This is a genomic window from Amycolatopsis sp. NPDC051716 (assembly GCF_040681595.1).
Lineage (GTDB): Bacteria > Actinomycetota > Actinomycetes > Mycobacteriales > Pseudonocardiaceae > Amycolatopsis.
Window position 1 is genome coordinate 14,649 of sequence record NZ_JBFAZA010000015.1, and the last position, 56,112, is coordinate 70,760.

Here is a 56,112-nt window from a genome sequence, read left to right on the forward strand (position 1 = left end):
GCGGGGCCGGGCGGGGGGGGCTGCCCTCCGGGGGGTTCCACGCCCCCGCGGTGGGTGGTGCGACCGAGTGTGCCTGGTACTTACACCCCACACACACCCCCCCCGACGCGGGAGGAAAGTCCTGAGCCGCGCGGAAGCGCACGGTCTGGCCCGGCCGCAGCTGAGCCGCCAGATCCAGGTCCGCCTCCTCGACGACCGCGATCACCGGGTACCCGCCCGTCGTCGGGTGGTCGGCGTGGAACAGGATCGGCCGGCCCGACGGCGGCACCTGCAGCGATCCCGGCACGCACGCCTCCGACGGCAGCTCGTCGTGGCGTGCCCTGGCCAGTGCCGGCCCGGTCAGGCGGATGCCGACGCGGTCCGAATCCGGCGAGACCGCGTACACAGTGGACAAGAGTTCGTCCGGCGCGGTGAACCAGTCGCGACGCGGACCCGGTGTCACGCGCAGCACCGGTTCGGCCGGTAGCGCCGCCCGGGGCGCGAGATCCACCACCGGGAACGCCCGCGGAGGCGGGCCGATCGGCAGCAGCATCCCGGCCGCCACCGGCGGCGGGCCCAGCTTCCCGAGCGTGTCCGTCGCCCGGGAACCCAGCACCGGCGGTACGTCGATCCCGCCGCGCACCGCGATGTAACACCGCAACCCCGACACCGCCGTGCCCAGCGCCAGTTCTTCGCCGGGCCACAACGTGATCGGCCCGTTCGGCCCGCCCTTCGAGAGCGGGCAGGAAGCGCCGGTGACCGCCAGCGTCGTCACGCCGGTGGCGCGCAGCACCAGCCCGCCGAGCGTCACCTCCAGCGCCGCCGCGCCGGCCGGGTTCCCGACGAGCCGGTTGGCCAGCCGGAACGACTCGCGGTCGGCCGCGCCGGAGCGGCCGACGCCGAGCGCCGCGTGGCCCGGGCGGCCGAGGTCCTGCACCGTCGTCGCGAACCCGGGCCGGACGACTTCGAGCTTCACGACGGCACCGCCGTGAACCGGACCCGGGTGCCCGGCGGCAGCAGGTTCGGCGGGTCGCGCTCGACGTCCCACACCGGTACCTCCGTCCGGCCCAGCAACCGCCAGCCGCCCGGGGACGCGCTCGGGTAGACCGCGCTGTACTCGCCGGCGATCGCCACCGAGCCCGCCGGGATGCGGGTGCGCGGCGACGACCGCCGGGGCACGTGCAGCGCGGGGTCCGACCCGGTCAGGTAGGCGAAGCCCGGCGCGAAGCCGCAGAACGCCGAAACGTAGGTCCCCGCGGTGTGCCGGGAAACCAGCGAAGCCACGCTCAACCCCGTCTCCGCGGCCACGCCGGCCAGGTCTTCGCCGTCGTACACCACCGGGATCACCACTTCGCCCGCGTCGGCCGCCACCCTGTCCACAGGGGACACTTGACGCAGCAGCGCACCCAGCCGTTCCGCGTTCGTCGCCGACGGGTCGAAGCGGACCAGCAGCGTCCGGGCCGCCGGGACGAGCTCAACGACCCCGTCCGGCGGCGACTGCGTCAACGCCGCTTGGAAGCCCAGCACGTCGTCCAGTTCCACCAAAACCGCGCGCCGCCCGCACGGCAGCAGCCGGACGGTCATCCGGTGAACGCGGTGAGGGGGACGTCCGCGGCGGTCAGGCCGTCGCGGATCCGGCGGGCCAGCTCGACCGCGCCCGGCGTGTCGCCGTGCACGCACAGGGAATCCGGGCGCAGGTCGAGCTTGCCGCCGTCGGCCGTCACGACACCGCCGCCGGTGGCCATCGCCACCGCCCGGTCGGCCACGGCTCCGGCGTCGTGCAGGACGGCGCCCGGCCGCTTGCGCGACACGAGCCGGCCTTCCGCGGTGTACGCCCGGTCCGCGAACGCCTCCGCGTACGCGACGACGCCGGCTTTCTCCGCCTCCCGCTGCATTTCCGAGTCCGGCAGGCAGAGCAGCGCCAGCGCGGGGTCGTACCGGCGCAGGCCTTCGACGATCGCCGCCGCCTGCTCGGCGTCGCCCGCCGCGGTGTTGTACAACGCGCCGTGCGGCTTCACGTACGTCACGCGGCTGCCCGCCGCGCGGGCGAACGCGTCGAGCGCGCCGACCTGGTAGAGCACTTCGTCCGCCAGGTCGTCCGGCGCGATGTCGAGGGCGCGCCTGCCGAAGCCGGCCAGGTCGCGGTAACCGACGTGCGCGCCGATCGCGACGCCGCGCCCGGCCGCCAGTTCGCACACCCGCCGCATCACCGACGGGTCGCCGGCGTGGAAGCCGCAGGCGACGTTCGCGCTGGTCACGATGTCGAGCATGGCTTCGTCGTCGCCCATCTTCCAGGCGCCGAAGCCCTCGCCGAGATCGCTGTTCAGATCCATTTCAGCCCACCCGGTATTCGCTGTCGTACCGATCGGTGATGAACATGTACCCCGGCGCGTGGGTGATCGCAAAGGGGGGCCGCGACGCCATCAGCGCCGCCTGCGGGGTGACCCCGCAGGCCCAGAACACCGGGACGTCACCCGGTTCGGCGTCCACCGGGTCGCCGAAGTCCGGCCGGGCGAGGTCGTCGATGCCCAGCGCCCGCGGGTCGCCGATGTGCACCGGGGCGCCGTGCACCGCGGGCATCGCGCGGGTGATCCGGATGGCGTCGTCGACGAGGTCCTCCGGGATCTGGCGCATCGACACCACCATCGGCCCGAACAGCCGCCCGGCGGGCTCGCACGGCCGGTTCGTCACGTACATGGCGACGTTGCGGCCCTGGTCGACGTGCCGCAGCGGGACGCCCTCGGCGGCCAGCGCCGTTTCGAACGTGAAGCTGCAGCCGATCGAGAAGGCGACCATGTCGCTGCGCCACAGGCCGGTCGCGTCCGACACCTCGCCGGCGAGGACGCCGTTCTGCCAGATCCGGTAGCGCGGCAGGTCGGTGCGCAGGTCCGCGTCCTCGGCGAGCCGGGTGGCCGGGTCGCCGGGGTCGGTGACGTCGAGCAGCGGGCACGCCTGCGGGTTGCGGGTGCAGAACAGCAGGACGTCGTAGGCCCAGTCCTCGGGCACGGCGATCAGGTTGGTCTGGGTGAAGCCGCTGGCCCAGCCCGTCGTGGGGTGGGCGGTACCGCGGCGGAACGCTTCGCGCGCTTGCGCGGGGGTGAACGTCGCGGGTTCGTCGAAGGTCGTCATGATTCCCCCTCAATCAACGAGTTCGATGCCCCGGGTTTCCGGGAGGCCGAGCAGGGCCAGCACGGCGATGCCGTAGCCCAGCGCGCCGAAGACGATCGCGCCGCCCGCGCCCATGAAACCGACCACAGTCGGGAAGATCGCCCCGACCGCGCGGCCGAAGTTGTACGTGAAGCCCTGCCCGGTGCCGCGCAGCGCGGTCGGGTACAGCTCGGCGAGGAACGCGCCGAACCCGCTGAAGATCGCGGACATCGAGAAGCCGAGCGGGAAGCCGAGCACCAGCACGAGCCCGTTGGCCCCCTTGGGGATCTGCGTGTACGCGACGATCAGCGCGGCCGAGAGCAGCGCGAACGTCAGGAAGGTCTTCTTGCGCCCCATCAGGTCGGTCAGGTAGCCGCCGCAGATGTACCCGGCGAAGGCGCCGGTGATGAGGAAGGCGAGGTAGCCGCCGGTGCCGATCACGGTCAGCTCGCGCGTCTTCTTCAGGTAGGACGGCAGCCACGTCGAGATCGTGTAGTACCCGCCCTGGACGCCGGTGGCCAGCAGCGCGGCGAAGAACGTCGTGCGCAGGAGATCGCCCTTGAAGATCCGGACGAGGGTGCCCTTCGGGCGTTCGGTCTTCAGGCGCTCTTCGGCGCGCGGCGCGTCCTTGACGCTCTTGCGGACCCACAGCACGAGCAGCGCCGGGATGACGCCGGTCCAGAACATGATCCGCCAGGCCACGTCGTCGCTCGCCACGCTGAACACCACGGTGTAGACGACCACCGACAGGCCCCAGCCGACCGCCCACGCGCTCTGGACGAACGCCACGGTCCGGCCGCGGTACTTCGCCTGCGAATACTCGGCGACCAGTGCCGCGCCGGCCGCCCACTCGCCGCCGAAGCCCAGGCCCTGCAGCGCGCGGAAGATCAGCAGGGTCTCGAAGTTGGGCGCGAACCCGCAGAGCACGGTGAAGATCGTGTACATCGCGATGGTGATCTGCAGCGTCCGGACGCGGCCGATCCGGTCGGCCAGCATGCCGGCCCCGACCCCGCCGACGGCCGACACGACCAGCGTCGTCGTGCCGAGCAGGCCGGCTTCACCGCTCGAGATGCCGAAGTACGCGGTGATCGCGGCCAGGCCGAGCGGCAGGGTCTGGTAGTCGAACGAGTCCAGGCCGTACCCGCCGAACGCGCCCACGAAGGCGCGGCGGCCACGTTTTCCCAGCGTGCGGAACCAGTCGAACGGCCGGGCCTCGGTAGCGGTAGTGGCAGTCATGGGGCACCTCCTGGCCAGTGTCTCTCATCGTGGCGTACCTCACACGGTAGGGATTGTTGAACAATTCCACAAGAGGCTAGTTGGATCGTCCTCTGAGTGCCGAGTACGCTCGGTGCCGTGGTCATCGAAGACGGCGTCGTCCCGGGCCTGGAGGCCGACCGCGGCCTGGTCACGCGCAAGAGCACGGCCGAGCGGGTCGCCGGGGTCCTCCGCAAGCGCATCGCGGAAGGGTTCTTCCTGCCCGGCGGCCGGCTGTCGGAGCAGGACATCGGCAACGCGCTCGGCGTCTCCCGCAACACCCTCCGCGAGGCGTTCCGGCTGCTCACACACGAACGGCTGCTCGCCCACGAGCTCAACCGCGGGGTCTTCGTCCGCATCCCGAGCGTCGAGGACGTCGTCGACATCTACCGGGTCCGCAAGATCATCGAATGCGCCGCGGTCCGCGGGGTGCGGGCCAAGCCGGCGTCCTTCGCGCGGATCAAGGAGAAGGTCGACATCGGGGACGAGGCCGCCCGCACCGGCAACTGGAAGGACCTCGGCACCGCGAACGTCTGGTTCCACCAGGAGCTCGCCGCGCTGTCCGGCAGCGAGCGGGTGAACGAGCTGGTCGGCAGGCTGACCGCCGAGCTGCGGCTGGTGTTCCACATCATGGCCGAGCCGCGCCGCTTCCACGAGCGCTACCTGCCGCGCAACCACGAAATCCTGGACCGCATCGAGGCCGGCGACGGCCCGGGCGCCGAGCAGCTGCTGCTGAAGTACCTCGACGACGCCGAGGAACAGCTGGTGGACGCGTACGCCGACCGCGCCGAGGCGGCCCGCGCGGCCAGCGCGGCGGAGTAGCCGGAGCGCCCCCATTCGGCCCTCGGTGCGGTGGGGCGTTCGGGCAGGATTGGCGGCCGGACGGTCCGAGCACGCGCCGCGCGCGGCACGCGGTCGATAACCTCGGGGCGGTTCCGCCGCCGGAGACCCCCAGCGGCCGGCGGGACCCCACGCTGCCGGGTCGCCGCTTCCCCAGGGCCGCGGCCCGGCAGCCCAACGCCGTGAAGGCCACCTCGCGATGGCCTTCACGGACTTGTCGAGCGGCCGGGGTCAGCCGGCGTAGCGGGCGAAGATCCTCGTGAAGTCCCACGCCTGCTGGGAAACCCCGGAACAGGTGTCGTTGTTCGGGTACCCGCCGGGGCACGGGCGGTCGCGGTTCGCCGACCAGAACGTCAACCGGGCCAGGTGGTGCGCGTTCGCGTAGCCCAGGATGGTGGTGAAGTCGTTGAGCGTGACCGTCTCGCTGTTGTCGGTGATGCCGTTCATCGACGAGATGCCCATGTGCCGGTAGGCCGTGTCGTCGTCATAGCCGTACGCGCTCTTGACCACGTTCTTTAGGCCCTCGGCCGCCCGCTGCGTCAACGTGCCCATGTTCTGGCCCGCGCCGCCGAAGTCGAACGGCATGATGACCCAGCCGTCGACCGTGAGGCCCGCCTGCGCCGCCCGGTTGACCAGGCTGCTGTCCGGGCCGGACTGGTCCGTGCCGAAGGTGACGTACAGCTTGATGCCCGGGTTGTTCGCCCGGACCGTCTTCAGCGCGTCGACCGTGCGCTGCTGCACCGTCGGGTTGCTGTAGGCGTCGGCCTCGATGTCGATGTCGATCGCCTTGAGGCCGTAGGCGTTGATCACCTTCTGGTAGCCCGCCGCCAGCTCGCCCGCGCTGCCGCAGGACGACTCCAGCTTGTTGCCGGAGTAGCCGCCGAACGACGGGATGACGTCGCCGCCGCCCGCGCGGATGGTGTTGATCGTGTTCTGGTCGACGCCGCCGGTCAGCGCGCGCCCGCCGTCCCACTGCGGGTTGCAGTAGCCGTTGGACAGGACGAACGCCAGTGTGAACCACTTGACGCCGGTGGCGCTCATGATCGTCGCCGGGTTCGGCGGGTCGCCCCAGCCGTTGTAGAGGTAGGGCGCGACGGCCATCGCCCCCGGCCCCGGCGGCGGGGTGGTGCCGCCGCTGGGCAGCGTCCACTGCTGGTTGGCCGTGCTCGCGCACGTCCAGATCTGCAGCCGGGTCCCGTTGGCGCTGGAGTTGCCGGTGGCGTCGAGGCACTTCCCGGACCCGGTGTTGACCAGGTTCTTCGCCGCGTTGGCCGACCACTTCTGGGCGGTGCTCCCGTTGCAGTCCCAGAGCTGGATCGTCGTGCCGTTCGCCGTGCCCGCGCTCGTGACGTCGAGGCACTTGCCCAGCGCCTGCAGGGAACCGTCGCTGCCGACCGTCCACTGTTGAGCGTTGGTGCCGTTGCAGTCGTAGAGCTGGACGGCGGTGCCGTTGGCGTTGCTCGCGCCGGCGACGTCGGCGCACTTGCCGCCGAGGCCGGTGATCGGGCCGGTCGCCGCCTGCGCGGCGCCGGGGAGGAGGACCATCGCGGAGGCGGCCAGCAGGCCACCCACCGCGGTCAGGGCTTTGAGCTTCATGCGGGCACGTTCCACTTCTGGTTGGCGGCGCCGGTGCAGGTCCAGATCTGCAGCCGGGTGCCGTTGGCGCTGGAGTTGCCGGTGGCGTCGACGCACTTGTTCGAAGCCGCGCCGACGAGATCGCGGGCCGCGGTGGCGGCCCACCGCTGGTTGGCCGTGCCGCCGCAGTCCCAGAGCTGGAGCTGAGCTCCGTCCGTTGTGGACTGTCCGGTGACGTCGAGGCACTTGCCGAGCGCCTTCAGGGTTCCGTCGGTGCCGACGGTCCACTGCTGGGCGCCGGAGCCGTTGCAGTCGTAGAGCTGGACCGCGGTACCGTTGGTGCTGCTCGCGCCGGCGACGTCGATGCACTTGCCGCCGAGACCGGTGATCGGGCCGGTCTTGCCGGTGCCGCCGCCGGTGCCCTGGGTGCCGCTCCAGGTGAACGTGGCCGACGTGCGGCCGGGCAGGGTGTAGGTGAACGAAGAGCCGCCCCAGTTCACCCGCACGCTCTGGTTGCCCGTGCCGGAGTTGTACGCGATGAGCGCCTTGGAGCCGTCCGGGTTCTTCCAGGCGACGTTGCGCACGGCCGAGCTGTCGTTCGAGTCGATCCGGTAGGCACCCGGCTTCACGAACTTCGTCAGGTGACCCATCGTGTAGTACTCGACGGTGTAGTCGACCTGCCCGCTGCGCGAGTCTCCGTTGTGGACGGTGATCAGGCCGGTGCACTTGTCGCAGCCGCCGTTGTGCGGGCCCATGTTCTGGTCGACGCCGAGGCTCCACTTGACGAAGCTCTTCGACCAGTTCCGGGTGTAGTCAACGATGTTGTTCATGTCCTCGGCCTGCTGGTTCGTGATCCAGGTGCCGCCGGAGTGCTCGGTCGAGTAGGCGTTGACGTTCGGGTACTGGTTGTGCGTCGTCGTCTGTTGGGCGATGTCACCGCCGTAGCCGTGCCAGGCCACGCCCCCGAAGTTCGGGTGGTTCCGGATCGCCGCGTCGTCCAGGGTCGGTGCGCCGTAGGACGCGTAGGTGTCCCAGTTCCAGTCGAGCGCGAGGACCTTGGTGGACAGACCGGCGCCCTGCAGGGCGGGCAGCAGGTTGTTCTTCGCGAAGTACGCCAGGCCGGCGCCGTTCCAGTTGGTCGACGGGTAGCTCGAGCAACAGGTCGGCTCGTTCTGCATCGAGACGTAGTCGATCGGCACGCCCGCGTCCCGGTAGGCCTGGAGGTACTTGACGAAGTACTGGGCGTAGGCCGGGTAGTACTGCGATTCGACCCAGCCGAGCAGGTAGCTGTCGTTGTCCTTCATCCACGGCGGCGCGCTCCACGGCGACGCCATGATCTTGGCCTGCGGGTTGAGCTGCTTGGCCTGCTTGGTCAGCGGCAGCACGTCGGCCTGGTCGTGCGCGATGGAGAAGTGCGTCAGGTTCGGGTCGGTCTGGCCGGCCGGCACGTCGTCGAAGGTGTAGCTGTAGCGGGCCAGGTCGGACGCGCCGAGCGGGTTGCGGATGAAGCTCACCCCGATGCCGCTGTTCGGGTCGAACAGCTTGCGCATGGTGTCGTCGCGGGTGGCCTGGGACAGCGCCCCGCTGGAGTTCATCAGCCACGCCGCGGTGTCCGTGAAGGACGCTCCGCCGCCTTCGAACTGCTGGTAGGTAGTGTTTTCGTTGACGTTGATGGTGACGCCGCCGCTGCCGGTGCCGGCCGCGAAGGTGACCGGCGTCTGCTGCTGGAGACCGCGGGTGACCGTCCGGCCGCCGGCGTCGCTGGTCGTGGTGAGCCAGACGTTGACCGTTTCGCCCGCGGCCTGCGCGGGTCCGGCGAAGGTGGCCGCGGCGACCGCGGTCACCCCGATCAACGCCGTGAGAGAGCGTTTTCTCATGGCAGAGTCCACTTCTGGTTCGTGCCGGCCCCGCAGGTCCAGATCTGGAGCCGGGTCCCGTTGGCGCTGGAGTTGCCGGTGGCGTCGAGGCACTTGCCGGAGCCGGCGTTCACGAGGTTCTGTGAGCCGTTCGCCGACCACTTCTGGGCGTTGCTCCCGTTGCAGTCCCAAAGTTGCGTCGTCGTGCCGTTGGCCGTGCCCGCGCTCGTGACGTCGAGGCACTTGCCGAGGGCTTTCAGCGTTCCGTCGGTGCCCACTGTCCACTGTTGAGCGTTGGTGCCGTTGCAGTCGTAGAGCTGGACGGCGGTGCCGTTGGCGTTGTTCGCGCCGGCGACGTCGGCGCACTTGCCGCCGATGCCGGTGATCGGGCCGGCGGTGCCGGTGGGCGGCGTCGTCGTGCCGCCCGCGAACTGCGTCGCCACCTGTTCGCCGAGGCTGACGGCGTTGGCGTGGTTCTCGATCGGGTTGACGTGCGTGTTCGGGAACACGATGTAAGTCACCGGGCCTTCGGTGCCGCCGTTCTTCGGGTCGGGGTTGATGCCGAGGCTGACGGCGGTGGCGTAGGACGCCTCGCCGATGATGCTCGTCGGGCCGGTGTCGCCGACCACCGCGTAGCTGACCTGGTTGTTGTAGATCACCGCCACGACCGAACCGCCGTCGATGCCGTAGTTGCGGTAGTCCCAGGTGGACGTCGGCTGGGGCAGGACGATGTACGGCAGTTGCGCCGCGTTGAGCGGCTGGTCGGCCGAGGTGTGGAACGCGGTGTCCGGGTAGAAGCAGCAGTCGGTGTTTTCGTTGCACTGAGTGGTGCGGACGCCGTCGCAGTCGACGTCCATGTCGGCCTTGAAGAACACCGCGCCGTTCGCCTGGCAGACGGGCACGGTGGCCGCGCCGCCTTCGTCGTAGGAATACTTCCCGTTCGAGATCTGTTGGCAGGATTGGGTTTTGGCGAGCAGCTGGCTCGCGGAGGGGCTCGCTTCGACCGTGGCCTGTGCCGAGCCGGACATGAGGAAAGAAAGCGCTAACAGGGCACACCCCATTAGCGCGACGAGGATTCGCCGCACTTCGGTTCTCCTTGGGGAGTGGGGCCGGGAGCTACGCGCTCCCGGCCCCGGGGATCAGGGCGTGGTCCACTTCTGGTTCGCGCCGCCGCCGCAGGTCCAGATCTGCAGGCGGGTGCCGTTCGCGCTCGAATTGCCGGTGGCGTCGAGGCACTTGTTCGCGTTCGGGTTCACGATGTCTTTCGCGCCGGTCACGACCCATTGCTGGGCACCGGTTCCGTTGCAGTCGTAGAGCTGCACCGCTGTCCCGTCCGCGGTGCCGGCACCGGAGACGTCCATGCACTTGCCGAGGGCGCGGATCGTGCCGTCGGTGCCGACGGTCCAGTTCTGCGCGGCGTTGCCGTTGCAGTCGGTGATCTGGATCGGCGTGCTGTTGGCGGTGCTGGCGCCGGCGACGTCGACGCACTTGCCGCCGATGCCGGTGATCGTGCCGGTCCGGCCGCCGCCGCTGCTCGAGGTGTTGGTGACGTGCACGTAGTCGACGACCAGCTGCTGCGGGAACTGCGTGCTGCTGTTGGGATCGCCGGGCCAGTACCCGCCGACGGCGAGGTTGAGGATGATGAAGAAGTTGTGGTCGTACACCCAGCGGTTGCCGTTCAGGTCCGACGGCGTGCGCGTCTGGTAGAGGTTGCCGTCGACGTACCACTTGATCTGGTTGGGTGCCCAGTCGACCGCGTAGGTGTGGAAGTCGTCGGAGAAGTTCGGTCCGTTGTAGGCGGCGCCGATGCCGCCGGAGCCGGAGTAGCCGGGGCCGTGGATGGTGCCGTGCACGGTGTTCGGTTCGAACCCGACGTTTTCCATGATGTCGATTTCGCCGTCGGTGGGCCAGTTCCCGCCGCCGAGCATCCAGAACGCCGGCCACATGCCCTGCCCGCGCGGGAGTTTCATGCGCGTCTCGAAGTGGCCGTAGGCCTGGCTGAACTTGCCGGCGGTGTTCATCCGCGCGGACGTGTACTCGCAGCGGCCGTACCAGCAGTTGTAGTTGCCGGGGTTTTCCTTCTTGGCGGTGATGACGAGGTGGCCCTGGCCGTCGAGCTGGGCGTTGTTGGTGCCGGAGGTGTAGTACTGCCGCTCGTGGTTGTTGACGTTGTCGCCGGTTTCGAGCTGCCACTTCGACCCGTCGACCCCGGCACCGGCGGCGCCGTTGAAGTCATCGGTGAAGGTGGCCGCTGCTTCTGCCGGGGCCGTCGTGATGGCTTGCTGCCCGAGGACGAGCAGTGAACAGGCGGCGAGGAGTGCCGCCCAGCGCTTCTTCGTGGAGGTGGACATCGTTGTCGCCTCTCTCACCGTGGGGGACCGGCGGTCCGCGCGCAGCACGGAACGCGGGGAGGGGAGGTGGCCGTGCCTGCCGGGGCGGCGGCAGGTGTGACCGTGCGTGCCCGCGAGGCCGCGGGCGGAGGTTTTGGCCTGACTTTGTTGTGTCTGGCAACAAAGTATGCATGGTCCAGACAAGCCGGGCAACCGTCGGCCGGTCATTTTTTTTCAACCCGAATTAAGGGGGGGTTGGTGGTGGGGCGTCTGGGGTGGGGTTGCGGCTTTGGGCCTGGTGGGGCGGGGGTTGGAGGGCTGGTGGGTGGTTCCCGCTCAGTGGGGCATGGGGGGTGATCCGCTTTTGGCGGTGGCGGTGGCGGAGCGGTGGCGGTGTGGCAGAGCGGCGGCGGTGCGGCGGCGGTGGGGCGGAGCGGCGCGGCGGTGGCGGAGCGACGGTGGTGTGGCGGAGCGGCAGCGGTGCGGTGGCGTGGCGGCGGTGCGGTGGAGCGGCGGTGGTCCGGTGGTGCGGTGGTGTGGCGGTGGTGCGGTGGTATGGCGGCGGTGCGGTGGGGTGGCGGAGCTGCGGCGGTGCGGTGGTGAGGTTCGGGTTTGGTGGCCTCGGCTTGGCGGTTGGTTTCTTCCGGCACCCCGAAGCCGGCATTGTGACTACGGCCGGCAACACCGCGTCAAGGCGGGAAAGCGTGCCTTGACCCGGTGCTGCCGGCCGTGTTTTGGCTTCGGATCGGGGTGCGGGGAGGTCTGGGTTCTCGGCGGTTCCCGTTTGCTTGTTGGCTGCGCGTTGGGTGTCTGGTGGGGCGGCTTGCGCCGCGGGTGGGCGGGTTCGGTTTGCGGGTCTGGCGGCGGGGCTGGCCCGCGGCGGGCTGGGCGGGCGGAGGCCTCGCCCGGGTGCGGCCGTCGGGCCTCCGCGGATCAAGCCGCGTCGGAGTCGGGGGCTCCTGGCTTGGCCAGTCTTGATGTTGCCCCCTGCTCCAGGAGGTCCGCCACTGGGAGGGTTGCCGCTCCTGTTGCCACCGCGTCCAGGCCCAGGGAGCCCAGCTGGATCGATGTCTGGCTGAATGGGTGGCGTAGGGCGTGCTCGCCCGCCGCCTCTCGGATCTTCGGCAGGAGTTGCTCTCCCAGGGCCAGGCCGGCCCAGCCGCCGATCACGATGCGCTCCGGGTTGAACAGGTTGATCAAGTTGGCGATGCCCGCTCCGAGGTAGCCCGCCGTTTCGTCGAGCACCCGCGAAGCCGTCTTGGACCTCGAGGCCGCCGAAAGGAGGGCCGAAAACTGGGCCTGCTCGTCCTCGCCCGTGATGTCCTTGCCGCGCGCCCGGCGGTACCGGGCCAGCACCGCGCCCGCGCCGATGTACGCCTCCAGGCACCCTCGTGCGCCGCAGCGGCACTCCTGGCCGCCGTACGCGATCGTTGTGTGGCCCCATTCGCCCGCGCTGCTCGTCGAGCCGCGGTACGTCGTTCCGTCCGTCACCACCGCCGCGCCCACACCCGAGCCGATCAGCGCTATCACCGCGTGGCGGGCTCCGCGGCCCGCGCCGAACCACATCTCCGCCTGGCCCTGCGTCTTCGCGCCGTTGTCGACGAACAGCGGCAAGCCGACGCCCGCCTCCCGCAGCATCGCCTCGAACGGCACCGCGTCCCAGCCGACCGTCGGGGCGTGCACCAGCACCCGGGCGCCCTGCTCGACCGTCCCCGGCACGCCGATGCCGACCCCCAGGACGCCCGATTCGTCGATGCCCGCGCTCGCGAACACCTCCCGGAGCCCGGACGTCACCTGCTCGACCGCCGTCGCCGCGTCGGGGGCCTTCGGGAGCGGGTGCTCGACCGTCGCCAGGCGGTTCATCGCCAGGTCGAACAGCTCGACCTTGACGCCCGTTTCGCCGATGTCGACGCCCGCGACGTGCCCGTACGCCGGGTCCACGCGCAGCAGCACCCGGGGCCGGCCGCCGTCCGATTCGACCTGGCCGGCTTCGGTGATCAGGCGTTCTTCGCCCAGTTCGGCGGTCACGTTGCTCACCGTGGCGGCACTCAATCCGGTCAGCTGGCTGAGCTCGTGCCTCGACAGCGGGCCGTCGAAGTACAGTTTCGACAGCAGCAGGGATCGGTTGTGCCGCCGCAGATCGCGGACGGTGGTGCGCTTGCTCGCCATGGGCAACCCATCTGAACTTCTTACCGGCTCACTGACAGAATGCCCGATCACCGTAAGTTGTGGCTATGTATTAAGTGGTGAACTAAGTCCCGAACCCATGGTCGCGGTGCCGTCGTCTGGCAGAATCCTCCCGGTGACCCAGGTGGTGCGCCAGACGACCCGTGACCTCAGGCGGCACAACCGCGCGGCGCTGCTCTCCTCGCTCTACCTCCGCGGTCCCGTCAGCAGACTGGAACTGGTAGCTGAATCGGGACTATCGGCCGCCACCGTTACCAACGTCGTTTCCGAGCTCATCGCGGACGGCGTCGTGGCCGAGGCCGGATCGGTCGAATCGGACGGCGGGCGGCCGCGGACGCTGCTGGCCGTCCGGCCCGGGTTCGGGCAGGTCGTGGGCGTGGACGTCAGCGAGACGCACGTCGAAGTCGGCCTGTTCGACTGGGCGCTCGGCACCCTCGGCACGGTGCGCCACCCGCTGGTCGGCACCCGCCTCGACCCGGACGAAGTGGCCGGGCTGGTGCGCACGGGCATCGCCGAAGTGCTCGAGGGGGGCGATCCGGACGCGGTGTTCGGCGTCGGCATCGGCGTGCCGGGCGCGGTCCGCGACGGCGGGATCGTGCACGCGCCCACGTTGGGCTGGAGCGGGGTGAACTTCGCCGACCTGATCCACCCGCACATCCAGGCGCCCCTGCACCTGGACAACCGCGCCCGCACCCTCGGCCAGGCCGAGACGTGGCGCGGCGCCGGCCGGGGCGCCGAACGCGCCATCGTCGCCCTCCTCGGCGTGGGTGTCGGTGCCGCCGTCGCGACGGCCGGGCGCTCGCACCCCGGCATCACCACCAGCGAGTGGGGCCACACCGTCGTCAAGGCGGCCGGGGCGGCCTGCCGGTGCGGCTCGCACGGCTGCCTGGAGGCCTACGTCGGCGTCGAGGCGGTCGTCCGTCGCTACGCCGCCCTCGCCGGCAAGGAACCGGTCATCGGGGACGAAAGCGACGCCGAACTGGCGCGGATCGTGGCCGAAGCCCAGGGTGGTGGCCCGGCCGCCGACGTGCTCGCCGAGACCGGCGAGTACCTGGGCATCGGCATCGCGAACCTGATCAACCTGCTCAGCCCCGATCGGGTGGTGCTTTCCGGTTCGGCCGGGGCGATCATGGGACCGGCGATCCTGCCCGCGGTGCGCGACGCCGTGAGCCGGCACGCGCTCGGCTACCTCGTAGAGCGCACCGAAGTCGTCCTCGGCCGGCTCGGGCCGGAGGCGGTCGCGCTCGGCGCGGCGACCCTGCCGATCGCCGAACTGCTGGCGAACGGTGGCCGGACCGGCTGAAACCCTTGCGACGCAAGGAGCAACCCCAGGAACAGGTCCAGACCGCCAGTTCTTTCAGTACTTAAACTTAGGCACAAAACGTTACCGCCGTGTTATTGACGTGACCCGAGTCACCCGGGTTGACTTCGGGACGTCGTTCGGTCGCCGGCGGTCGGGGCTCGCTACCAGTCGACAGCAAGCAAGTCGTCGATGACCAGGAGGAACCGATGCGAGTCAAGCGCTCCATCGTTGCAGCGCTAGTAGCCATCACGGCCTTGAGCGGGCTGACGGCGTGCTCGGGTGGCAGCTCCAACGCCGCCCAGAGCAACCCGGACGCCGTGCTCAGCGTCGGCAAGCCGGACGGCCCGCAGGCGGAGAACAACAACCCGTTCCTGGAGACGTCCGCCCTGTCGAACATGGGCTACCGGTGGATGATCTACGAGCCCCTCGTCATGCTCAACCGCGTCAAGCCGCAGGAGCCGGGCAAGCCCTGGCTGGCGACGAAGTGGGACTGGTCGGACAACTACAAGAAGCTGGTCCTGACCGTCCGTGACGGCGTCAAGTTCTCCGACGGCCAGCCGATGACCGCCGAGGACGTCGCCTACACCTTCCAGCTGCTGCGCGACAACAAGGCGCTGAACGTCGACGCCGTCCCGTACAAGGACATCACCGCGGCCGGCAACCAGGTCACCCTGGGCTTCGACGGCTCGCAGTTCGTCAACCAGGTCAAGATCCTGCAGACCCTGGTCGTGCCGAAGCACGCCTGGCAGGGCGTCAAGGACCCGGCGCTCGACCTGGTGAAGAACCCGATCGGCACCGGCCCGTACACGCTGAAGTCGGCCACCCCGCAGACGATGATCGTCACGCGGCGCGAAAGCGGCTACTGGCAGGAAGCGCCGAAGGTCAAGGAGATCCGCTACACCTCCTACACCGACAACAACGCGCAGGTCAGCGCCCTGGTCAACGGGGCGGCCGAGTGGAGCTTCGTGTTCATCCCGAACTACAAGGCCGTCTACACCAACAAGGACCCGCAGCACTACAAGCTGTGGTTCCCCGCACAGCTGGCCGTCCACGGCCTGTGGTTCAACACCGAAAAGGCGCCGTGGAACGACCCGAAGCTGCGCCAGGCCGTCAACAAGGTGATCAACCGCGACGACATCTTCAACCAGGGTGAGGCCGGCTACTTCTACCCGAAGAACGACCAGGTCACCGGCATCCCGACGCCGGCGGGCGACCCCTTCATCGCGCCGCAGTACAAGGGCCAGTCGGTCAAGGTCGACGTCCCGGGTGCCAAGGCGCTGCTGACCGGGGCGGGCTACCAGTTCACCGGCGACAAGCTGGCCGACCCGAGCGGCAAGCCGGTCACCATCAAGCTCACCGTCCCGTCGGGCTGGTCGGACTACATCACCGACCTGGAGATCATCAAGGACAACCTGGCGCAGATCGGCATCACCGCCACGGTCGACAAGATGAACCAGGACGCGTGGATGAAGTCGGTCGACACCGGTGACTTCGAGGGCCTGATGCACTGGACCAACGACGGGCAGACGCCGTACGACATGTACCGCGACGTCATGGACGGCAACCGCTACAAGCCGACCGGCCAGGGTGGCATCAACGGCAACTACGGCCGCTACAAGAACGACGAGGCGACCAAGGCGCTCGAGACCTACGCCAACGCCGAGGACGACGCCGCCCGCACCGCCGCGATGGCGACGCTGCAGAAGATCATGATCGAGCAGCAGCCGATGATCCCCACGTCGGCGGCCAACTCCGGCGGCGAGTACAGCACGAAGAACTGGGTCGGCTGGCCCGACGACGCCAACCCGTACGCGCCGGCCCAGCCGACGCTGCGCAACGCGCTCGACATCGTCCTGCACCTCAAGCCCGCGGCCTGACGATGGCCGACTCATTGATCACCGAACACGGGGACGGCCGCGGCGACGCGGCCTCCCCGGCCCCCTCCGACCCCGTCGCCGTCGGGTCGGAGGGGGACCTCCCCGTGGTTCTCGAAGCCGCGGGACTCACCAAGCACTTCCCGGTCCGCCGCAAGGGCCGGGCCGCGCTGACCGGCCCGCGCCGCGCCATCCAGGCCGTCGACGACGTGAGCCTGACGCTGCGGCGCGGCCGCGTCACCGCGCTGGTCGGCGAGTCCGGCTCGGGCAAGTCGACGGTCGCGCGCCTGCTCGCGGGCCTCTACCCGCGCACCGGCGGTGACATCCGGCTGCACGGCGAGACGGTGAACGTCAAGCACGGCAAGGCGTTCCGCGCCTACGCCCGCCGGGTGCAGATGATCTTCCAGGACCCGTTCGCGTCGCTGAACCCGGTGCACACCGTGCGCTACCACCTGACGCGGGCGCTGAAGATCCACGGCCGGGCGGGTGAAGACCTCGAGCAGGCGCTGCACGAGCTGCTCACCCGCGTCCAGATGACGCCGCCCGAGCGGTACATCGACAAGTTCCCGCACGAGCTGTCCGGCGGCCAGCGCCAGCGCGTCGCGATCGCGCGGGCGCTCGGCGCCGACCCGGAGGCGCTGCTGGCCGACGAGCCGGTGTCCATGTTGGACGTCTCGATCCGGCTCGGGGTGCTGAACCTGCTGCGCGACCTCAAGGAACGCCTGCACCTGGCGATCCTGTACATCACGCACGACATCGCGTCGGCGCGCTACTTCGCCGACGAGACGATGGTGATGTACGCGGGCCGGATGGTCGAAGGCGGCGACAGCGAAACCATCACGCAGCGGCCGGCGCACCCCTACACCCGGCTGCTCATCGAATCCGCACCGGACCCGGACCGGATCGCGGGCGGCGGTGGCCCGGGTGAGGTGCCGGCCGAACGCGGGTCCGGCGAACCGCCGAGCCTGCTCGACCCGCCGCCGGGCTGCCGGTTCCACCCGCGCTGCCCGGTCGCGATGGAGCGGTGCAAGACCGACCTGCCGCCGCGGTTCGACGTCGGCGACGCACCCGGGCACTGGGCCGCGTGCTGGCTCTACGACGGAGCCGCCCGATGAGGTTCCTGCTGCAACGGTTCGTCTTCTACGTCTTCACGGCGTGGGCCGCCGTCACCATCAACTTCTTCATCCCGAGGCTGATCCCGGGCGACCCGGTGCAGTCGCTGATCGCCAAGAACCAGGGCATGATCAGCGCCGAAGCGATGCAGTCGCTGTACGTCCTGTTCGGACTCGACAAGAACGAAAGCCTGATCTCCCAGTACTTCGACTACTGGGGCCAGCTCTTCCGCGGCGACCTCGGGATCTCGTTCACGTTCTTCCCGACGCCGGTGTCCGACCTGCTCACCGACAGCCTGCCGTGGACGATCATCCTGGTCGGCATCACCACGATCGTCGGCTTCGCGATCGGCACCGGGCTCGGCGTGGTCGCCGGCTGGAAGCGCGGCTCGTGGGTCGACGGCCTGCTGCCGGTGACGACGTTCCTCTCGTCGATCCCGTACTTCTGGCTCGGCCTGATCGCGCTGACGCTGCTGGCCGGCCCGGGCAGCTTCTTCCCGTCGTCCGGCGGCTACGACCCGGGCACCATCCCTGGCTGGGACCCCGGGTTCATCGGCAGCGCGATCCAGCACAGCCTGCTGCCCGCGCTCACCATCCTGATCAGCTCGATGGGCAGCTGGATCCTGGGCATGCGCAACATGATGGTCACCGTCGCGTCGGAGGACTACGTGACCGTCGCGCACGCCAAGGGCCTGCCGGAGCGCCGGGTGATGGTCGGCTACGCCGCGCGCAACGCGCTGCTGCCGAGCGTGTCCGGCTTCGCGCTCGCCCTGGGCTTCATCGTCGGTGGCACGCTGCTGGTGGAGATCGTCTTCTCCTACCCGGGCGTCGGCTACCAGCTGTTCCAGGCGGTCGGCTCGCAGGACTACCCGCTGATGCAGGGCATCTTCCTGATCATCACGCTGTCGGTGCTGGTGGCGAACCTGTTCGCCGACGTCGCCTACCTGGCGCTCGACCCGCGCACCCGGAAGGAGGGCTGACATGGCCGTACCCGCGGCGGACGTCAAGGCCGCCCAAGCCCTCCCCGTCGACGTGATCGCCGGCCGCGCGAAACGGCGGCGCTTCCGGTTCCTCACCAGCGGCAAGACGGCCACCGGCCTCGCCGTCATCGTCTTCTTCCTGGTGATCGCGGTCATCGGCGAGTGGATCGCGCCGTACGACCCGTCGGCGCGCAGCAGCGACCTGCTGGAATCGCCGTCGGGCCGGCACTGGTTCGGCACCACCCACCTCGGCCAGGACATCTTCAGCCAGGTCCTGGTCGGCACGCGCAGCGTCATGCTCGTCGGGCTGGCCGCCGGGATCGTGGCGACGATCCTCGCGGTGATCGTCGGCGTGACGTCCGGGTACCTCGGCGGCACGCCGGGGGAAGGCCTGTCGGCACTGTCCAACGTGTTCCTGGTGATCCCGGCGCTGCCGCTGATCATCATCATCGGCAGCGCGGTGCCCACCGGCGGCGACATCCTGGTGGCGGTGATCATCGGCTTCACGTCGTGGGCGTGGGGCGCGCGAGTCCTCAGAGCACAGACGCTTTCGCTGCGGGGACGCGAGTACGTCGAAGCCGCCCGGGCGACGGGCGAGTCGACGTGGCGGATCATCTTCTTCGAAATCCTGCCGAACCTGACGGCGGTGATCGCCTCCAGCTTCGTCGGCACGGTGATCTTCGCCGTGATGTCGGAGATCACGCTCGCGTTCGTCGGCGTCTCCGGACTGTCCAACTGGAACTGGGGCACGATCCTGTTCTGGGCGCAGAGCCAGCAGGCCCTCGCCCAGGGTGCGTGGTGGTGGTTCGTGCCGGCCGGGCTGGCGATCGCCATCCTCGGCACGGCGTTGTCCCTGCTCAACTTCGGCATCGACGAGTTCGTCAGCCCGCGGCTGCGCGGCAGCGGCAAGGCGCGCGTGCGCGGCGCGGACGGGCGGGTGCATCGGATGCGCGTGGGCTTCACGCCCGTGCTCGGGCGGGAGGAACGGCCATGATGGACCCGGTGCTGGAGATCAAGGGCCTGGACGTCGACTACGGCGTCGGCGACGAGGCCGTCCGCGCGGTCCGGGACGTGCACCTGACGCTGCACCGCGGCGAAGTCCTCGGCCTCGCCGGGGAAAGCGGCAGCGGTAAGTCCACTTTGGCCTACGGGTTGACACGGCTGCTGGCGCCGCCGGGCGTAATTCGCGGCGGCGAGGTGATCTACCACCCCACGGACGGCGAGCCCTACGACGTGCTGAAGCTGACGGACAAGCAGCTGCGGGACTTCCGCTGGGCGGAGACGTCCATCGTGTTCCAGGGCGCGATGAACTCGCTGAACCCGGTGCACAAGGTGGTCACGCAGCTGGTCGACGTCATCAAGGCCCACGAGCCGCGGTCGTCGAAAGCGGGCCGGGTGGCGCGGGCTCGCGATCTGCTGAAGCTGGTGGGAATTTCGGCCGACCGGCTGGAGGCGTACCCGCACCAGCTGTCCGGCGGCATGCGGCAGCGCGTGATGATCGCGATGGCGCTGGCGCTGGAGCCGCGGGTCGTCATCATGGACGAGCCGACCACCGCGCTCGACGTCGTGATGCAGCGGCAGATCCTCGGTCAGCTCGTGGAACTGCGGGAACGGCTGGGGTTCTCGGTCCTGTTCATCACGCACGACCTTTCGCTGCTGGTGGAGTTCTCGGACCGGATCGCGATCATGTACGGCGGCCGGATCGTCGAGCAGGCGCCGGCGGCCGACCTCTACCGGGACGCGCTGCACCCGTACAGCCACGGCCTGCTGAACTCGTTCCCCGCGCTGCGGGGACCGCGGCGGGAGCTGGCCGGGATCCCCGGATCGCCACCGGACACGCGCGGGATGCCGGCCGGCTGCGCGTTCCACCCGCGGTGCCCCAAGGCCTTCGAACCGTGCCCCGACCGCGTGCCGCTGCTGGGAACGCCCGGCGACCCGGCGCGCGAGGTGGCGTGCTGGCTGCACCCCGTCGCCGCGCCCTGAACGCCGTCCATCCTGTCCGGTACCACTGGAGGAGTGCTGCCTTGACCGAGACCACCGCCGCGACCGCCGAACAGCAGGCGCTGATCGACACGCTGCCACCGGACTTCCGCTGGGGCGTGGCCACCGCCGCGTACCAGATCGAAGGGGCGGTCGCCGAAGACGGGCGCACACCGTCCATTTGGGACACCTTCTGCCAGGTGCCGTGGGCGATCGACAACAATGACAACGGTGACGTGGCGTGCGACCACTACCACCGGATGCCCTCGGACATCGAGCTGGTCGGCGAACTGGGCGCGGACACGTACCGGTTTTCCGTGGCGTGGACCCGGGTCCAGCCCCGCGGCCGCGGCGGCGTCAACGAAGCGGGCATCGGGTTCTACGACCGGCTCGTCGACGAGACGCTGAGCCGCGGGATCACGCCGTGGCTGACGCTGTACCACTGGGACCTCCCGCAGGAGCTGGAGGACGCGGGCGGCTGGCCGGCGCGTGACACGGCGTACCGGTTCGCGGACTACGCGATGCTGGTGTTCGACCGGTTGAAGGACCGGGTCCGGCATTGGACGACGCTGAACGAGCCGTGGTGCTCGGCGATGCACGGGTACGTGCACGGCGTGATGGCGCCGGGCCGGCGTGACTACGCGGCCGGGATGCACGCGGTGCACCACCTCCTGCTCGGCCACGGGCTGGCGGTGCAGCGCATGCGTGAGGCGGCACCGGCGGACACGCAGTTCGGCATCACGCTCAACATGTGCACGGCCGACCCGGCGACGGACTCCCCGGAGGACGTCCGCGCGGCCCGCCAGGCGGACGGCCTCGGCGTCCGGATCTACCTGGACCCGCTGGTCCACGGCCGCTACCCGGAGGACGTGGTGGACGACCTGGCTTCGCGCGGCGTGAAGCTGCCGATCCAGGACGGCGACCTCGACGTGATTTCGACGCCGCTGGACTTCCTGGGCGTGAACTACTACTTCGGCCAGCAGTTCTCGGGCGTGGACGAGCAGGGCGCCACGGTGGACGCGGACGGCGTCCCGGCGTCCCGGGCGATCCCGTTCGGCGAGCCGACGACGGCGATGGGCTGGGAGATCCTGCCGGGCAAGTTCACGGAGCTGCTGACGCGCCTGGGCCGCGACTACCCGGGTCTCCCGATGTACATCACGGAGAACGGCTCGGCCTTCGACGACGACCCGGACTCGACGGGCTTCGTCCACGACGACTCCCGCACGGCGTACCTGGCGTCGCACATCGCCGCGGTGGCGGCGGCCCGGAACGCGGGTGCCGACGTCCGGGGCTACTTCGCATGGTCCCTTTTGGACAACTTCGAGTGGGCGTACGGGTACGCCAAGCGGTTCGGGCTCATCCGGGTGGACTACGAGACGCAAGCGCGAACGATCAAGCAGAGCGGCTACTTCTACCGCGACACCGTCCGGCGGGTGCGCGGCAGCTGAGCTTTCGGCGGTAGGGCCGGCCCCACCAGGGTGGCGGTGGTGTACCCCATGGCTCGGCTCCGGGTAGTTCCCTAGCGTCGGCCGGGCGAAATCCCGACCGGCGACTGGGGGAGCCATGACCGTCCGAACGGAGAACAGACCCTTACCGGCCGAGGTGGCACCGCGGTGGTGGCGACGACCCTGGGTGGCGCCGCTCGCCCTGGTCGTCGCCGTTTTCCTCGCCTACTCGGTGCCGCCCTACCTCACCCTCGATCCCGCGCGGTCACGCGTTCCCGCGCCGCCCGGGTTCGCCGCGCACTACTGGCTGCTCCTCGCGCACATCACCTTCGGGACCATCGCCATCTTCGGCGTCATCCTGCAGATTTGGCCGTGGCTGCGCCGAAAACACCCGATCGCGCACCGGCGGATCGGGCGCGTCTACGTCTTCGGTGGTGCGCTGCCGGCCGCGGTGGTGGCCGCGACGATCGGTGCCGTGAGCCCGTTCGGCCCGGTTGTCGGGACGCTCGACGTCGTCGCCGCGCTGCTGTGGCTCGGCTTCACGATCGCCGGGTGGCGGGCGATCCGGCAGCGCCGGTACGCCGACCACCGGAAGTGGATGATCCGCAGCTTCGCGATGACCATGAGCACCTTGACGAGCCGTGCCCTCTCGCCGATCGCGTTCCTGCTCGTCATGCCGCGGGTCGATGACAAGAACGAGCTGATCCTGACCGCGGGGACACTCTCCGCCGTGCTGAGCATCCTGTCGTTGCTGCTGCTCAGCCAGTGGTGGCTCGACCGGAAGCCGAAGAAGCCAGCCAGCGCGCGATGATCGTCCGCTGGATCTCCGACGCGCCTTCGTAGATGCGGGGCGCCCGTACCTCCCGGTACAGGTGCTCCAGCAGGTGCCCGCGCCGCAACGCGCGGGCGCCGTGGAGCTGGACCGCCGAGTCGACGACGAACTGCGCCGCCTCGGTGGCGAACAGCTTCGCCATCGCCGCGCGGCCGCCGAGGTTCGGCTCGACCGCGTCGTACGCCCCCGCCGCCGCGTAGACCAGCAGCCGGGCCGCTTCCGTGCGGGTGGCCATCTCGGCGAGGGCGTGCGCCACCGCCTGCTGCTTGATCAACGGCCCGCCGAAGGCCTCGCGCGAGCTCGTGTGGGACACCGTGGCGTCCAGCGCCGCCTGGGCCATGCCGACGGCGAACGCGCCGACGCTCGGGCGGAACAGGTCCAGCGTCCGCATCGCGACGGCGAAGCCGCGGTTCTCCTCGCCGAGCAGTTCGTCGCGCCGGACCTCGACGCCGTCGAACGTCACCGTGCCGATCGGGTGCGGGCTGACCAGGTCCAGGTGCTCGCCGCCCAGGCCCGGGCGGTCGGCGGGGACGACGAACGCGCTCACCCCGCGCGAGCCCGAGTCCGGTGTCGTGCGGGCGAACACCGCGTAGAAGTCGGCCTCCGGTGCGTTGGAGATCCACATCTTCTCGCCCGTGAGGCGCCAGCCGTCGCCGTCGGCCTCCGCCGCCAGGGACAGCGCCGCCGCGTCCGAGCCCGCGTCCGGCTCGGTCAGCGCGAACGCCGCCACCGCGTCGCCGGCCGCCACCGCGGGCAGCCACTTCGCGACCTGTTCGTCCTTTCCGGACTGCAGGATCGGGTAGCTTCCCAGTCCTTGCAACGCCAGCGCGGTCTCGGCTTCCGTGCTGACCGTGGCGAGGTTTTCGCGCAGGATGCACAGGTCCGTCGCGGCCGCCTGCCTCGACGGCGTGCCCGACGCGACGCCGGGGAAGAGCCGCGCGAGCAGGCCGAGCGCGCCCATGGCCTTGAGCAGCGGCCGGTTGACCGCACCCTCCACACCGGACTCGGCGATCGGCCGCAGCTGCTCCTCGGCCAGCTGCCGCACTTCGGCGGCGAACGCCTGCTGGGAGGGGTTCAGGGCGAAGGTCATGAGGACGCTCCCGGTCGCCAGCGGGCGTGGGCGGTGCCGGCCAGACCGGACCGGACGAGGTCGAGCCGCGGCTCCGGCCCGTCGGAGCGGCCCGTCTGCGGCTTTCGGCTGCCCGCGGCGAACGGCTTCGGCCACGGCATCGGATAACCCTGGTCGGCCGCCGCGTGCAACGTCCATTGTGGATCGTAGAGGTGCGTCCGGCCCAGTGCGCAGAGGTCCGCGCGGCCGGCCAGGATCAGCGAATTGACGTCGTCGTAGGACGAAATGGCTCCGACGGCGATCACCGCGATCCCGTACTCCTCGCCGATTTCGTTGCGGATCCGGTCGGCGTAGGGGGTCTGGTAGCTGCGCCCGTACTGCGGGCGTTCCTCGCTGACGACCTGCCCGGTCGAGACGTCGATGCCCGCGGCGCCGTGAGCGGCGAACGCGCGCGCGATCTCGACGGCGTCGTCGGCGTCGATGCCACCCTCGCACCAGTCGGTCGCCGAGATCCGGACGGTCATCGGCCGCTCCGCGGGCCACGCGGCGCGGACCGCGTCGAAGACTTCCAGCGGGAAGCGCAGCCGGCTTTCCAACGAGCCGCCGTAGGCATCCGTGCGCTGGTTGGTCAGCGGCGACAGGAACGACGACAGCAGGTAGCCGTGCGCGCAGTGCAGTTCCAGGACGTCGAACCCGGCGCGGGCGGCGGCTTCCGCGCAGGCGACGAACTGCGACCGGATCTCGGCAAGGTCCGTTGTGGACAGTTCACGCGGGACTTGGTTGCGTTCGGAGTACGGCAATGGCGAAGGGGCGCAGACTTCCCAGTTGCCGGCCGGGAGCGGCTCGTCGATGCCGTCCCACATGAGCTTCGTCGAGCCCTTGCGCCCCGAGTGTCCCAATTGGACGCCGATCCGGGCCGGTGTCTGCTCGTGTACGAAGTCGACGATCCGCTTCCACGCCGCTTCCTGTTCCGGCGTGTACAGCCCGCCGCAGCCGGGCGTGATCCGGCCTTCGGGGGAGACGCAGACCATCTCGGTCATCACCAGCCCGGCCCCGCCGAGGGCCTTGCTGCCCAGGTGCACCAGGTGGAAGTCGCCCGGCACGCCGTCTTCCGCCGAATACATGTCCATCGGGGACACGATGATCCGGTTCGGCAGTTCCAGACCACCCAAAGAGAACGGCTGGAACATCGGCGGCCGCGACGTCGTCCCGAGCGAGCGCGCGAACCAGTGGTCGAGCTCGGCCGCGAACTCGGGGTCGCGCAGGCGGAGGTTGTCGTAGGTGACGCGGCGGCTGCGGGTGAGGATGTTGAACGCGAACTGCGGCGGTTCCTGGTGGGCGTACTGCGCGATGTTCTCGAACCACTCCAGGCTGGCCTGCGCGGCACGCTGCGTCGAGGTGACGACCGGCCGCCGTTCCAGCTCGTACGCCTTGAGCGCTTCCGCGACGCCGTCGTTTTCGTGCAGGCACGCGGCCAGCGCGAGTGCGTCCTCCATGGCCAGCTTCGTGCCGGAGCCGATCGAGAAGTGCGCGGTGTGCGCGGCGTCGCCGAGGAGGACGACGTTCTCGTGCACCCAGGTCTCGCAGCGGACCGTGCCGAACGAGACCCACTTCGAGTTGTTCGCCATCACCTGGTGGCCGTCGAGGACGTCGGCGCACAGCTCGCGGATCAGCGCGATCGACTTCTCGTCGCTCTCGCCGGGCTTCAGCGACGTCGCCGCGATCGGCCCGAACGTCCGCTGCCAGACGTCGTCGGAGACCTCGAGGATGAACGTGCTGCCGTCGCGGCCGTACGGGTAGCCGTGGATCTGCATGATCCCGGCCAGCGTCTCGAGGACGTAGAACTTGAAGGCGTCGAACACCAGGTCCGTGCCCAGCCAGATGTACCGGCACCGACGCGTCTCGACGCTCGGCCGGAAGGACTCGGCGTACCGGGCGCGCATCGCCGAGTTGACGCCGTCGGCGGCGATGACCAGGTCGTAGCCCGAAAGGTCGGCCGGTGCCTCCTCCCGGAAGTGCAGCCCGACGCCGAGTTCTCCGCAGCGGCTCTGGAGGATGCCGAGCAGGCGCTTGCGGCTCATCGCGGCGAAGCCGTGGCCGCCCGAGGTGGTGACCGTGCCGCGGTAGTGCACGTCGATGTCGTCCCAGCGGGCGAATTCGGCCGTCATCGCCTCGTGCACCGCCGCATCGGCGTGCTCGATGCCGCCGAGCGTCTCGTCGGAGAAGACGACGCCGAAGCCGAAGGTGTCGTCCGGCGCGTTGCGCTCCCAGACGGTGATTTCGTGGCCGGGACCGAGCTGTTTCGCGAGCGCGGCGAAGTACAGACCCGCCGGGCCGCCACCGATGACCGCGATTCGCACGCCGTCCAGGGTATGTCGTGACGACTACGACCGTCAATAACGCGAAAGATGGCGTACGGTGTCCCGCATGGAACGCATCAACCCGCCGGAGCTGGGCAAGCCGTCCGGGTTCTCGCACGCGGTGGTGGCCGAGGGGCGCGTCGTCTTCCTGGCCGGCCAGACCGCACTGGACGCGTCGAACAAGATCGTCGGCGACGGCGTCGTCGCGCAGTTCGAGCGCGCGCTCGCCAACCTCCTGGCGTCGCTGCGCGCGGCCGGCGGCTCCCCGGCCGACCTCTGCAGCGTGACGATCTACATCGTCGACATGGTGGATTACCGGGCCCACGCGCGCGAGATCGGCGCGGTCTGGCGGCGGCTCGCGGGCACGGAGTACCCGGCGATGGCGGGCATCGGCGTGTCCCGGCTGTGGGACGAGGAAGCGCTGATCGAGGTGCAGGGGTTCGCGGTGCTCAGCCGGAGTTGATCGCCTTCGCCGGATCCGGAGGGCGGGGAACGCGGGTCAGGTGCCCGCCATACCGGCCATGATCGAATCCAATGTCCTCGCCGCGTCGGCGCGGCTCTTGAGGTGGATTTCGCGGTCCTGGACCGTCGCGCAAAGGCGGTTGATCACGTGCTGCAGGGTGAGCATCGCCGCGACCCCGAGAACGCGGGGCAGCCGCCGCTATGCGGTCGAGGATCCAAATTGCCGATGGCCGCCGATCGAGGCCGTTTCACCCGAAGTTGATCGCCTTCGCCACGAACGCCCGGGCCGGCGTCTCCAGCTTCGCGTGCAGCTCGAAGAACAGCTCGGCCGCCCGGATCCCGGACCACCCGGCGGGCAGGAACTCCGCGGGCAGGCCAGGGTCGAGGTAGGGCATCCGCCGCCAGCCGGTCAGGACGCGGACGTAGTCGCCGAATGCCTCTTCGCTCGCCGCGGGGGTGCGGCGCTGCCAGCGGCGCAGCGCCGGGCCGTGCTCGTCGAGGAATGTCGTGTACAGCTCGTCCAGGCGGTCGAGGTCCCACCAGTCACGGACCTTCGCCGCGACGTCACCGAAGGCCAGGTGCTCGGCGCGGAACAGGTCGGCGTACCCGGCCAGGCCGAGCCGGGTGAGCGCTTCCTCGGTCGCCGCGTGGAGGTGGGCCGGGGCGATCCAGACGCCGGAGGCCGCGGTGCCGAAGCCCATCCGGGCGAGCTGGGTGCGCAGGAGGTGGCGCTTGTGGCGCTCGGTCTCGGGCACCGAAAACACCGCGAGCAGCCAGCCGTCGGCCGCGGTCGCGCGCCCGCGGCGGAAGATCCGCTCGTCGCCCTCGCGCAGGATCTCCCGGGCTTCGTCGGACAGTTCGTACCCCGCCGTCGCGTCGCGCCGGACCGCTTCGAGGATGCCGCGGCGCTTCAGCCGGGAGATCGACGAGCGCACCGCGGGCTCGTCGACGCCGACGGCGGCGAGCAGGTCGATCAGCGAGGCGACCGAGAGCCACCCGCCTTCGGTGCGCGAATAGAGGCCGTACACCGTCACGATGAGCTGGCGAGGCTGGGCGGACCGGCCGGAGCCGTCCAGTTCGGTTGCCTCGGGTACGGCCGTCATCGCGCCACGATAGCAACTCCCACCCGGATCGCTCCGCTACGATTTCGCCGCGATGCTGCCAGCCACCAAGGGGATCTTCGACCGGCTCACCCGCCGCGGCCGCCTGATGTCCAAGCGGACCTGCGACCGGCAGGGCCACGTGCTGCGCAGCGGGCGCTTCCTCTTCCGCACCCCGACCGCGTGGGAGTACGCCGCCGCCGTGGCCGGGGGCAGTGATCCGGGCGCGCAGCGGTGGCTCGGCTGGCAGCGCGACTCGATCGTCGCCGAACCGCTGCGCGCGGACGCGCTGCGGGTCGTGCCCGGCACCGGCCCGGACTGGACGTCACCCGATCCGCAGTCCGTCGACCTGGTGATGATCGACGTCGAGGCCAACCGCTGCATCGGCCTGGTGAGCGTGCACACCGGCGAGGACGGCGGCCCGGAGACCGGCGGCTACCTCGCCCCGGGCTACCGCGGCCGCGGCCACGGACGGGTGCTCTTCGCGGCCGGGCTGACGCTGGCGCACGAGCACCTCGGCCTGGCGCGGGTGCGGGCCGGCGCGGAAGTCGGCAACGTCGCCAGCGCGCGGTCGCTGCAGGCCGCCGGGCTCGGCCGGGTGGCCGGGCCGCCGACGTACCGGCTGCCGGATGGCCGGATCACCGAGGCGTGGTGGTTCCAGCACGACGTCCCACGCCCGACGCGCTGCGGGGGGCCGCAGGCCACCTGGTTCCCGGTGTCGTCGGTGCTCTGACTTCTTTCGGGGGTTCCGGGTGGCGGAGCCCCCGGCCCGGGGCGGAGCCCCGGATGACACAGACTTCGGCCGTCGCCGACGCTTTCCGCGGCTAACTTCGCCGCATGACTTCGCTTTCCGCTCCGGTTCCGCCCGTGCCCCTCGACGTTCCGCCGGGGAGCGTCGCCTGGTTGCGCGCGTCCGTGGCCCGCTTCAGCAACGGTGCCGATCACGTCCGGCGGCGCGCGCTGGCCGTGGACGCGCTGGCCTCGGTCGACGCGGATTCCTTGCGGGAGAAGGCTTTTCTCCGCACGCAGGGGATCGTCTCCGGCCTGGACGTCGTCGACGTGATGGCCCAGATCGCGCGGCCGGTGCCGGTCGGGGTGCTCGCCGAGGCGCTGGGCCTGCCGGACGTCTCGGCCGACGTCGCCGGAGTCGCGGCGGCGTACCACCCGCACGTGGAGCCGGGCGAGGCCGCCGAAGCGGCGTTGACGCGGCTGGTCGCGGCCTGCGGTGGGCCGGCCGAACTCGCGGCGGCCCGGATCGGCCTGCTCGTCCAGGCCTGCGACGCCACGGCCGGCCTCATCGGCAACGGGCTTTTCGCGTCCCTGACCGGAAAACCCGCCGAGCAGCCGGTGCTCGCCACGCGCCGCCGGATCGGCGGCGCGGACGTCACGGTGTCCCTCGCCGGGACGCCGTTCGGGGCCGGGCCGCGCGCGTGCCCGGGGTCGCGGCACGCCCTCGCGCTCTCGGCCGGCGTTCTCGAGGCGTTGCGCGGCTTTCGCCTGACAGAAGGGGAAACGAGCTGGGTTTCGTCGCCGAATCTCCGGATGCCGTCGGTGCTCTGGGTGACCCGCGGCTGACCAGTCAAGGCGTTCTGCTAAGACTTACCGCGTTCATCCTTGGGGGAAGGCGGGGAATTGCTGTACTTCGACGGCCTGCTCGGCATCGTCACGTTCGGGTTGTGGATCTTCTGCTTGGTCGACGTGATCACGACGGACGAATCGTCCTGCCGCAACCTGCCCAAGGGACTGTGGTTGCTGCTCGTGCTGGTGGTGCCGCTGGTCGGCTCGATCATCTGGCTGGTCGCGGGCCGTCCGGAGCACGTGGCGCGGGCGCGCGGCCGGTACGAGCGGCACGCGCCGGCGTTCCCGGAGTACGACCGGCCGGGCCGGTTCGCGGCGACGAGCCCGGAGGACGACGAGGAATTCCTCCGCAAGTGCCGGGAACGCGCGGAAGCCCAGCGCAAGCTGGCCCGCGAAAAGCGCGGCGACGAATAACCGCTAGCAGGCGGGACCTTCGCAGGTGCCGCGTTCGTAGGCTTCCAGCGTCGCGATCACCAGCTGCCGCTCGGCGGGCGTCAACGGCGTCAGGGCGTCGCTCCAGGCCTTCGCGCCGCGGGCCAGCCAGGCGTCGACCGCCGGGCGCTTGTCCGGGGTGATGCTGACGATCGTGCGGCGGCGATCGGCGGGGTCCTCGTCGCGGTTCAGCACGCCCTGGCGGCTGAGGTCGCCGACCATCAGGCTCGCCGTCGTCGGCGCCACCTGGAGGCGGGTGGCCAGCTCGGTGACCGTCATCGGGCCGTCGAAGAGCAGGTACGACAGCAGCGAGAGGTGCCTCGGCGCGAGCGCGCAGCCGTCCAGCTCCGCCGGCACCGGGGTGCGCTTCGCCCGGCCGACCAGTCGTGGCATGAGCAGCAGGAGCTGCCGCACGCCGTCCTCGACACTCGGTCCGCCCTCCGTTGACACCACTCACCTCCCGTCGGTAGCTTTGTTTGCAAAGCAAACACTTAGCTCGAGCGTACCTCGCGCCCGCCCGAGCCTACCGGCCAGAAACAAGGGGATCGCATGACCGCGCCAGCCGACATGAACGACTTCAACAAGCAGGTCGTCGAGGAATTCCGGGCCAACGAGGGCAAGGTCGGCAACTACTTCGAGGGCAAGAACGTGCTCCTGCTCACCACCACCGGAGCGAAGAGCGGGGCGGAGCGCCTGTCCCCGCTCGTCTACACCACGGACGGCGACCGCTACGTGATCGCCGCGTCGATGGGTGGCGCGCCGAAGAACCCGGCCTGGTACCACAACCTGGTCGCCAACCCGAAGGTCACGGTCGAGGTCGGCACCGAGAAGTTCGAGGCCACGGCCACGGTGATCGCCGACCGCGCCGAGCGCGACCGCCTGTACGCGGGCATGGTGGCGCACGCCGAGGGCTTCGCGGAGTACGAGACGAAGACCGAGCGCATCATCCCGATCGTGGTGCTGGAGCGCTAGGAAGCCACCGGCGCTGGCTCGGCGCGCGTCTCGGCGGGACGTTCCGCTTCCCGCCGTTCCGCGCGCCGGGCTTCCTTGCGGGTGATGAGCTGCTTGCCGACGTCGATCAACGGCTTCTCGACCCAGCGGTGGATCAGGTCGGCGATCGCCAGGCCGACCAGGAACACCGTCAGCCCCGAGACCGTCCGGTGCTCGGCGAGCCCGGGCACCGCCTGCACGACGACGAAGTGCACCGGCCCCTGCAGCAGGTACAGCGAGTACGACCGCTCGCCCACGAACCGCATCGGGGCCGTGCTGAGCAGCCACCGCAGGGGGCCCGGGCTCACCAGCACGATCAGCAGCAGCATCGTCAGCGCCGCGTACGCGACCAGCAGCCACAGGTTGTTGCGGGTCTCGTGCCAGAGGTCGTCGAAGTTCGTGTGCAGCAGCGCGAACGCCACGACGATCGGGATCGCCGCCAGCGGGTGCGTCAGCGGCTTCAGCAGCGCGTACCCGCGGCGGTAGTGCAGCAGGATCGCCAGCAGGCAGCCGCCCGCCAGGATGAAGTAGTGGATCGTCGAGCGGTAGATCGCCGTCTGCGAGTACTCGAGGACCCAGCCGCCGGTGGTCAGCGGGACCAGCGCCAGCAGCGCGACCATCGCCGCGCCGACGAGCAGGAACTTGCGCTTCGCCGCGCCGATCCCGATCGCGACCAGCAGGAACGGCCAGACGAGGTAGAACTTCTCCTCGATCCCGAGCGTCCACGAGCCGCTGAAGAAGTTGTCCGCGCCGTGGGTGGCCGCCGGCAGGAACTCGTTGAGGAACGTCAGGTAGTACTTCAGCGCCTGCGGGAAGTCGCGTGAATAGAACTCGCCGCGCAGGACGACGAACGCGACGATCCCGCCGAGGATCACCAGATACGGCGGCAGGATCCGGAACACGCGCCGGATGTAGAAGTTCGACAGCGAGATCCGGCCGGTGCGGTCCTGCTCGCGCAGCAGCAGCGTCGTGATCAGGAACCCGGACAGCACGAAGAAGAGGTAGACGCCGACCCAGCCCGAAAGCCACGTCCAGTTCGGGCCGCCGAAGTGGAAGAAGATGACCATCGTCGCGGCGAGCGCGCGCAGGCCGTCGAGCCCCGGGAACCGCCGCATGCCGAGGTAGTCCTCGTGGCTCATGGTGCGCAAGACGTCCCCTATCGATGCGGTGGCCGGCCGAGTATATGGCTACGATTTGCGCTCCTTTTCCCCGGCCGGTTCGCGTATCACCAAGCCTTGAAGACGTTCCCGGCGTCGTACCGGGACCGCAGCTCCCGGAGCCGCCGCAGGTCGGCGGGCGGAAAAACGCTCTCCGCGAGCTCCTCCGGCGCGTGCTCGCCGTAGATGAACGGCAGCAGCCGGCCGGTCGTCCACGGCGTCAGCGCGTCGAACAGCTTCGCGTGCGCGCTCCGGATGGCCGCGACACCGTCGTCGCCGACCATCGACAGCGCCCGGACGACGAACTCGGCCGAGCGGTCCCAGCCCACGCCCGGCGTCTCCGGCGTCCGGGCGAGCGCGCCGCCCAGCCGGTCGATGATGAGCACCGGCGGTGCGGCCGCGCCCGGGCCGGCGTGCTCGACGATCGCGTCGAGCATGGCGTCGTTCAGCTGGGAGACGGTCGCGTTGGTGCCGTGGTAGCCGTGCGGCTGCCGCGGCTCGGCCGCGATCGAGCCCGACTCGGTGAACGGCATCGGCCGCAGCGTGTCCGCCAGCGCGGGGGCGACCGCGCGCAGCGGTGCGACGAGGTTGTCGCCGTCCTCGCCGAGGTAGGCGATCCGGACCTGGGCGATGTGCCGGCCGCGCACGGGCTCGGGCACCATCGGCAGGTCGGGGTACTGGATCACGGCCAGCGACGTCGTCAGCGTGTCCGGCGCGGCCGCCGACCACGTCCGCCACGCCCGCAGCACGGCCGGCACGTCGGCGCTGTCGAAGGTGAGGCTGCCGCCGTAGAGGTCACTGACCGGCAGGAGGTCGAACTCCATCGCCGTGACGACGCCGAAGCCGGCGCGGCCGCCGCGCAGGGCCCAGAACAGGTCCGAGCCGGGCTCGGCACGCCGGAGCTCGCCGTCGGCGGTCACGACGTCGAGGGCGCGGACGTGGTCGGCGGCGCGGCCGTACCGGCGGGCCAGCAGCCCGAAGCCGCCGCTGAGCGTGTAGCCGACGACGCCGACGTCCGGGGACGAGCCGCTGAGCGGCGCCAGGCCGTGCCGGCCGGCGGCTTCGATCACCGCCTCCCACCGGACACCGGCTTCGACGCGGGCGGTGCGGGCGGCGGCGTCGATCGCCACGCCGGTCATCCGCCGGGTGCTGATCAAGACGCCGTCGGTCCCCGCCGTCAGGCCGTGCCCGGTCGCCTGGACGGCGACGGGCAGCCGGTGCTCGGCCGCGTACCGCACGGCGGCGGCGACGTCCGCGGCGCTTTCGGCGGCGACGACGGCCGCGGGTGAGGTGGGCACCGCCGTCTGGAATCCGGCGATCTCTTCGGGGTAACCGGCTTGACCGGGGTGGAGGAGGTTCATCTCGGGTCCTTTCGTTCGCTGCCTCCAGCTTCGGCCGGTCTCGATCAGAAGTCCAAGATCTGGTTTGTCTGCTGACTAGAATCAGTGCTTATGGAACTGCATCAACTCGCCTACTTCGTCGCCGTCGCGGAGGAAGGCAACTTCACGCGCGCGGCCGAGCGGCTGCACGTGGCCCAGCCCGGGGTGAGTGCGCAGGTCAAACGCCTGGAGCGGGAACTCGGGCAGGAACTGCTGGACCGCTCCGGCCGGACGGTCCGGCTCACCGACGTCGGCGCCGCGGCCCTGCCCCACGCCCGGGCCGCGCTCGCGGCGGTGCAGGGCGTGCGCGAGGCCGTCGACGAGCTGGCCGGGCTGGTCCGCGGGCAGGTGGCGATCGGCATGGTGACCTCGGTGGGCCCGGTCGGGCTGCCCGACCTGCTGGCCGGCTTCCACGACCGGTACCCGGCGGTCGAAATCACGCTCTCGGAGGCCGACTCCGACACCATGCTCGCCGCGCTGCGCGAAGGACGGCTCGACCTCGCCGTCGTCGGCATCTCGACGGCCCCGCCGCCCGGCATCGCGACGCAGGTGCTGCTCGAGGAGCCGTTCCTGGCTGTCACCGCTCCGTCCGGTCTGCTGGCCGGGCGGGACGAGGTCGAGATCCCCGACCTCGACGGCCTGCCGCTGATGGCCCTGCCGAAGGGGACGGGCTTGCGCACGGCGTTGGACGCGGCTTTCGCGCGGGTGGGGCTGACCCCGCGGATCGCGTTCGAGGCGGCCGACCCGAACGTCCTGGTGCAGCTGGCGATGCGGGGTCTCGGGGTGGCGATCGTGCCGGAGTCGCTGGCCCGGTACCACCAGGCGGAGCTGGCCGTCGTCGGGCTCCGCGGGCCAGGACTGCGGGGGATGCTGGCGCTGGCGTGGCGGACGGAGGGGCCGTTGAGCCCGGCCGCGCGGGCGTTGATCGCGTTCGCCCGGGCGGCTTACCGCTCTTGACGTGTGGTCAACAACGGCGTTCCCTGGAGGCCGAGGAGGTGCGCCGATGACCGAATCCGCCCTGCGCGACGCCGTCGTGGGCGCCGGGCTGCTGGCCGGCAGCGCGAACGTGATCATGCAGCTGTCCCGCGCGCCCGTCGGGCACGGCGTCCTCGAGAGCCGCGTCGACAGCGGCAACCTCTTCCGCCACCCGGTGAAGCGGACCCGGACCACGCTGACCTACCTCGCGGTCGCGACGATGGGCACCGACGCCGAGCGCGCGGCCTTCCGGAAGGGCGTCAACCGGGCCCACGCCCAGGTGCACTCGACCGCGTCGAGCCCGGTCGCCTACGACGCCTTCGACACCGACCTCCAGCTGTGGGTCGCGGCCTGCCTGTACAAGGGCATCGAAGACGTCCTCCTCGCCTTCGCCGGTGGTGAGCCGGAGCGGTTCTACGCCGACGCCGCCGCCCTCGGCACCACGCTGCAGGTGCCTCCCGAGCGGTGGCCCGGCGACCGGGCCGCCTTCGAGGAGTACTGGGCAGGCGGGCTGGCCGAGGTGACCATCGACGACACCGTCCGCCGCTACCTCACCCGGATCGTCGACCTGGAGTTCCTCCCGCCGGTCGTCGCCCTGCCCGGACGGCGGTTCCACCGGTTCGTCACCACCGGGTTCCTCCCGCAGCGCTTCCGCGACGAAATGCGGCTGCCCTGGACCGCCGCCGACCAGCGCCGCTTCGAGGCGCTCCTCGCCGCGCTCGGCCTGGTCGTCCGGGTCCTGCCCGGCCCGCTGCGGCGGTTCCCGTTCAACGTCTGCCTCGCCGATCTCCGGTGGCGGTTGCGCACCGGACGTCCGCTCGTAGGGAGTTGACCGCCTCGCGCGGGGACGCGAAGGTGGGCCGATGAGCGGCGATGAGGAGCGGCACGGCGTCAAGCTGAGCAGTCTCGACCAGGAGGTCTTCCCCGACGCGGGGGTGACCAAGCGCGAGCTGCTCGACTACTTCGAAGCGGTGTCCGGCCGGATGCTGCCGGAGCTGCACGACCGGCTGCTGAGCGTGGTGCGGGTGCTGCGCGGCCAGGGGCCGTTCATGCAGAAGAACCTGCCGAAGTACACGCCGGAGTGGGTGGAGCGCCGGGCGCTGTGGGCCGATCGCTCGCGGCGCGAAGTCACCTACGCGCTCTGCAACGACCTGCGCACGCTGCTGTGGTTCGGCAACCAGCGCGCGATCGAGTACCACACGTCGCTGTTCCGCGGCGAGCCCGCGAGCGGGCCGACGCACCTGATCCTCGACCTCGACCCGCCTCCGGACGCCCCGTTCTCGCTGGCCGTCGGCGCGGCGAAGCTGGTGCGGCAGGCATTGCGCGACGACGGCCTCGACGGCGCGGTGAAGACCAGCGGCTCCAAGGGCGTCCACGTCTTCGTGCCGCTCGCGCCGGGCCAGCCGACCGAGGACATCGCGGCGGCGACCCGCGCGGTGGCGGCCCGCGCCGAGCGGATCGACCCGGCGCTGGGCACGACGGAGTTCGTGGTCGAGCGCCGCGAAGGCAAGGTGTTCCTCGATTCGACCCGGGCCGGCGGCGCGACGGTCGTCTCGGTCTACAGCCCCCGCCACCGCCCGGGCGCGCCGGTGTCGTTCCCGGTCCGCTGGGCCGACGTCGACAACGTCAAGCCGGCCGACTTCACCGTGCACACGATCCCGGACCTGCTGGACGACGGTGACCCGTGGACCGAAGAGATGCCCGAGCCGTTCAGGCTGCCCGCGGACCTGGTCGAGGAGGGCCACACGATCCCGATCGCCCGGGTGGTCGCGATGCACGAGGGCAAGCGCCGCGCCCGCGCGGCCCGCGAATCGAGCGAATAGGCCTGACCCGATGCCGCGAATGACTCATTCGGGACCTCGGAGGTCCCCAATGAGTCATTCGCGGCATCCGGGAGGGGGTCAGGCGGCCTGGTTGTGGCCGTAGCCGAGGGGGCGGCGCAGGGACGCGCGGGTGATCGCGACGATCCGGGCCGGCTGGTGCGCGACGCGGTGGCGGGCCAGCCAGACGACGTCGCGTCCGAACGACCAGGCCAGCGAGGCCAAGGCGACCGCGACCAAGAGCAACGTCACCGACGACGGCAGCAGCTCCGAGACCGCCACCACCAGGACGATCCCCTGCACGGCCGCGACCGTCTTGCGGGCCATGCTCGGGTACAGCGGTGCGGTCAGCCAGGGCATGGTCCACGAGGCGGCGACGAACACGTACCGCATCAGGCCGATCGCCAGCACCCACAGCCCGAGCGTGCGGGACACCTGGATGCACAGCAACAAGATCAGGAACGCGTCGACCTCCATGTCGAAGCGCGCGCCGAACTCCGATGACGTGCCGGTGCGGCGGGCCACCTGGCCGTCGAGGCCGTCCAGGAGGAGCGCCACGCCGACCAGCCCGACCAGCCACCAGAGGGAAAAATCACCCTCGGCGATGAGCGCCGCGGCGCAGCCGACCAAGACCGCGCGGGCGAAGGTGATCCAGTCCGCCGGTCCGAAGGCGCCGCGGCCGCTGCGGCGCAGCCCCCACTCGGTGAGCAGCACCAGCGCGAGCACGTAGACGACGCCGGTCGCCCAGGCGAGCGGGGTGAAACCGCTCGTGACGACCCCCGCGGCGAACACCGGCGCCGGCACCGCCGCGCGCAGGAGAAGGTCCTGTTTGATCATCGTCGACTCCGCGAATTGCTCATAGGGTGGCGACACCAGCCTCCGGTCGCCCGCTGAGGAGAAACACGTGGAACAGGCTTTCTGGGTTCAAAGTCCCGGCTCGGGACAGCTGCGCGAGGAGCGGCTGCCCGCGCCCGGACCGGACGACGTGCTCGTCCGCACGCTGTGCTCCGGGGTGAGCCGCGGCACCGAAACCCTCGTCTTCCGCGGTGGCGTCCCGGCGAGCCAGCACGACGTCATGCGCGCGCCCTTCCAGGAGGGCGAGTTCCCCGGCCCGGTGAAGTACGGCTATCTCAACGTCGGCGTCGTCGAACAAGGCCCGGCGCACCTCGAGGGCAAGACGGTCTTCTGCCTCTACCCGCACCAGACCGCGTACGTCGTCCCGGCGGCCGCGGTGACACCGGTGCCGGACGCCGTCCCGCCCGGCCGGGCGATCCTCGCCGGCACGGTCGAGACGGCGGTGAACGCCGTGTGGGACGCGCGCCCGCGGCTCGGCGACCGGATCGCCGTCATCGGCGCCGGGATGGTCGGCTGCAGCGTCGCGAAGCTCCTCACCGGCTTCCCGGCCGCGCGGGTGCAGCTGATCGACGTCGACCCGGCCAAAGCGGACATCGCCGCCGCGCTCGGGGTCGAGTTCTCGACGCCGGACGAGGCGCTCGGCGACTGCGACCTCGTCGTGCACGCCAGCGCGTCCGAGGCGGGCCTCACCAAAGCCTTGGAGCTGCTCGCGCCGGGAGGGGAGGTCGTCGAGCTGTCCTGGTACGGCGACCGCCGGGTCAGCGTCCCGCTCGGGGAGAACTTCCACTCGCGACGCCTGGTGATCCGCAGCAGCCAGGTCGGGACGGTCGCGCGACCCGACCGCAGCTACGCCCAGCGCCTCGGCGTCGCCCTGGATCTGCTGGCCGATCCGGCGTTCGAAGCGCTGGTCAGCGGCGAGTGCATGTTTAACGATCTTCCGTCCGTGCTACCCCGGCTGGTCGCGAATGAACTTTCCGCCCTGTGCCTCCGTGTCATGTATCAGCCGCAGTGACCACGTCCACCCGAACGCATCGGAGGTCTTGGTGTTCAGCATCACCGTCCGTGACCACGTGATGGTCGCCCACAGCTTCCGCGGGGAAGTCTTCGGTCCCGCGCAACGCCTGCACGGGGCGACTTTCGTGGTGGATGCGACGTTCCGCCGGGCCGAGCTCGACGAGGACAACATCGTCGTCGACATCGGCAAGGCCACGGAGGAACTCGGGGCGGTGCTGAGCGACCTGAACTACCGCAACCTCGACGACGAGCCGGAGTTCAAGGGCATCAACACCTCGACCGAGTACCTCGCGAAGGTCGTCGCCGACCGCCTGGCCGACGCCGTCCACGCCGGACGCCTCGGCGAAGGCGCGCGCGGCCTCGACGGGATCACCGTCTCGCTGCACGAATCACACCTCGCCTGGGCGAGTTACGAGCGTGCCCTGTGAATTCCCTTTACGTGATCCTCCCGGGGGACGTCGACGACTCGACCGTCCCCAGTGGCGGCAACACCTACGACCGCCGGATGTGCGACCGGCTCACCGCCGCCGGCTTCGACGTGCACGAGATCGCCGTCTCGGGCAGCTGGCCGCGGCCGGACACCGAGGCCCGCGCGGTCCTCGGCCACCTGCTCTCCGCACTCCCCACCGGCTCGGCCGTGCTGCTCGACGGCCTGGTGGCCTGCGGCGTGCCCGAGGTCGTCGTCCCGCAGGCGCGCCGGCTGTCGGTGTCGGTGCTGGTGCACCTGCCGCTGGCCGACGAGACGGGCCTGCCGCCCGCCCTCGCCGCCGAGCTCGACGCGCTGGAGCGCGAGACGCTGCGGGCCGTCGGCTCGGTCGTCGCGACCAGCGAGTGGGCCGCGCGCCGCCTGATCGGCCACCACGGGCTGGCCCCGCACCGCGTGCACTCGGTGACGCCGGGCGTCGACCCGGCGCCGCTCGCCGTCGGCACCGACGGCGTGTCCCGCCTGGTCTGCGTGGCCAACGTGACCCCGCGCAAGGGTCAGGGCGTGCTCGCCCAGGCCCTCGAAACCGTCGCCGACCTGCGCTGGACCTGCGAATGCGTCGGCGGGATCCGCCGCGAGACCAAGTACGTCGAGCGGCTGCGCGAGCACCGGCTCGGCGCCCGCTTCACGCTCACCGGCCCGCGCACCGGCGCCGCGCTCGAGGCCACCTACCACACCGCCGACCTGCTCGTGCTGCCCTCGCGCGCCGAGACCTTCGGCATGGTCGTCACCGAGGCCCTGGCCCGCGGCGTGCCGGTGCTGACCACCGACGTCGACGCGCTGCCCGACACCGTCGGCGTCGCGCCGGACGGCTCGGTGCCCGGGATGCTCGTCCCCGGCGACGACGTCGAGGCACTCGGCGCCGCCCTGCGCCGCTGGCTCACCGAGCCCGCGCTGCGGACCCGGCTGCGCGCGTCGGCGAAGCTGCGCCGCGAGACCCTCACCGGCTGGGACCACACCGCCCGCCGGATCGCCGAGATCCTGCACCGGCAGGAGGCGGCGGCATGACCGCGTTCGCACCCGACTGGCTCTACCTGCGCGAACCCGCCGACGCCGCGGCCCGCGCCACCGAGCTCCTCGACCCGCTCCGCGCGTTCCTCCCGGCCGGCGAGGAGCTCGTCGTCCGCGACCTCGGCTGCGGCACCGGCTCGCTCGGCCGCTGGCTGGCCGCCCGCCTGCCCGGCCGCCAGCACTGGATCCTGCACGACCATGACACCGACCTGCTGGCCCACGCCCAGGCGAGCCTCCCGGGCACCGCGCTCGACGGCAGCCCGGTCGACGCCGTCGCCGAGCAGCGCGACATCACCGCGCTGCGGGCCGCCGACCTCGCCGGGACGTCGCTCGTCACCGCGTCCGCCCTGCTCGACCTGCTGACCAGGGACGAAGTCACGACTCTGGCCACCGCGGTCGTCGAAGCGGGCTGCGCGGCGCTGCTGATGCTGTCGGTCACCGGCCAGGTGGAGCTCTCGCCCGCCGACCCGCTCGACCCCGCGATGGCCACGGCGTTCAACGCCCACCAGCGCCGGGTCACCGAAGACGGCCGCCGGCTGCTCGGCCCGAACGCCGTGGACGTCGCCGCGACCGCGTTCGGCAGGCTCGGCGCGACGGTCGTCCGCGCGGACAGCGCCTGGCGGCTCGGCCCGGACCAGGCCGAACTGCAGCGGCAGTGGCTCGAAGGCTGGGTCGGCGCCGCCGTCGAGCAGCTGCCGGAGCTGCGCCCGGTCGCCGACGTCTACCTGCAGCGGCGGCTGGAGATGGCCCAGGCCGGCGAGCTGCACGCGGTGATCCACCACGGTGACCTGCTGGTCCTGCCGCCGACCGGGGAGGTGGCGGCGTGAAGCGCGCACTGGCCTGGCTGCGGATCCTCGGCGCCGTCGGCATCCTCGCCGTCCTCGTCTGGCAGCTCGGCAGCGCCGCCTTCCTCGACGGGCTCAGCCGGATAAGCGTCCCCGGCGTGCTGGCCGCCCTCGTCATCGGTTTCGCGACGACGCTGTTCAGCGCGGGCCGCTGGCAGATCGTCGCCACCCGGCTCGGCCTGCGGCTTTCGCTGCGCACCGCCGTCGCCGACTACTACCGCGCGCTGTTCTTCAACGGCGTGCTGCCCGCGGGCGTCCTCGGCGACGTCCACCGCGCGGTCCAGCACGGCCGCGACAGCGGGGACGTGCCGCGCGGCGTGCGAGCCGTCGTCCTGGAACGCACCGCGGGCCAGGTCGTGCTGATCGCGTCCGCGGTCACCGTCGTGCTCGCGTCGCCGGACGTCGTGCCCGGCGCGTTCCGCGAGGTCGTCGTGGTGGCCGGGGTGGTCGTCGTGCTGGCCGCCGTCGCCGCGCTGGTCGTCGGCCGCCTGCTGGGCGGCCGCTGGATCCACAGCCCCTCGAAGTGGCGCCGCGGCTTCGCCGCCACCCTCGCCGACGTCCGGCTCGGCCTGCTGACCCGCGAGACGTGGCCCAGCGTGGGCTTCCTGTCCGTCGCGACCTTGGCCGGGCACCTGGCGCTGTTCGTCGTCGCCGCCCGGGTCGCCGGGGTCGGCGCGCCGGTGTGGCAGCTCGTGCCCCTGATGGTCCTCGCGCTGCTCGCGATGGGCCTCCCGCTCAACGTCGGTGGCTTCGGCCCGCGCGAGGGCGTCTGCGCCCTGCTCTTCGGCGCGGCCGGTCTGGGAGCCGCCCAAGGTGTCACCGTCGCCGTGGTCTACGGCGTGCTCACGCTCGTCGCGAGCCTGCCCGGCGCCGGTGTCCTGTTCGTCCGGAGTGTCGCCGGGTTCCGCGAGACCCGCGCTCCGCACACCGGTGTCGTGCCCGCTCCGCGCACGGCGGCCGACACCGGGATCGAATCGGAAGTGGGGTTGAAGTCATGACCGCAAGTGACGTCATCGGGGATCTGCCGCGCCGGGCGGTGGTCGAGCGGGTCGTCGAGACCCGGCTGCCGACCCGGCACGGGACGTTCCGCGCGTTCGGGTACCTCGACCGCACCGGCACCGAGCAGGTCGCCCTGGTCCACGGCGACGTCGCCCCGCTGGGCGCACTGGTCCGGGTGCACAGCGAGTGCCTGACCGGCGACGTCTTCGGCTCGACGCACTGCGAGTGCGGCGACCAGCTGGCGGTGGCGCTGGACCGGATCGTCGAGGAGGGCTCGGGCGTGCTCGTCTACGTCCAGGGCCACGAGGGCCGCGGGATCGGCCTGCTGGCGAAGCTGGAGGCGATGCGGCTGCAGCAGGACGAGGGCCTCGACACGGTCGACGCGAACGTGGCGCAGGGCCTGCCGGTCGACGCCCGCGACTACCACGCGGCGGCGGGCATCCTGACCGACCTCGGCATCCGCTCGGTGCGGCTGCTGTCGAACAACCCGGCGAAGGTCGAACAGCTCACGCGTTACGGAATCCGGATCAGCGAGCAGGTTCCGCTGCTGGTTCCGCCGAATCCGGAGAACCTGCGGTACCTGCGGACGAAGGCCGAGCGGATGGCCCACCTGCTGCCGCACCTGGGCCAGGCCTTCGCCGGCTCGTGAGTGGTAAGGCGGGTTCTAACCCGCCTTACCACTCACGAGCACCTCGAGCACCCCGGCGAAGCGCTGGACCAGCGTGTCCAGCACGACGTGCCCCTTGGCCGCGCTCGCCAGCGAAGGACGGCCGACCACCCCCGACTCCGTGTACGCCCGCAGGCCCAGCGTCAGCAGGTGCTCCCGGTCGGTGACGTGGTCGGCCGCCTCGTACTCCGGGCGGACCAGGTGCGGGTGGGCGTGCAGCAGGATCGACGTCTCCAGCTCGCCCGCGTGCATGTCGTCGTCCAAAGACGTCCGCAGGCCGGCCGCGGTGTGCGCCGCCTGCCAGTCCGCGACCCCCGGGAACAGCGCCATCGCGCCCGCCGCCTCCTGGACCACATTGGACAGTACGTAGTTGCCGCCGTGCCCGTTGACCAGCACGAGCCGGTCCACCCCGGACGCTTTCAGGGACGCGGCGACGTCGGTGACCACGGCGTGCAGCGTGCGCGCCGAAATGCTCACCGTGCCCGCCCAGCCCGCGTGCTCGTGCGAGCACGAGATCGTGATCGGCGGCAGGTGGAGGACGGGGTACGCCTCGGCCACCGCGCCGGCGAGGGTGGCCGCGATCACCGTGTCGGTGGCCAAGGGGAGGTGCGCGCCGTGCTGCTCGAAGCTGCCGACCGGCAGCACCGCGACCGACGCCCGCCGCTCCTGCTCGTCGGCGGTGGTGGCGAGCGGGAACAGATCGGTCATCTCCGCGGCCCTTCTCTATGTTGGTGGCATGACCGAGCATGCCGCACTACTGGACGTCGCGCGCGAGGCCGTGGCGAAGGCGACCGAGATCGTCCGGTCGCGCCCGAGTTTTTCCGTTTCCGCGAAAGGCGATCGCGACCTGGTGACCGACGTCGACACCGCGGTCGAGGACGCGTTGCGGGAGTTCCTCACCGCCGAGACGCCGGAGATCGGGATCCTCGGCGAGGAGCGCGGCCGCAGCGGGGACGGCGGTGGCCGCTGGTGGGCGCTCGACCCCATCGACGGGACCGCGAACTTCGCCCGCGGAATTCCGCTCTGCGGGATTTCCCTGGCGCTGGTGGACGGCGAGCACAGCACGGTCGCCGCGATCGCGCTGCCGTACCTCGGCGTCACGTACACCGCCGCGCGCGGCGAAGGCGCCTTCGCGAACGGAAAGCGCCTCGGCGCTTCCACCGCGACGGAAATCTCCGACGCGATGATCGCCGTCGGGGATTTCGCGATCGGCGAGCTCGCCGAGGAGAAGAACCGCGCGCGGCTGACGCTGCTGTCGGACCTCGGCGCGCGGGCGCAGAAGATCCGGATGCTCGGCACCGCGGCCATCGACCTCTCCTGGGTGGCGGACGGAAAGCTCGACGCCGCACTGATCCTGTCCAACAACCCGTGGGACACCATGGCCGGCGTGCTGCTCGTGCGGGAGGCCGGCGGCGCCGTCGTGGACCGCGACGGCAGCGAGCACACGGTCGGTTCGGCGGCGACGATCGCGGTCGGCGCCGGGCTGCGCAAGGAGATCGTGGACGCACTTGATCGGGCGTACGGGGTTGTTCGTTAGGATTCCTGGGTACACCGTGGGCGGCGCCACAGCGCTGGTTTGCGCTGTCCGCGCAAGGTTTTCGGTTACGTTGGTACCGGTCGGCCGCGCAGGCTGGCATGCTGACCGGATCTCGTCGGCCACATCGGAGAATGGTGGATGCTCGTGGAAAGTCGCCGGATCCGCGATCGGTACCGGCTGCTCGAGCCGATCGGCGGCGGCGCGATGGGCACGGTGTGGCGAGCCCAGGACGAAAAGCTCGACCGCACCGTGGCGATCAAGGAACTCCTGCTGCCGCACGACCACGACGAGCAACGCACCCAGGAGGCGAAGAACCGCGCGATGCGCGAGGCGCGGATCGCCGCCCGGCTCCAGCATTCCCACGCGATCACCGTGTTCGCCGTCCTCGAGGAGGAGGACCGGCCGTGGCTGGTGATGGAGTACCTGCCGTCGAAGAGCTTGGCCCTGGTGCTCGGCGAGGAGCCGGCCACGGTGGACGACGCCATCCGCGTCGGCGTCCAGATCAGCTCGGCGCTGGCCGGCGCGCACCGCGCCGGGGTCGTGCACCGCGACGTGAAGCCGGCCAACATCCTGGTCTCCGAGGACGGCACGGCGAAGATCACCGACTTCGGCATCTCGCGCGCGATCGGTGACGTCAAGCTGACGGCCACCGGGGAGATCGCCGGAACGCCCGCGTACCTGGCGCCCGAAGTGGCCCGCGGCGAGGACGCGGACTTCGCCGCCGACGTCTTCTCGCTCGGTGCCACGCTGTACGCCGCCGTCGAGGGGCAGTCGCCGTACGGCACCGCCGACAACCCGATCGCCTTGCTCTACAAGGCCTCCAGCGGCGAGATCGTGCCGCCGGAGAAGGCGGGCCGGCTGACGCCGCTGCTGCTGCGGATGCTCGCCTCCGAGCCGGCCGAGCGCCCGTCGATGGACGAGGTCGAGCAGGAGCTGATCGCGCTGCTGCCGGACGCGGAGCCCGGCGACTCGGTGCTCGCGGCGACGGTGCCGGAAACCGAGCCGCCCGCGGTCCCGACCGTGCCGGCCGCCGTCTCCGTGCCCGCGGGCGAGGTCACCACGGTGTCGCCGGGCGCGCGCAAGGGCCTGATCGCCGTCGGGGCGGGCGCGGCGCTGCTGTGCGTGGCGGTCGTCGTGGCGATCCTGCTGGTCGTGCGGCAGCGGGCGCCGCAGGACAACAACGTGGCCGCGCCACCGCCGTCGCAGACGCCGTCCACCTCGGCGCCCGCGAGTCCCTCGGCACAGTCGTCGACGCCCGCGCCCTCTTCGCCGCCGACGTCGGCCACCTCGGCTCCGGCGACCGCGCCGGTCTCACCGACGATTTCGACGGTGTCCTCGACGAAGACGGCGGCCCAGGCCCTGAGCGACTACTACTCGCTGCTCCCGAACAATCCGCAGGCGGCGTGGAACCTGCTCACGGACAAGTTCAGGGCCTCGCGCAACCAGACCTACGAGAAGTACAAGAACTTCTGGAGCCAATACCGGAAGGTGGAGGCGTCCAGCGTCAAGGAGGTCGGGACCAACCAGGTCACGGCACACGTCACCTACGACGGGGCCAAGCCCGAGAACGACACCTTCACGCTGGTCCAGGTGAACGGAATCTGGATGATCGACGCGCAGAGCTGAACCTTCCCGGCGCGGGGTGCGTGTGACGTATGAGCCGTCACCGCCGTCGACCCACGCTGGAGGTAGCCGTGTCTGTTTCCGAACCCGACCTGCTCCGGCGCGCGCGATGAGGCCCGCCGACCCGATGGTGTTCATCCTCCCGGCCGCGCCGCCGGGCAGCGACACCTACGACAAGCGGATGTGCCAGAACCTGCCCGCCGTCGGGCAGCCGGTGCTGGAGCTGCCGATCGCCGGCGACTGGCCGGAGCCGGATGCGACGTCGAGACGGAGACTGGCGCGGTCGCTCGCCGCGCTGCCGGACCGGACGGTCGTGCTGCTCGACGGCATGATCGCCTCCGGCGTCCCCGAGATCGTCGTCCCGCACGCGCGGCGGCTGCGTTTGGCCGTGCTGGTGCACCAGGCCCTGGCCGACGAGCCGGGGCTCACCCCGTCGCACGCCGCGGAGCTGGACGCGTGCGAGCGCGAGACGCTGCGGATGGCCGGCATGGTCGTCGCGACCAGCCCGTGGCTCGCCCGGCTGCTGATCGACCGCCACGACCTGGACCCGGGCCGCGTCTACGTCGCCAAGCCAGGAACGGACGCGGCCCCGCTCGCGGCGGGCGCGGACGGCGTGTCCCGGCTGCTCTGCGTGGGGGACGTGACCCGCCGCAACGGCCATGACGTGCTGGTCCAGGCCCTCGGCGAGGTCGACCACCTGGCCCTGTCGTGCGTCTTCGCGGGCTCGCTGGAGGCGGACCCGGCGTTCGTAGGCGAGCTCGGCTGGTCGATCGAGCGCCTCGGCCTCGGCAACCGCATCACGCTGGCGGGCGACGCGGTCGACCTCGGCGCGGCGTACAACGCGGCGGACCTGCTGGTCATCCCGGCCCGCGCGGCGACCTCCGGCATGTTCGTGGCCCAGGCACTGGCCCGCGGCATCCCGGTCCTGGCCGCCGAGGTCGGCGGGGTGTACGACGCACTGGGCGTCGACGCCGACGGCGAGATGCCGGGCCTGCTGGTCGAGCCGGACGACCCGTTCGCTTTGGCCGACGCGCTGCACCGCTGGTACGCGGACCCGGAGTTGCGCCGCTCGTTGCGGACGGCGGCCTTGGGCCGGGGAAGCGCACTGGAGGAGTGGGAAGTGGCGGCCCGGCGGCTGACGTACGTCCTGTCGCGGCTGGCGTCGGAACCGCGGATCGTCGCCTGACGGCCTTGCCGGAGTGCTGAGATTCCACGACCCTGGCCCGATGCCGTTCAAGCGTTCGGGGACCGACCGCCTGCTCGAGTTCGATCCCGGGTTGCTGGAGATCGCCGGCCCTGAGCCGGATCGTCCATCGTCCGGGTAGCGGCTCTTGTGCTGACGGCGGCCTCGACCGTCGTGCTGGGGTTCCAGGAGATCCCCGCTCGTGCCTCGATCGCGCTGCCCATGGTCGCGTTGGTCACGGTGCTTGGCGGCCTGGAAACGTTCTTCAACTGGCGCTCGCGCTGGGTGCTGATGGAGGAGACGCGGTACCGGCTGAACCAGTTGCGCGATGAAGTGGACTACTACATCGTGACAACACCGACAGCCGAGTTGAGTCGTGAGCGACTCGATCAGTTCTTTCACCGGCACCAGGTGGTCTGGGCGGACTCGAGCCGCCGCTGGCTCGAGTTCCGCGCGCTGGACCGGCCACCACAGCCGAACATCCGGTCCTCGCCCTGACCTGGCGGAACGGTTCGCCGGTGCCCCGGCGAACCGGACCGTCACGCCAGGGTGAGCGCGTAGATCTCCACCCGCGGGTCGTTCGGCAGGCTCACCGACTGCACGGTCTTCCCGCCGTCCAGCCCGCCGGAAATCCCGAACAGCCGGACCGGCGGCCCGTCCACCCCGCTCCCGGCCTTGATCCGGTGCGGCATCTCGAGCACCACCGGGCTCCCGGATCCCGCCCAGTCGCCGAAGGTCACGGACAGGTCGGCGCTCGTGCCGTCGGTGTAGTGCGCCGTCAGCGTCGTCGACACCGGTCCGTTGTGCGACGCCCCGACCAGCTTCAACGCCGCGTGCTGACCCGCCGGGAGCAGCAGCGACTGCCCGCGGGCCTCCACGAAGTTCGCCGCCGTCCCCGAAGCGTCCGGCGCCGCGTACGTGACGCCGTCCCAGACCACCGGCCCGGCCGCCGGGAGCAGCGAAGCGTCGTAGCTCCAGCCGCCCCCGTCGAAGTTGCCTTCCGTGGACGCGGCCACGGTCGCCGTGCCGTCATGGTTGCGGTCGCGGCCCAGGTCCACCGCGCACTGCGGGCCGGCAGACACGCACGCCGACGGCGTCCGGACCTCGATCGTCGCCGAGCGGGTCACCGTGTTCGCGCCCAAGCCCGACACCGTCACCTGCACCGGGTAGGTCCCGAGAGCCGCGCCCACCGGCACGTTCACCGTGATCGGCACCGTCCGCTGCACCGGCAGCCGTCCGGACCAGATCAACTCCCACGGCTGGACCCGGGTCTTCCACGGCGACGTGACCGACACCGTCACCGGCTGCAGCACCGGGTTCTGGGCCACCACGTCCAGGTCGAGGTGGACCTGCTGCGCGGTGCCGGACGGGATCACCACGGACGTCTGCCGCAGCGAAGCGTCGACGTGCCGCCGCGAGTCGCCCGGCGCGTTGTTCACCGAAGGCGGTGCCGCGGACGGCGAGGTTCCCCACGAAGACGGCCGGGTGCCGAGCTGGTGGGCCAGCGTCCCGCCGTGCGCCAGGGAAGCCCAGTCCAGGGACGTCTGCCGGACGTCCCGGCCGTTGAGCGACACGCGCTGGATGTACCGGTTCGCGTCGCTCGCGCCCGGCGCCGACACCGTGAGCGTCCCGCCCTGCGCGGAACCGTACTGTCCGATCCGGACGGTCGCCGACTCGAACTGCGGGCTCGACAGCGCGAGGAAGTTCGCGCCGCTCATCGTCGGGTACAGGCCGAGCGACGAGAAGACGTACCAGGCCGACATGGTGCCGAGGTCGTCGTTGCCGGTCATGCCGTCGGGGCCGGTGGTGAACAGCGTCATCGCCGCGCGGACGACGGTCGCCGTCTTCGCCGGCGCGCCGACCCAGTTGTACATGTACGGCGCCAGCAGGTCGGGCTCGTTGTTCGGGTTGTACGTCGCCTTGCCGTAGTAGTCGTACGGGCTGGCGATCCAGTCCTTCCGGGCGGTGCCCGTGGGATCGGTCAGCAGCTTGTCGTACGCGAAGAAGGAGTCAAGCCGCTTCTCGGTCGTCTTCTTGCCGCCCATCAGCGAGACGAGCCCGCTCGGGTCCTGCGGCACGAGCCACTGGTACTGGTAGGCGCCGCCCTCGTGGAACTGGTGGCCGGCGTCGACCGGGTTGTACGGCGTGACGAAGGTGCCCTCGGTCGTGCGCGGGCGGAACTGCTGGATCGAGGAGTCCCACAGGTTCTTGTACCACTGGCCGCGGTCGGCGAACATCTTCGCGTCGGCGCCGTGGCCCAGCCCGCGGGCCATCAACGCCAGCGCCGCGTCGGCCGCCGAGTACTCCATGGTCGCCGACGCCGGGTGCTCGCAGTCGTTGTCGCCGCCCTTGGCCGCGCAGTCCTTGCCGAGCTCGAGCCCGCTCGGGATGTACCCGCGGTCGTTGTAGTAGTTGACGCCGGAGCGGCCGTTGTACGGCGAATCGGCGGGTGGCGTGCTCGTCGCGTTCTTCTTGAGCAGCGCGTACGCCTCTTCTTCGTGCCCGGCGAGCAGGCCCTTCGACCACGCCTCGACGAGGAACGGCGTCACCGGGTCGCCGGTCATGATGTTCGTTTCGCTCTCGGCCAGCGCCCACCGCGGCAGCCACCCGCCGTCGCGCCCGATGGCGACGACCGACAGTGCCACGTCTCGCGCCACCTGGGGTTCCAGCATCTCCAGCAGCTGGTTCTGCGGCCGGTAGGTGTCCCACAGCGAGAAGTTCTGGTACGGCGTGTAGCCGCTCGCGGCGTGCACCTTGCCGTCGAAGCCGGTGTACGCGCCGTCGGTGTCGCCGGCCAGGTTCGGGTGCAGCTGCGCGTGGTAAAGCGCGGTGTAGAACGCCGTCTGCCGCTCGGTCGTGCCGCCGGCGATCTTGATCGCGCCGAGCCGGTCCGCCCACTGCTGGCGCAGCGCGGTGCGAGTGGCGTCGAAGTCGAAGTTCGACGTCTCCGCGGCCAGGTTCTTCCGGGCGCCGTCGAGACCGGTGTAGGACAGGCCGACCTTGAGCACGACGTCGTGGTCGGTGGTCGCGTCGAAGCTCGCCCAGGCACCGTTGCCGCCGGTGCCCGCGGCGTCGCGGCTGCCCGGCGTGCGCGTCGAGTCGCGCCAGGTGCCGAACGAGCTGAACGGCCGGTCGAAGGTGGCGGTGAAGTAGACGGTGTGTTCGTCGTGCCCGGCGCAGAACCCGCCGGCCTTCACCCGCCCTTCGAGCGTCCGGTCGCCGACGACGTGGATCTCGGAGTCCTTGACAGACTGGTTGGCCTGGCCGGTGTTGAACAGGACGTTCGCCGCGCCGGTCGACGGGAACGTGTAGCGCTGCCACCCGGTGCGCGCGGTCGCCGTCAGTTCCGCGTTGACGCCGTACTTCTTGAGGCCGACGCGGTAGTAGCCGGGCTCGGCGTGCTCGTCGTCGTGGCTGTACTCGGACCGGTAGGCGTTCTTGTCAACGTTGTCCACGGCGCCGGTGGTCGGCATGATCGGCAGCTCGCCCATCACGCCGCAGCCGACGCCGGACAGGTGCGTCTGGCTGAAGCCGTAGATCGCGTTCTGCAGGTAGTCGTAGCCGCCCTGCCCGCCGGTGTCCGGGCTGACCTGCACCATTCCGAAGGGCGCACTGGCGCCGGGGAACGTGTTCCCGAAGTTCTGCGTGCCGACGAACGGGTTGACCAGGCTCACCGGATCGACCGGTGTGGCGGCGGCCGCGGTGGCCTGGGTCGTGGCGGCGACCACGAACACGGCGGCCGCGGCGGCGATCAGTGGTCTGCTTGGCGACCCCATGGGGCGCGCACCTCCCAGGTGACAACGTTGTCAGAAGCGGACTGTCCAGCAGCTTTTCACATCGGGGGGCATTTGAGAAGGCGGCAAGCAGGTCAAGCCGTTGTCATCGCTCGCCGGAGCAGCCGGGCGGCGGCTTCGACGCCGGAGTCGGCGAGGTTGCCGTAGCCGAGGACGAGGGCGGGCTCGCCGGGAGCCGACCGGTAGCCGTCGAGATCGGCCACCTTGACGCCGGCCGCCTTCGCCTTCCGGACGACGGCCGCGGCGTCCCGGTCGAGGTGGAGCAGGAGGTGCAGCCCGGCGGCGGCCCCGGAGAGCCGCGCGGGCCCGAGCGCGGCGACGAGCCGGTCGCGCCGGGCGCGGTACCGCAGCCGGGCGCCGCGCAGGTACCGGTCGTAGCCGCCGCTTTCGACGAAGCCGGCGAGCGCGAGCTGGTCGACCAAGGGTGGCGGGTGTGCGTGCACCGTCCACTGTGGAGGCAGGACGGCCCAGCCCAGCCCGAGCGCGGGGCTGAGCGTCTTGCTCACCGACCCGAAGAGCGCGACCCGCGCCGGGTCGGTGCCCTGGACGGTGCCGACGGGCCGCCGGTCGTACCGGAACTCGGCGTCGTAGTCGTCTTCGAGGATCAGCCCGTCGACGTCCCGCGCCCAGCCGAGGAGTTCGGCCCGCCGCCGCGGCGAGAGGACGGAGCCGGCGGGGAACTGGTGCGCGGGCGTGACGAGCACGGCGCGGACGCCCGTCGGAATCCGCCCGACGTCGATGCCCTCGTCGTCGACCGGCACCGGGTCGACGGTCATCCCGGCGCTCTCGGCCGCCCGCCACAACCGCGTCCACCCGGGATCTTCGACGGCCAGCCGCGTGCGGCCGCGCTCGACCAGCGCGCGGCACACGCCGGTCACGCCGTCGGTGACGCCGCCGCAGACCAGCACGGTGCCGGGCGCGGCGCCGCGGACGCGCCGGAGGTACTCACCCAGGACTCGCCGCAGCCGGGGATGGCCGCCGGGCTCGAGCAGGCCGAAGTCCGGGTGCGGGGTGGTCGTGAGGACCTCGCGCACCGCTTCGGCCCACGGTCGGCGGGGGAAGTTCCGCAGGTCGGGCAGGCCCGGCGCGAGGTCGAACCGCGGCGGCGTGACGCGCGCCGGTTCCGCCGCCACCACCGCGTCACCCACCCGCCGGACCCGCGTGGCCGACCCGGTGTGCCCGGCCAGGTACCCCTCGGCGACGAGCTGGGCGTAGGCCTGCGTGACGACCCACCGTGAGCATCCGAGGTCGGCGGCCAAGCGGCGGCTCGGCGGGACGGTGCCCTCCAGAACGCCGTCTCGGATCGCCTTTCGCAAGGCCCTGGCCAGCTGTTCATGCTTCGGACCCGGCCCCGCCGGCTCCAGCAGCACACCCCAATCGGTCTGTGATCCCGCCACGTTATTGGACTGTAGTACCGGACCGATCCGGGCTTAGCGTGGTCGGCATGAAGAAGGTGGAACTGGGCCGGACCGGCCGGCGGGTGAGCCAGGTGTCGCTGGGCTGCATGACGATGGGCACGTCGACCGACGAGCCGACGTCGGCCCGCATCCTGGACGCGTACCTCGATGCGGGCGGCGACTTCCTGGACACGGCGAACTGCTACGCGTGGTGGGCGCCGGACGCCACGGGCGGCGAAAGCGAAGCACTCCTCGGCCGCCTTTTGCGGGGCCGCCGCGACCGGGTCTTCCTGGCGACGAAGGTGTCGGCGGGGATCACCGACCTCCCGGCGGCGCGTGCCGCTCGTCATCCGGACGGCACGGTGGACTGGGACGCGGTGGAGCGCACGTTCGAGGGCGCGGGTGCCGCGGTGATCGAACGCGAGGCCGAAGCGAGCCTGCGGCGGCTGGGTACCGACCACATCGACCTCTACTACGTCCACGTGGACGACCGGCGCGTCCCGCTCGAGGAGACACTGTCCGCTTTGGACGGACTGGTCCGCGCCGGCAAGGTGCGGCACATCGGCTGGAGCAACGTCCGCACGTGGCGCCTGGAACGCATCCGGTCCCTGGCGCTGGCCAACGGGTGGGCTTCCCCGGTGGCGGTGCAGGTCCAGCACTCCTACCTCCGCCCCGCGGCGGGCGTCGAGGCGGCGTCGATCGCGAGCGGCGAGCTGCTGGACTGGCTGGCCGCACACCCGGACGTCTCGCTGGCCGCGTATTCCTCGCTGCTGCGCGGGATCTACGACGACGCCACCTACCGCGAGTCCACGCCGGTGTGGCGGTCCTACGCGGGTCCGGACGCCGAAGCCCGCCTGACCGCGGTGGCCAAGGTGGCGGCCGAACTCGGGGCCACGGGCAACCAGGTGGCGCTGGCGTGGCTGCTGCACCACGGCGTCATCCCGCTGATCGGGCCGCGGACCTGGGCGCACTACGAGTCGATCGCGCCGGCCTTCACGTTGGAGCTGCCGGAGGAGCTGTTGTCCTTGCTGGACAACGCGTAGGCGGTGGCGAGCAGCGCGGCGACGCTCGGCTTGTGCTCGTCGCGCCGCCGCCACGTCATGGTGATGTCCGTGGTCGTCCCGGCCAGCGGAAGGGCGACCGCGCCCGCGTGTTCGGCGAGCGCGGGCACGATCCCGCACCCCAGGCCGGCGGCCACGCACCGCGCGAGGGCGGCGAGGCTCCCGACTTCCGCCTCGACGACGGGTCCGTCGATCCGGTCCAGCATTTCCCGGAAGCCGCAGCCGTTCGGCGTCGCGAGGAAGCCGACGCCGTCGAGGTCGCCGGGCCGGATTTCTTCCTGCCGCGCCAGGGGATGCCCGGGCGGGACGATGACGACGAGCGGTTCGGTGCCCAGCGACGCACTGGCGAGCGCCGGGTCGGCCGGTGGGTCGCCGAAGGTGAAGCAAACGTCCATATCGGACCGTTGCACGGCTTGGTAGAGCTCGCCGCGGCTGCCTTCCGCCAGGCTGACCCGCACGCGCGGCCACCGCGTCCGGTACTCGCCGAAGAGGGCCGGGATCCGTTGCGCGCACAGCGTTTCCAGAGCGCCGATGGTCAGGTCGCCTTCGGGCTCACCACGCTCCTCGTCGACCGCGGCCCGGGCTTCTTCGACGAGTTCGAGCACCTGGTCCGCGTAGCCGACGAGCCGTTCCCCGGCGCCGGTGAGCCGCAGCCGCCGCCCGCGTTCGAACAGCTTCGAGCCGAGTTCGGCTTCCAGGGCCTGGATCTGCTCGGTGACGCTGGACTGCGCGTAGTGCAGCTCGGCGGCGGCGTGGGTGAAGTTGAGCGTCCGCGCGACGGCGCGGAAGGTGCGCAGGTGGCGCAGTTCCATGGCATCCCCCATCGGCGTTCCCGATACCCGTCATCGTAACTGCCTGCTTCCACCGGGATCACCGAGCGTCCAGGCTTTCGGTGTGGCAAGACTCCTCATCGGCCTTTCGCTGGGCTACTTCCTGGTCATGCTGGACACGACGATCGTGACGGTCGCGCTCCCGGCTCTCTCGCCGTCCCTGCCGGCACAGCAATGGATTTCGAACGGCTACACACTGACGTTCGCGGCGTTCCTGCTGACGGCGGGGGCATGGTCGGACCGCTTCGGCGCCCACCGGGTGTTCTCGGTCGGCCTGGTCTCGTTCGCGACGCTGTCCGGTTTGTCGGCGCTGTCGTTCTCGACCCCCATGCTGATCGCGCTCCGGGCACTTCTCGGAGTCGCGGGCGCCCTGCTGGTCCCGTCGTCGTTGTCCCTGATCGCGGCGGCCTACCCGGTGCCCGCCGCGCGGGCGAAGGCGATGGGGGTGTGGGCCGCGGTGAGCGGAACCGGCCTGGTGGCGGGCCCGCTCCTGGGCGGCCTCCTGACCGAGGCGTTCGGCTGGCGGGCGATCTTCCTGGTCAACGTCCCGGTGGCGGCGGTCGCCTGGACCCTCTCGCGGTCGGCTCCCGCGACCCCGGCAAGGCCCGGCCGGATCGACGTCCTGGGCCAGGTCTCGGCCGTAGCCGCTTTGTCGACACTGACGTACGCCCTGACCGAGAGCTCATGGGTTGCCTTGCTGCTCGCCGTCACCGCGGCCGCGGTGTTCGTACGGTCCCAGCGCCAACCGGAGGCGATGCTCCCGGCCCGCCTGTTCTGTAAACGCGCGTTCCCCCTGGGGCTGGTCGCGGGCGCGATCGCGAACTTCGGGTTGTCCGGAGTGCTGTTCGTGCTGTCGCTGTATTTCCAGGAAAAGCGCGGTTACCCACCATCGGCGACGGGCCTGGCCTTTCTGCCGCTGACGATCCCAACGGCATTCAACCCGATTTTCACCGGCCGCATGGTCGCCCGTTTCGGCCCCCGCATTCCGGCGGTCTCGGGCTTCCTGTTGATGTCGGCGGGCACGCTGACCCAGGCGTATTCGACCTCGGTGGCCCTCTCGGTGGTCGCATTGGCACTACTGGGCTTCGGAGTCTCACTGGCCATCCCCTCGCTACTGGCGGCGGTGGTCGCCGCGGCCCCACCCGAGCTGACCGGCACGGCCGGCGGCGCGTTGAACGCGTCCCGCCAGACGGGAGCCGTGCTGGGCGTGACGGTCCTCGGTGTTCTCTCATCCGGAACGTCGACGGCGTTCGCGTTGGCCGCCGCCGCTGTGGTGCTGCTCGCCGGCGCCGTGCTGGCCGTGTCCACTTTTTAGCAAGTTTTTGGACATTATCGCGGTTATTGACCACCGCGTGTCCTGGTAAACGGTCCTTCGGGATGCTTATCATCGTCGGCGTGCCCGGCTACAAGTATGATCTGTTCATCAGCTATCCCCGTCGGGGAACTGCGTCGAAATGGCTGCTGACCAACTTCTATCCCTGGCTTGTCGACTTTCTCATCGACGAAGTCGGTTCCGAACCGAAAATCTTCCTCGACAAGGGGATGCATCGCGGTGTGCACTGGCCTTCGCAGCTGGAGAGCGCCCTGCGGCACAGCAAGATCTTGGTTGCTGTCTTGTCGGCGCCTTACTTCACGTCGAAGTGGTGCATGGCCGAGTGGGGCAGTATGCAAGCGCGTGAGAAACTCCTCGGCCTGGCGAGCCCGCAATGCCCGCAGGGCTTGATCTACCCCATCCGCTACTCGGACTCGAACGCCTTCGAGGAAGAGGGACTCAGGCGATCGTGGTGGGACTTCAAAGGGCTGGACAACCCGGGGCCCGGGTACCAGGACACCCGGGACTGGCACTCCTTCCAGCAGAAGGTCAGGCAGTGTGCGCAAGACCTTGCTGAACTGCTGAAACAGGTACCTCCGTGGCAGTCGGACTGGCCGGTCATCGCGCACCCGGATCCGGTGCTGCCTCCACCGCCGCTGCTGCCGAGGTTCGGCTCATGACCGGGACTGTCATCACGTTCTACTCCTACAAAGGCGGAGTAGGGCGCAGCTTCACGCTGGCCAACGTCGCCCTCGTGCTGGCCAGGTGGGGTTACCGAGTCCTCACGATCGACTGGGATCTCGAGGCTCCGGGCCTGCACCACTACTTCCGTCCGCTGCTGCCCAAGATGCCCAAGGGCGGCGTCGTCGACCTGGCTTCCGATTTCCTCGCCGGCGCGGAACGCCCGGCTCGGCACGCGATCCGGCTCGATTTCGCGGAAGGTGAGGTCTCGCTGCTGGCCGCCGGCCGGCAAGACGCCGATTACACACGCAGAGTTCAGTCCATCGACTGGCAAGATCTTTACCGCGACGGGTTCGCGGAGTTCCTGGAGCGGTGCCGGGCCCAATGGACCGAGAAATACGACTTCGTCCTGATCGACAGCCGTACGGGGATCTCGGATATCGGCGGCATCTGCACCGCACACCTGCCCGATCGCCTGGTGGTCCTGTTCACCGCCAACCAGCAGAGCGTCGAAGGTGCCGTGGACATCGCGCACCTCGCGAACCTCGCTCGCGACCGGCTGCCCTACGACCGTCCGCCACACCTCGTGCTGCCGATCCTGTCCAGGTTGGACAACCGGGTCGAGTACCAGCGGGCCGAGGCCTGGCAACAACGGTGTGCGGAAGTCGCCTCACCGCTGTTTCGGAACTGGCTGGCCAAGAGTGTGACCCAGGACCTGATGCTGCGGCACACCACCGTGCCGTACGTGTCCTACTGGAGTTTCGGTGAGCAGTTGCCGGTCCTCGACGAACGCACCCCGTCGC

Annotated in this window: 52 protein-coding genes and 1 pseudogene (1 of these 53 cut by a window edge); 31 read left to right on the forward strand and 22 right to left on the reverse strand. The window is 70.9% G+C overall.

Annotated elements, in window-relative coordinates:
• Positions 1–124 precede the first annotated feature (124 nt).
• The 5 genes and pseudogenes from AB0M30_RS21540 to AB0M30_RS21560 form a co-directional block, all read right to left on the reverse strand.
• Positions 125–955 (reverse strand): annotated as a pseudogene (locus AB0M30_RS21540) (biotin-dependent carboxyltransferase family protein); the annotation flags it as partial.
• Entirely contained in the window at positions 952–1,563 is a 612-nt protein-coding gene (locus AB0M30_RS21545; RefSeq protein ID WP_364586054.1) for an allophanate hydrolase subunit 1, read from the reverse strand. The gene AB0M30_RS21545 and the pseudogene AB0M30_RS21540, both read right to left, overlap by 4 nt.
• Entirely contained in the window at positions 1,560–2,312 is a 753-nt protein-coding gene (locus AB0M30_RS21550; RefSeq protein WP_364586056.1) for a 5-oxoprolinase subunit PxpA, read from the reverse strand. Before AB0M30_RS21550 ends, AB0M30_RS21545 begins: the two co-directional genes overlap by 4 nt.
• A gap of 1 nt (position 2,313) precedes the next feature.
• Positions 2,314–3,108, reverse strand: coding sequence for a putative hydro-lyase (locus AB0M30_RS21555; protein WP_364586058.1), 795 nt, complete (start codon positions 3,106–3,108; stop codon positions 2,314–2,316).
• A 9-nt stretch (positions 3,109–3,117) separates the two neighbouring features.
• Positions 3,118–4,362 carry an MFS transporter gene (locus tag AB0M30_RS21560; RefSeq protein WP_364586060.1) on the reverse strand — a complete coding sequence of 415 codons (1,245 nt, stop codon included), beginning with the start codon at positions 4,360–4,362 and terminating at the stop codon, positions 3,118–3,120.
• A 117-nt stretch (positions 4,363–4,479) separates the two neighbouring features.
• On the opposite strand from AB0M30_RS21560, the gene AB0M30_RS21565 reads away from it, so the two are divergent.
• The gene (locus tag AB0M30_RS21565; RefSeq protein ID WP_285986630.1) at positions 4,480–5,202 is read left to right on the forward strand and encodes a GntR family transcriptional regulator; all 723 of its coding nucleotides are present in this window, start codon (positions 4,480–4,482) and stop codon (positions 5,200–5,202) included.
• Positions 5,203–5,451: 249 nt separating this feature from the next.
• Here AB0M30_RS21565 and AB0M30_RS21570 read toward each other — a convergent pair whose 3' ends face one another.
• The 5 genes from AB0M30_RS21570 to AB0M30_RS21590 all read right to left on the reverse strand — a co-directional run bounded on the left by AB0M30_RS21570 (position 5,452) and on the right by AB0M30_RS21590 (position 13,150).
• Positions 5,452–6,816 carry a ricin-type beta-trefoil lectin domain protein gene (locus AB0M30_RS21570; protein WP_364586062.1) on the reverse strand — a complete coding sequence of 455 codons (1,365 nt, stop codon included), beginning with the start codon at positions 6,814–6,816 and terminating at the stop codon, positions 5,452–5,454.
• Positions 6,813–8,672, reverse strand: a complete 1,860-nt coding sequence (locus AB0M30_RS21575) for a ricin-type beta-trefoil lectin domain protein (protein WP_364586064.1) — start codon at positions 8,670–8,672, stop codon at positions 6,813–6,815. Before AB0M30_RS21575 ends, AB0M30_RS21570 begins: the two co-directional genes overlap by 4 nt.
• The gene (locus AB0M30_RS21580; RefSeq protein ID WP_364586066.1) at positions 8,669–9,679 is read right to left on the reverse strand and encodes a ricin-type beta-trefoil lectin domain protein; all 1,011 of its coding nucleotides are present in this window, start codon (positions 9,677–9,679) and stop codon (positions 8,669–8,671) included. The genes AB0M30_RS21575 and AB0M30_RS21580 overlap by 4 nt, the downstream gene beginning before the upstream one ends.
• Before the next feature lie 111 nt (positions 9,680–9,790).
• Positions 9,791–11,002 carry a family 16 glycosylhydrolase gene (locus AB0M30_RS21585; protein WP_364586067.1) on the reverse strand — a complete coding sequence of 404 codons (1,212 nt, stop codon included), beginning with the start codon at positions 11,000–11,002 and terminating at the stop codon, positions 9,791–9,793.
• A 912-nt stretch (positions 11,003–11,914) separates the two neighbouring features.
• The gene (locus AB0M30_RS21590; RefSeq protein ID WP_364586069.1) at positions 11,915–13,150 is read right to left on the reverse strand and encodes an ROK family transcriptional regulator; all 1,236 of its coding nucleotides are present in this window, start codon (positions 13,148–13,150) and stop codon (positions 11,915–11,917) included.
• 133 nt (positions 13,151–13,283) lie between these two features.
• Here AB0M30_RS21590 and AB0M30_RS21595 point away from each other — a divergent pair, with 133 nt between their 5' ends.
• From AB0M30_RS21595 to AB0M30_RS21630, 8 genes are all read left to right on the forward strand, one after another.
• A complete protein-coding gene (locus AB0M30_RS21595) occupies positions 13,284–14,471 on the forward strand; it encodes an ROK family transcriptional regulator (protein WP_364586071.1) in 1,188 nt (395 codons plus the stop codon).
• A gap of 206 nt (positions 14,472–14,677) precedes the next feature.
• On the forward strand, positions 14,678–16,348 hold the full coding sequence (locus AB0M30_RS21600) for an ABC transporter substrate-binding protein (RefSeq protein WP_364586073.1): 1,671 nt from the start codon (positions 14,678–14,680) through the stop codon (positions 16,346–16,348).
• A 2-nt stretch (positions 16,349–16,350) separates the two neighbouring features.
• Positions 16,351–17,460, forward strand: coding sequence for an ABC transporter ATP-binding protein (locus AB0M30_RS21605; RefSeq protein ID WP_364586075.1), 1,110 nt, complete (start codon positions 16,351–16,353; stop codon positions 17,458–17,460).
• Positions 17,457–18,437: an ABC transporter permease gene (locus AB0M30_RS21610; RefSeq protein WP_364586077.1), complete on the forward strand. Its 981-nt coding sequence runs from the start codon at positions 17,457–17,459 to the stop codon at positions 18,435–18,437. Before AB0M30_RS21605 ends, AB0M30_RS21610 begins: the two co-directional genes overlap by 4 nt.
• A gap of 1 nt (position 18,438) precedes the next feature.
• A complete protein-coding gene (locus tag AB0M30_RS21615) occupies positions 18,439–19,431 on the forward strand; it encodes an ABC transporter permease (protein ID WP_360163629.1) in 993 nt (330 codons plus the stop codon).
• Entirely contained in the window at positions 19,428–20,420 is a 993-nt protein-coding gene (locus tag AB0M30_RS21620; protein ID WP_364586079.1) for an ABC transporter ATP-binding protein, read from the forward strand. The genes AB0M30_RS21615 and AB0M30_RS21620 overlap by 4 nt, the downstream gene beginning before the upstream one ends.
• Positions 20,421–20,461: 41 nt before the next feature.
• Positions 20,462–21,865 carry a GH1 family beta-glucosidase gene (locus AB0M30_RS21625; protein WP_364586081.1) on the forward strand — a complete coding sequence of 468 codons (1,404 nt, stop codon included), beginning with the start codon at positions 20,462–20,464 and terminating at the stop codon, positions 21,863–21,865.
• A 184-nt stretch (positions 21,866–22,049) separates the two neighbouring features.
• Positions 22,050–22,673, forward strand: a complete 624-nt coding sequence (locus AB0M30_RS21630) for a DUF2306 domain-containing protein (RefSeq protein ID WP_364586083.1) — start codon at positions 22,050–22,052, stop codon at positions 22,671–22,673.
• Here the strand turns inward: AB0M30_RS21630 and AB0M30_RS21635 are convergent.
• Positions 22,621–23,784, reverse strand: coding sequence for an acyl-CoA dehydrogenase family protein (locus tag AB0M30_RS21635; RefSeq protein WP_364586085.1), 1,164 nt, complete (start codon positions 23,782–23,784; stop codon positions 22,621–22,623). The two genes, AB0M30_RS21630 and AB0M30_RS21635, sit on opposite strands and share 53 nt — an antisense overlap.
• Positions 23,781–26,123 carry a bifunctional salicylyl-CoA 5-hydroxylase/oxidoreductase gene (locus AB0M30_RS21640; RefSeq protein ID WP_364586087.1) on the reverse strand — a complete coding sequence of 781 codons (2,343 nt, stop codon included), beginning with the start codon at positions 26,121–26,123 and terminating at the stop codon, positions 23,781–23,783. Before AB0M30_RS21640 ends, AB0M30_RS21635 begins: the two co-directional genes overlap by 4 nt.
• A gap of 67 nt (positions 26,124–26,190) precedes the next feature.
• Between AB0M30_RS21640 and AB0M30_RS21645 the strand changes: the two genes are divergently transcribed.
• Complete coding sequence (locus AB0M30_RS21645) at positions 26,191–26,586, forward strand: RidA family protein (protein ID WP_364586090.1); 396 nt, start codon at positions 26,191–26,193, stop codon at positions 26,584–26,586.
• 36 nt (positions 26,587–26,622) lie between these two features.
• On the opposite strand, the gene AB0M30_RS21650 is transcribed toward AB0M30_RS21645, so the two are convergent.
• Together AB0M30_RS21650 and AB0M30_RS21655 are read right to left on the reverse strand one after the other, a co-directional pair.
• A complete protein-coding gene (locus AB0M30_RS21650) occupies positions 26,623–26,751 on the reverse strand; it encodes a hypothetical protein (protein WP_364586093.1) in 129 nt (42 codons plus the stop codon).
• A gap of 82 nt (positions 26,752–26,833) precedes the next feature.
• A complete protein-coding gene (locus AB0M30_RS21655; RefSeq protein WP_103336776.1) occupies positions 26,834–27,688 on the reverse strand; it encodes a PaaX family transcriptional regulator C-terminal domain-containing protein in 855 nt (284 codons plus the stop codon).
• A gap of 52 nt (positions 27,689–27,740) precedes the next feature.
• Here AB0M30_RS21655 and AB0M30_RS21660 point away from each other — a divergent pair, with 52 nt between their 5' ends.
• The 3 genes from AB0M30_RS21660 to AB0M30_RS21670 all read left to right on the forward strand — a co-directional run bounded on the left by AB0M30_RS21660 (position 27,741) and on the right by AB0M30_RS21670 (position 29,677).
• Entirely contained in the window at positions 27,741–28,418 is a 678-nt protein-coding gene (locus AB0M30_RS21660) for a GNAT family protein (protein ID WP_364586096.1), read from the forward strand.
• Positions 28,419–28,600: 182 nt separating this feature from the next.
• On the forward strand, positions 28,601–29,260 hold the full coding sequence (locus AB0M30_RS21665; protein WP_364586561.1) for a hypothetical protein: 660 nt from the start codon (positions 28,601–28,603) through the stop codon (positions 29,258–29,260).
• 57 nt (positions 29,261–29,317) lie between these two features.
• Entirely contained in the window at positions 29,318–29,677 is a 360-nt protein-coding gene (locus tag AB0M30_RS21670) for a PLDc N-terminal domain-containing protein (RefSeq protein WP_103336778.1), read from the forward strand.
• Positions 29,678–29,680: 3 nt separating this feature from the next.
• On the opposite strand, the gene AB0M30_RS21675 is transcribed toward AB0M30_RS21670, so the two are convergent.
• A complete protein-coding gene (locus AB0M30_RS21675; RefSeq protein ID WP_364586099.1) occupies positions 29,681–30,145 on the reverse strand; it encodes a MarR family winged helix-turn-helix transcriptional regulator in 465 nt (154 codons plus the stop codon).
• 99 nt (positions 30,146–30,244) lie between these two features.
• Here AB0M30_RS21675 and AB0M30_RS21680 point away from each other — a divergent pair, with 99 nt between their 5' ends.
• Positions 30,245–30,667, forward strand: coding sequence for a nitroreductase family deazaflavin-dependent oxidoreductase (locus AB0M30_RS21680; protein WP_364586102.1), 423 nt, complete (start codon positions 30,245–30,247; stop codon positions 30,665–30,667).
• Here the strand turns inward: AB0M30_RS21680 and AB0M30_RS21685 are convergent.
• Positions 30,664–31,824 carry an acyltransferase gene (locus AB0M30_RS21685; protein ID WP_364586563.1) on the reverse strand — a complete coding sequence of 387 codons (1,161 nt, stop codon included), beginning with the start codon at positions 31,822–31,824 and terminating at the stop codon, positions 30,664–30,666. The two genes, AB0M30_RS21680 and AB0M30_RS21685, sit on opposite strands and share 4 nt — an antisense overlap.
• A gap of 86 nt (positions 31,825–31,910) precedes the next feature.
• Positions 31,911–33,203 (reverse strand): FAD-binding oxidoreductase, encoded by a 1,293-nt coding sequence (locus AB0M30_RS21690; protein WP_364586105.1) that lies wholly within the window; start codon positions 33,201–33,203, stop codon positions 31,911–31,913.
• Positions 33,204–33,293: 90 nt separating this feature from the next.
• On the opposite strand from AB0M30_RS21690, the gene AB0M30_RS21695 reads away from it, so the two are divergent.
• The 3 genes from AB0M30_RS21695 to AB0M30_RS21705 are packed head-to-tail and all read left to right on the forward strand — an operon-like array spanning position 33,294 to position 36,019.
• The gene (locus AB0M30_RS21695; RefSeq protein WP_364586108.1) at positions 33,294–34,178 is read left to right on the forward strand and encodes a LysR substrate-binding domain-containing protein; all 885 of its coding nucleotides are present in this window, start codon (positions 33,294–33,296) and stop codon (positions 34,176–34,178) included.
• Positions 34,179–34,224: 46 nt separating this feature from the next.
• A complete protein-coding gene (locus AB0M30_RS21700) occupies positions 34,225–35,028 on the forward strand; it encodes an oxygenase MpaB family protein (RefSeq protein WP_364586111.1) in 804 nt (267 codons plus the stop codon).
• Positions 35,029–35,059: 31 nt separating this feature from the next.
• A complete protein-coding gene (locus tag AB0M30_RS21705) occupies positions 35,060–36,019 on the forward strand; it encodes an ATP-dependent DNA ligase (RefSeq protein WP_364586114.1) in 960 nt (319 codons plus the stop codon).
• A gap of 78 nt (positions 36,020–36,097) precedes the next feature.
• Here the strand turns inward: AB0M30_RS21705 and AB0M30_RS21710 are convergent, their stop codons facing one another.
• Positions 36,098–36,853 carry a CDP-alcohol phosphatidyltransferase family protein gene (locus AB0M30_RS21710; protein ID WP_364586116.1) on the reverse strand — a complete coding sequence of 252 codons (756 nt, stop codon included), beginning with the start codon at positions 36,851–36,853 and terminating at the stop codon, positions 36,098–36,100.
• Between the two features lie 67 nt (positions 36,854–36,920).
• Between AB0M30_RS21710 and AB0M30_RS21715 the strand changes: the two genes are divergently transcribed.
• The 6 genes from AB0M30_RS21715 to ribA are packed head-to-tail and all read left to right on the forward strand — an operon-like array spanning position 36,921 to position 41,873.
• Positions 36,921–37,883, forward strand: coding sequence for a zinc-binding alcohol dehydrogenase (locus tag AB0M30_RS21715; RefSeq protein ID WP_364586119.1), 963 nt, complete (start codon positions 36,921–36,923; stop codon positions 37,881–37,883).
• Between the two features lie 31 nt (positions 37,884–37,914).
• Positions 37,915–38,313 carry a 6-carboxytetrahydropterin synthase gene (locus tag AB0M30_RS21720; protein WP_360163587.1) on the forward strand — a complete coding sequence of 133 codons (399 nt, stop codon included), beginning with the start codon at positions 37,915–37,917 and terminating at the stop codon, positions 38,311–38,313.
• Positions 38,310–39,377 (forward strand): glycosyltransferase family 4 protein, encoded by a 1,068-nt coding sequence (locus AB0M30_RS21725; protein WP_364586122.1) that lies wholly within the window; start codon positions 38,310–38,312, stop codon positions 39,375–39,377. Before AB0M30_RS21720 ends, AB0M30_RS21725 begins: the two co-directional genes overlap by 4 nt.
• The gene (locus AB0M30_RS21730) at positions 39,374–40,207 is read left to right on the forward strand and encodes a class I SAM-dependent methyltransferase (protein ID WP_364586125.1); all 834 of its coding nucleotides are present in this window, start codon (positions 39,374–39,376) and stop codon (positions 40,205–40,207) included. Before AB0M30_RS21725 ends, AB0M30_RS21730 begins: the two co-directional genes overlap by 4 nt.
• A complete protein-coding gene (locus AB0M30_RS21735; RefSeq protein WP_364586128.1) occupies positions 40,204–41,223 on the forward strand; it encodes a lysylphosphatidylglycerol synthase transmembrane domain-containing protein in 1,020 nt (339 codons plus the stop codon). The genes AB0M30_RS21730 and AB0M30_RS21735 overlap by 4 nt, the downstream gene beginning before the upstream one ends.
• Positions 41,220–41,873 (forward strand): GTP cyclohydrolase II, encoded by a 654-nt coding sequence (gene ribA, locus AB0M30_RS21740; RefSeq protein ID WP_364586131.1) that lies wholly within the window; start codon positions 41,220–41,222, stop codon positions 41,871–41,873. Before AB0M30_RS21735 ends, ribA begins: the two co-directional genes overlap by 4 nt.
• 15 nt (positions 41,874–41,888) lie before the next feature.
• Here ribA and AB0M30_RS21745 read toward each other — a convergent pair whose 3' ends face one another.
• Positions 41,889–42,599 (reverse strand): creatininase family protein, encoded by a 711-nt coding sequence (locus AB0M30_RS21745; protein WP_364586134.1) that lies wholly within the window; start codon positions 42,597–42,599, stop codon positions 41,889–41,891.
• Positions 42,600–42,627: 28 nt separating this feature from the next.
• Here AB0M30_RS21745 and AB0M30_RS21750 point away from each other — a divergent pair, with 28 nt between their 5' ends.
• From AB0M30_RS21750 to AB0M30_RS21765, 4 genes are all read left to right on the forward strand, one after another.
• Complete coding sequence (locus AB0M30_RS21750) at positions 42,628–43,428, forward strand: inositol monophosphatase family protein (RefSeq protein WP_364586137.1); 801 nt, start codon at positions 42,628–42,630, stop codon at positions 43,426–43,428.
• 138 nt (positions 43,429–43,566) lie between these two features.
• The gene (locus AB0M30_RS21755; RefSeq protein ID WP_364586139.1) at positions 43,567–45,054 is read left to right on the forward strand and encodes a protein kinase; all 1,488 of its coding nucleotides are present in this window, start codon (positions 43,567–43,569) and stop codon (positions 45,052–45,054) included.
• A 124-nt stretch (positions 45,055–45,178) separates the two neighbouring features.
• A complete protein-coding gene (locus AB0M30_RS21760; RefSeq protein WP_364586566.1) occupies positions 45,179–46,237 on the forward strand; it encodes a glycosyltransferase in 1,059 nt (352 codons plus the stop codon).
• Between the two features lie 147 nt (positions 46,238–46,384).
• The gene (locus AB0M30_RS21765) at positions 46,385–46,732 is read left to right on the forward strand and encodes an SLATT domain-containing protein (RefSeq protein WP_364586142.1); all 348 of its coding nucleotides are present in this window, start codon (positions 46,385–46,387) and stop codon (positions 46,730–46,732) included.
• Positions 46,733–46,773: 41 nt separating this feature from the next.
• Here the strand turns inward: AB0M30_RS21765 and AB0M30_RS21770 are convergent, their stop codons facing one another.
• Positions 46,774–50,010, reverse strand: coding sequence for a GH92 family glycosyl hydrolase (locus tag AB0M30_RS21770; RefSeq protein ID WP_364586145.1), 3,237 nt, complete (start codon positions 50,008–50,010; stop codon positions 46,774–46,776).
• Positions 50,011–50,102: 92 nt separating this feature from the next.
• Positions 50,103–51,425, reverse strand: a complete 1,323-nt coding sequence (locus AB0M30_RS21775; protein ID WP_364586148.1) for a PLP-dependent aminotransferase family protein — start codon at positions 51,423–51,425, stop codon at positions 50,103–50,105.
• Between the two features lie 47 nt (positions 51,426–51,472).
• Between AB0M30_RS21775 and AB0M30_RS21780 the strand changes: the two genes are divergently transcribed.
• The gene (locus tag AB0M30_RS21780; protein WP_364586151.1) at positions 51,473–52,468 is read left to right on the forward strand and encodes an aldo/keto reductase; all 996 of its coding nucleotides are present in this window, start codon (positions 51,473–51,475) and stop codon (positions 52,466–52,468) included.
• Here AB0M30_RS21780 and AB0M30_RS21785 read toward each other — a convergent pair.
• Positions 52,396–53,298 carry a LysR family transcriptional regulator gene (locus AB0M30_RS21785; protein ID WP_364586154.1) on the reverse strand — a complete coding sequence of 301 codons (903 nt, stop codon included), beginning with the start codon at positions 53,296–53,298 and terminating at the stop codon, positions 52,396–52,398. The genes AB0M30_RS21780 and AB0M30_RS21785 overlap by 73 nt on opposite strands.
• Positions 53,299–53,380: 82 nt before the next feature.
• Between AB0M30_RS21785 and AB0M30_RS21790 the strand changes: the two genes are divergently transcribed.
• The 3 genes from AB0M30_RS21790 to AB0M30_RS21800 all read left to right on the forward strand — a co-directional run.
• Entirely contained in the window at positions 53,381–54,631 is a 1,251-nt protein-coding gene (locus AB0M30_RS21790) for an MFS transporter (RefSeq protein ID WP_364586157.1), read from the forward strand.
• An 80-nt stretch (positions 54,632–54,711) separates the two neighbouring features.
• Positions 54,712–55,308, forward strand: a complete 597-nt coding sequence (locus AB0M30_RS21795) for a TIR domain-containing protein (RefSeq protein ID WP_364586160.1) — start codon at positions 54,712–54,714, stop codon at positions 55,306–55,308.
• A protein-coding gene (locus tag AB0M30_RS21800; RefSeq protein ID WP_364586163.1) for an AAA family ATPase crosses the window boundary here: on the forward strand, positions 55,305–56,112 show its start. Its footprint extends 815 nt past the window's final position; only the first 808 of its 1,623 coding nucleotides appear in the window; it begins with the start codon at positions 55,305–55,307; its stop codon lies off the right edge, out of view. Before AB0M30_RS21795 ends, AB0M30_RS21800 begins: the two co-directional genes overlap by 4 nt.

Excerpts from the sequence above, each read along its gene's own strand:
- AB0M30_RS21550 (WP_364586056.1), bottom strand. The coding sequence starts at position 2,312 with ATGGATCTGAACAGCGATCTCGGCGAGGGCTTCGGCGCCTGGAAGATG.
- AB0M30_RS21590 (WP_364586069.1), bottom strand. The coding sequence starts at position 13,150 with ATGGCGAGCAAGCGCACCACCGTCCGCGATCTGCGGCGGCACAACCGA.
- AB0M30_RS21645 (WP_364586090.1), top strand. The coding sequence starts at position 26,191 with ATGGAACGCATCAACCCGCCGGAGCTGGGCAAGCCGTCCGGGTTCTCG.
- AB0M30_RS21655 (WP_103336776.1), bottom strand. The coding sequence starts at position 27,688 with ATGACGGCCGTACCCGAGGCAACCGAACTGGACGGCTCCGGCCGGTCC.
- AB0M30_RS21600 (WP_364586073.1), top strand. The coding sequence starts at position 14,678 with ATGCGAGTCAAGCGCTCCATCGTTGCAGCGCTAGTAGCCATCACGGCC.
- ribA (WP_364586131.1), top strand. The coding sequence starts at position 41,220 with ATGACCGCAAGTGACGTCATCGGGGATCTGCCGCGCCGGGCGGTGGTC.
- AB0M30_RS21620 (WP_364586079.1), top strand. The coding sequence starts at position 19,428 with ATGATGGACCCGGTGCTGGAGATCAAGGGCCTGGACGTCGACTACGGC.
- AB0M30_RS21695 (WP_364586108.1), top strand. The coding sequence starts at position 33,294 with ATGGAACTGCATCAACTCGCCTACTTCGTCGCCGTCGCGGAGGAAGGC.
- AB0M30_RS21610 (WP_364586077.1), top strand. The coding sequence starts at position 17,457 with ATGAGGTTCCTGCTGCAACGGTTCGTCTTCTACGTCTTCACGGCGTGG.
- AB0M30_RS21730 (WP_364586125.1), top strand. The coding sequence starts at position 39,374 with ATGACCGCGTTCGCACCCGACTGGCTCTACCTGCGCGAACCCGCCGAC.
- AB0M30_RS21635 (WP_364586085.1), bottom strand. The coding sequence starts at position 23,784 with ATGACCTTCGCCCTGAACCCCTCCCAGCAGGCGTTCGCCGCCGAAGTG.
- AB0M30_RS21650 (WP_364586093.1), bottom strand. The coding sequence starts at position 26,751 with ATGCTCACCCTGCAGCACGTGATCAACCGCCTTTGCGCGACGGTCCAG.
- AB0M30_RS21555 (WP_364586058.1), bottom strand. The coding sequence starts at position 3,108 with ATGACGACCTTCGACGAACCCGCGACGTTCACCCCCGCGCAAGCGCGC.
- AB0M30_RS21605 (WP_364586075.1), top strand. The coding sequence starts at position 16,351 with ATGGCCGACTCATTGATCACCGAACACGGGGACGGCCGCGGCGACGCG.
- AB0M30_RS21745 (WP_364586134.1), bottom strand. The coding sequence starts at position 42,599 with ATGACCGATCTGTTCCCGCTCGCCACCACCGCCGACGAGCAGGAGCGG.
- AB0M30_RS21710 (WP_364586116.1), bottom strand. The coding sequence starts at position 36,853 with ATGATCAAACAGGACCTTCTCCTGCGCGCGGCGGTGCCGGCGCCGGTG.
- AB0M30_RS21705 (WP_364586114.1), top strand. The coding sequence starts at position 35,060 with ATGAGCGGCGATGAGGAGCGGCACGGCGTCAAGCTGAGCAGTCTCGAC.
- AB0M30_RS21585 (WP_364586067.1), bottom strand. The coding sequence starts at position 11,002 with ATGTCCACCTCCACGAAGAAGCGCTGGGCGGCACTCCTCGCCGCCTGT.
- AB0M30_RS21770 (WP_364586145.1), bottom strand. The coding sequence starts at position 50,010 with ATGGGGTCGCCAAGCAGACCACTGATCGCCGCCGCGGCCGCCGTGTTC.
- AB0M30_RS21680 (WP_364586102.1), top strand. The coding sequence starts at position 30,245 with ATGACCGCGCCAGCCGACATGAACGACTTCAACAAGCAGGTCGTCGAG.
- AB0M30_RS21755 (WP_364586139.1), top strand. The coding sequence starts at position 43,567 with ATGCTCGTGGAAAGTCGCCGGATCCGCGATCGGTACCGGCTGCTCGAG.
- AB0M30_RS21560 (WP_364586060.1), bottom strand. The coding sequence starts at position 4,362 with ATGACTGCCACTACCGCTACCGAGGCCCGGCCGTTCGACTGGTTCCGC.
- AB0M30_RS21575 (WP_364586064.1), bottom strand. The coding sequence starts at position 8,672 with ATGAGAAAACGCTCTCTCACGGCGTTGATCGGGGTGACCGCGGTCGCC.
- AB0M30_RS21690 (WP_364586105.1), bottom strand. The coding sequence starts at position 33,203 with ATGAACCTCCTCCACCCCGGTCAAGCCGGTTACCCCGAAGAGATCGCC.
- AB0M30_RS21785 (WP_364586154.1), bottom strand. The coding sequence starts at position 53,298 with ATGGAACTGCGCCACCTGCGCACCTTCCGCGCCGTCGCGCGGACGCTC.
- AB0M30_RS21570 (WP_364586062.1), bottom strand. The coding sequence starts at position 6,816 with ATGAAGCTCAAAGCCCTGACCGCGGTGGGTGGCCTGCTGGCCGCCTCC.
- AB0M30_RS21685 (WP_364586563.1), bottom strand. The coding sequence starts at position 31,824 with ATGAGCCACGAGGACTACCTCGGCATGCGGCGGTTCCCGGGGCTCGAC.
- AB0M30_RS21780 (WP_364586151.1), top strand. The coding sequence starts at position 51,473 with ATGAAGAAGGTGGAACTGGGCCGGACCGGCCGGCGGGTGAGCCAGGTG.
- AB0M30_RS21700 (WP_364586111.1), top strand. The coding sequence starts at position 34,225 with ATGACCGAATCCGCCCTGCGCGACGCCGTCGTGGGCGCCGGGCTGCTG.
- AB0M30_RS21545 (WP_364586054.1), bottom strand. The coding sequence starts at position 1,563 with ATGACCGTCCGGCTGCTGCCGTGCGGGCGGCGCGCGGTTTTGGTGGAA.
- AB0M30_RS21580 (WP_364586066.1), bottom strand. The coding sequence starts at position 9,679 with ATGTCCGGCTCGGCACAGGCCACGGTCGAAGCGAGCCCCTCCGCGAGC.
- AB0M30_RS21660 (WP_364586096.1), top strand. The coding sequence starts at position 27,741 with ATGCTGCCAGCCACCAAGGGGATCTTCGACCGGCTCACCCGCCGCGGC.
- AB0M30_RS21750 (WP_364586137.1), top strand. The coding sequence starts at position 42,628 with ATGACCGAGCATGCCGCACTACTGGACGTCGCGCGCGAGGCCGTGGCG.
- AB0M30_RS21760 (WP_364586566.1), top strand. The coding sequence starts at position 45,179 with ATGGTGTTCATCCTCCCGGCCGCGCCGCCGGGCAGCGACACCTACGAC.
- AB0M30_RS21615 (WP_360163629.1), top strand. The coding sequence starts at position 18,439 with ATGGCCGTACCCGCGGCGGACGTCAAGGCCGCCCAAGCCCTCCCCGTC.